Source organism: Bilophila sp. (genome assembly GCF_057864385.1).
In genome coordinates this window covers 1-57,671 of record NZ_DBMAFI010000010.1, presented here as the reverse complement: position 1 = coordinate 57,671, position 57,671 = coordinate 1, and the positions used below count along the sequence as shown (strand labels likewise).

At 52.3% G+C, this 57,671-nt stretch carries 53 protein-coding genes; 25 read left to right on the top strand and 28 right to left on the bottom strand.

Going from position 1 to position 57,671, the window contains the following annotated elements; translation table 11 throughout:
- Nucleotides 1–85 precede the first annotated feature (85 nt).
- The 9 genes from ACZM8Y_RS04960 to ACZM8Y_RS04920 form a co-directional block, all read right to left on the bottom strand.
- On the bottom strand, nt 86–331 hold the full coding sequence (locus ACZM8Y_RS04960; protein ID WP_302551701.1) for a hypothetical protein: 246 nt from the start codon (nt 329–331) through the stop codon (nt 86–88).
- Nucleotides 332–489: 158 nt separating this feature from the next.
- Nucleotides 490–597, bottom strand: coding sequence for a DUF1731 domain-containing protein (locus ACZM8Y_RS04955; protein WP_489501627.1), 108 nt, complete (start codon nt 595–597; stop codon nt 490–492).
- A gap of 103 nt (nt 598–700) precedes the next feature.
- A complete protein-coding gene (locus ACZM8Y_RS04950) occupies nt 701–1,384 on the bottom strand; it encodes an NAD-dependent epimerase/dehydratase family protein (protein WP_482332266.1) in 684 nt (227 codons plus the stop codon).
- A gap of 123 nt (nt 1,385–1,507) precedes the next feature.
- A complete protein-coding gene (locus ACZM8Y_RS04945) occupies nt 1,508–1,822 on the bottom strand; it encodes a hypothetical protein (RefSeq protein WP_482332271.1) in 315 nt (104 codons plus the stop codon).
- A gap of 265 nt (nt 1,823–2,087) precedes the next feature.
- Entirely contained in the window at nt 2,088–2,252 is a 165-nt protein-coding gene (locus ACZM8Y_RS04940; RefSeq protein ID WP_479858618.1) for a DUF4396 domain-containing protein, read from the bottom strand.
- The gene (locus ACZM8Y_RS04935; protein WP_489501621.1) at nt 2,213–2,701 is read right to left on the bottom strand and encodes a DUF4396 domain-containing protein; all 489 of its coding nucleotides are present in this window, start codon (nt 2,699–2,701) and stop codon (nt 2,213–2,215) included. The genes ACZM8Y_RS04940 and ACZM8Y_RS04935 overlap by 40 nt, the downstream gene beginning before the upstream one ends.
- A gap of 394 nt (nt 2,702–3,095) precedes the next feature.
- On the bottom strand, nt 3,096–3,317 hold the full coding sequence (locus ACZM8Y_RS04930; protein WP_302551706.1) for a MoaD/ThiS family protein: 222 nt from the start codon (nt 3,315–3,317) through the stop codon (nt 3,096–3,098).
- Nucleotides 3,314–4,057 (bottom strand): HesA/MoeB/ThiF family protein, encoded by a 744-nt coding sequence (locus tag ACZM8Y_RS04925; protein WP_302551707.1) that lies wholly within the window; start codon nt 4,055–4,057, stop codon nt 3,314–3,316. The genes ACZM8Y_RS04930 and ACZM8Y_RS04925 overlap by 4 nt, the downstream gene beginning before the upstream one ends.
- A 74-nt stretch (nt 4,058–4,131) precedes the next feature.
- A complete protein-coding gene (locus tag ACZM8Y_RS04920; protein ID WP_479858619.1) occupies nt 4,132–5,871 on the bottom strand; it encodes an aldehyde ferredoxin oxidoreductase C-terminal domain-containing protein in 1,740 nt (579 codons plus the stop codon).
- 328 nt (nt 5,872–6,199) lie between these two features.
- Here ACZM8Y_RS04920 and ACZM8Y_RS04915 point away from each other — a divergent pair, with 328 nt between their 5' ends.
- The 3 genes from ACZM8Y_RS04915 (at nt 6,200) to ACZM8Y_RS04905 (ending at nt 7,885) form a co-directional block, all read left to right on the top strand.
- Nucleotides 6,200–6,856, top strand: coding sequence for a phosphatase PAP2 family protein (locus ACZM8Y_RS04915; RefSeq protein WP_479858620.1), 657 nt, complete (start codon nt 6,200–6,202; stop codon nt 6,854–6,856).
- Nucleotides 6,857–7,101: 245 nt separating this feature from the next.
- The gene (gene eutS / locus ACZM8Y_RS04910; RefSeq protein ID WP_005027076.1) at nt 7,102–7,440 is read left to right on the top strand and encodes an ethanolamine utilization microcompartment protein EutS; all 339 of its coding nucleotides are present in this window, start codon (nt 7,102–7,104) and stop codon (nt 7,438–7,440) included.
- Between the two features lie 4 nt (nt 7,441–7,444).
- The gene (locus ACZM8Y_RS04905; protein WP_479858621.1) at nt 7,445–7,885 is read left to right on the top strand and encodes a EutP/PduV family microcompartment system protein; all 441 of its coding nucleotides are present in this window, start codon (nt 7,445–7,447) and stop codon (nt 7,883–7,885) included.
- Nucleotides 7,886–8,566: 681 nt separating this feature from the next.
- Here the strand turns inward: ACZM8Y_RS04905 and queD are convergent.
- Nucleotides 8,567–8,950 (bottom strand): 6-carboxytetrahydropterin synthase QueD, encoded by a 384-nt coding sequence (gene queD / locus ACZM8Y_RS04900; RefSeq protein WP_479858934.1) that lies wholly within the window; start codon nt 8,948–8,950, stop codon nt 8,567–8,569.
- 22 nt (nt 8,951–8,972) lie between these two features.
- Nucleotides 8,973–12,500 carry a DNA polymerase III subunit alpha gene (gene dnaE, locus ACZM8Y_RS04895; protein WP_482333279.1) on the bottom strand — a complete coding sequence of 1,176 codons (3,528 nt, stop codon included), beginning with the start codon at nt 12,498–12,500 and terminating at the stop codon, nt 8,973–8,975.
- Between the two features lie 116 nt (nt 12,501–12,616).
- Between dnaE and ACZM8Y_RS04890 the strand changes: the two genes are divergently transcribed.
- The 7 genes from ACZM8Y_RS04890 to ACZM8Y_RS04860 all read left to right on the top strand — a co-directional run bounded on the left by ACZM8Y_RS04890 (nt 12,617) and on the right by ACZM8Y_RS04860 (nt 18,741).
- Nucleotides 12,617–13,462 (top strand): HD domain-containing protein, encoded by an 846-nt coding sequence (locus ACZM8Y_RS04890; protein ID WP_489501619.1) that lies wholly within the window; start codon nt 12,617–12,619, stop codon nt 13,460–13,462.
- The gene (locus ACZM8Y_RS04885; protein WP_479858931.1) at nt 13,455–13,883 is read left to right on the top strand and encodes a hypothetical protein; all 429 of its coding nucleotides are present in this window, start codon (nt 13,455–13,457) and stop codon (nt 13,881–13,883) included. The genes ACZM8Y_RS04890 and ACZM8Y_RS04885 overlap by 8 nt, the downstream gene beginning before the upstream one ends.
- Before the next feature lie 128 nt (nt 13,884–14,011).
- Nucleotides 14,012–14,626: a hypothetical protein gene (locus ACZM8Y_RS04880; RefSeq protein ID WP_302553332.1), complete on the top strand. Its 615-nt coding sequence runs from the start codon at nt 14,012–14,014 to the stop codon at nt 14,624–14,626.
- Between the two features lie 10 nt (nt 14,627–14,636).
- A complete protein-coding gene (locus tag ACZM8Y_RS04875; RefSeq protein ID WP_308771163.1) occupies nt 14,637–15,161 on the top strand; it encodes a hypothetical protein in 525 nt (174 codons plus the stop codon).
- A gap of 21 nt (nt 15,162–15,182) precedes the next feature.
- Nucleotides 15,183–16,193, top strand: a complete 1,011-nt coding sequence (locus ACZM8Y_RS04870; protein WP_479858930.1) for an ABC transporter permease — start codon at nt 15,183–15,185, stop codon at nt 16,191–16,193.
- A complete protein-coding gene (locus tag ACZM8Y_RS04865) occupies nt 16,190–17,053 on the top strand; it encodes an ABC transporter permease (RefSeq protein WP_482333287.1) in 864 nt (287 codons plus the stop codon). The genes ACZM8Y_RS04870 and ACZM8Y_RS04865 overlap by 4 nt, the downstream gene beginning before the upstream one ends.
- Before the next feature lie 128 nt (nt 17,054–17,181).
- Nucleotides 17,182–18,741 (top strand): DNA repair protein RecN, encoded by a 1,560-nt coding sequence (locus ACZM8Y_RS04860; RefSeq protein ID WP_482333289.1) that lies wholly within the window; start codon nt 17,182–17,184, stop codon nt 18,739–18,741.
- A gap of 76 nt (nt 18,742–18,817) precedes the next feature.
- On the opposite strand, the gene rpsT is transcribed toward ACZM8Y_RS04860, so the two are convergent.
- From rpsT to ACZM8Y_RS04820, 8 genes are all read right to left on the bottom strand, one after another.
- Nucleotides 18,818–19,090 carry a 30S ribosomal protein S20 gene (gene rpsT, locus ACZM8Y_RS04855; RefSeq protein WP_302553345.1) on the bottom strand — a complete coding sequence of 91 codons (273 nt, stop codon included), beginning with the start codon at nt 19,088–19,090 and terminating at the stop codon, nt 18,818–18,820.
- A gap of 194 nt (nt 19,091–19,284) precedes the next feature.
- Nucleotides 19,285–21,372: a glycine--tRNA ligase subunit beta gene (gene glyS / locus ACZM8Y_RS04850; RefSeq protein WP_482333292.1), complete on the bottom strand. Its 2,088-nt coding sequence runs from the start codon at nt 21,370–21,372 to the stop codon at nt 19,285–19,287.
- Complete coding sequence (locus ACZM8Y_RS04845) at nt 21,372–22,247, bottom strand: glycine--tRNA ligase subunit alpha (RefSeq protein ID WP_302553338.1); 876 nt, start codon at nt 22,245–22,247, stop codon at nt 21,372–21,374. Before ACZM8Y_RS04845 ends, glyS begins: the two co-directional genes overlap by 1 nt.
- A gap of 95 nt (nt 22,248–22,342) precedes the next feature.
- Complete coding sequence (recO, locus tag ACZM8Y_RS04840) at nt 22,343–23,113, bottom strand: DNA repair protein RecO (protein WP_479859257.1); 771 nt, start codon at nt 23,111–23,113, stop codon at nt 22,343–22,345.
- Nucleotides 23,114–23,116: 3 nt separating this feature from the next.
- Entirely contained in the window at nt 23,117–23,989 is an 873-nt protein-coding gene (locus ACZM8Y_RS04835; protein WP_479859256.1) for a RodZ domain-containing protein, read from the bottom strand.
- A gap of 36 nt (nt 23,990–24,025) precedes the next feature.
- On the bottom strand, nt 24,026–24,952 hold the full coding sequence (locus tag ACZM8Y_RS04830; protein ID WP_337430912.1) for a SurA N-terminal domain-containing protein: 927 nt from the start codon (nt 24,950–24,952) through the stop codon (nt 24,026–24,028).
- 223 nt (nt 24,953–25,175) lie between these two features.
- On the bottom strand, nt 25,176–28,610 hold the full coding sequence (gene mfd, locus ACZM8Y_RS04825) for a transcription-repair coupling factor (protein ID WP_489501616.1): 3,435 nt from the start codon (nt 28,608–28,610) through the stop codon (nt 25,176–25,178).
- Between the two features lie 298 nt (nt 28,611–28,908).
- Nucleotides 28,909–30,129 (bottom strand): M24 family metallopeptidase, encoded by a 1,221-nt coding sequence (locus tag ACZM8Y_RS04820; protein WP_479858438.1) that lies wholly within the window; start codon nt 30,127–30,129, stop codon nt 28,909–28,911.
- A gap of 355 nt (nt 30,130–30,484) precedes the next feature.
- Between ACZM8Y_RS04820 and ACZM8Y_RS04815 the strand changes: the two genes are divergently transcribed.
- The 3 genes from ACZM8Y_RS04815 to ACZM8Y_RS04805 all read left to right on the top strand — a co-directional run bounded on the left by ACZM8Y_RS04815 (nt 30,485) and on the right by ACZM8Y_RS04805 (nt 32,162).
- Nucleotides 30,485–30,910 (top strand): CoA-binding protein, encoded by a 426-nt coding sequence (locus ACZM8Y_RS04815; RefSeq protein WP_479858437.1) that lies wholly within the window; start codon nt 30,485–30,487, stop codon nt 30,908–30,910.
- A 4-nt stretch (nt 30,911–30,914) separates the two neighbouring features.
- Complete coding sequence (locus tag ACZM8Y_RS04810; protein WP_302553344.1) at nt 30,915–31,376, top strand: YkgJ family cysteine cluster protein; 462 nt, start codon at nt 30,915–30,917, stop codon at nt 31,374–31,376.
- A 108-nt stretch (nt 31,377–31,484) separates the two neighbouring features.
- The gene (locus ACZM8Y_RS04805; RefSeq protein WP_482333018.1) at nt 31,485–32,162 is read left to right on the top strand and encodes an adenylate kinase; all 678 of its coding nucleotides are present in this window, start codon (nt 31,485–31,487) and stop codon (nt 32,160–32,162) included.
- Nucleotides 32,163–32,236: 74 nt separating this feature from the next.
- Here ACZM8Y_RS04805 and ACZM8Y_RS04800 read toward each other — a convergent pair whose 3' ends face one another.
- Entirely contained in the window at nt 32,237–32,665 is a 429-nt protein-coding gene (locus tag ACZM8Y_RS04800; RefSeq protein ID WP_482333020.1) for a GNAT family N-acetyltransferase, read from the bottom strand.
- A gap of 141 nt (nt 32,666–32,806) precedes the next feature.
- Here ACZM8Y_RS04800 and ACZM8Y_RS04795 point away from each other — a divergent pair, with 141 nt between their 5' ends.
- The 4 genes from ACZM8Y_RS04795 to ACZM8Y_RS04780 are packed head-to-tail and all read left to right on the top strand — an operon-like array spanning nt 32,807 to nt 36,010.
- Nucleotides 32,807–33,484 carry a precorrin-2 dehydrogenase/sirohydrochlorin ferrochelatase family protein gene (locus ACZM8Y_RS04795; RefSeq protein ID WP_482333022.1) on the top strand — a complete coding sequence of 226 codons (678 nt, stop codon included), beginning with the start codon at nt 32,807–32,809 and terminating at the stop codon, nt 33,482–33,484.
- Entirely contained in the window at nt 33,471–34,304 is an 834-nt protein-coding gene (gene ccsA / locus ACZM8Y_RS04790) for a cytochrome c biogenesis protein CcsA (protein WP_482333024.1), read from the top strand. Before ACZM8Y_RS04795 ends, ccsA begins: the two co-directional genes overlap by 14 nt.
- 1 nt (nt 34,305) lies before the next feature.
- A complete protein-coding gene (gene hemA, locus ACZM8Y_RS04785; RefSeq protein ID WP_482333026.1) occupies nt 34,306–35,649 on the top strand; it encodes a glutamyl-tRNA reductase in 1,344 nt (447 codons plus the stop codon).
- A 10-nt stretch (nt 35,650–35,659) separates the two neighbouring features.
- On the top strand, nt 35,660–36,010 hold the full coding sequence (locus ACZM8Y_RS04780; protein ID WP_337432111.1) for a hypothetical protein: 351 nt from the start codon (nt 35,660–35,662) through the stop codon (nt 36,008–36,010).
- Nucleotides 36,011–36,105: 95 nt separating this feature from the next.
- Here ACZM8Y_RS04780 and purM read toward each other — a convergent pair whose 3' ends face one another.
- Nucleotides 36,106–37,158 (bottom strand): phosphoribosylformylglycinamidine cyclo-ligase, encoded by a 1,053-nt coding sequence (gene purM / locus ACZM8Y_RS04775; RefSeq protein ID WP_302554637.1) that lies wholly within the window; start codon nt 37,156–37,158, stop codon nt 36,106–36,108.
- Between the two features lie 185 nt (nt 37,159–37,343).
- Between purM and ACZM8Y_RS04770 the strand changes: the two genes are divergently transcribed.
- From ACZM8Y_RS04770 to ACZM8Y_RS04755, 4 genes are all read left to right on the top strand, one after another.
- Nucleotides 37,344–38,333: a Smr/MutS family protein gene (locus tag ACZM8Y_RS04770; RefSeq protein ID WP_487474502.1), complete on the top strand. Its 990-nt coding sequence runs from the start codon at nt 37,344–37,346 to the stop codon at nt 38,331–38,333.
- 546 nt (nt 38,334–38,879) lie between these two features.
- Nucleotides 38,880–42,476, top strand: coding sequence for a pyruvate:ferredoxin (flavodoxin) oxidoreductase (gene nifJ, locus ACZM8Y_RS04765; protein WP_482333032.1), 3,597 nt, complete (start codon nt 38,880–38,882; stop codon nt 42,474–42,476).
- Nucleotides 42,477–42,629: 153 nt separating this feature from the next.
- A complete protein-coding gene (gene pta / locus ACZM8Y_RS04760; RefSeq protein WP_479858428.1) occupies nt 42,630–44,747 on the top strand; it encodes a phosphate acetyltransferase in 2,118 nt (705 codons plus the stop codon).
- A gap of 120 nt (nt 44,748–44,867) precedes the next feature.
- Nucleotides 44,868–46,085 carry an acetate kinase gene (locus ACZM8Y_RS04755; RefSeq protein WP_302552011.1) on the top strand — a complete coding sequence of 406 codons (1,218 nt, stop codon included), beginning with the start codon at nt 44,868–44,870 and terminating at the stop codon, nt 46,083–46,085.
- 125 nt (nt 46,086–46,210) lie between these two features.
- Here the strand turns inward: ACZM8Y_RS04755 and miaA are convergent, their stop codons facing one another.
- The 4 genes from miaA to ACZM8Y_RS04735 form a co-directional block, all read right to left on the bottom strand.
- On the bottom strand, nt 46,211–47,125 hold the full coding sequence (gene miaA, locus ACZM8Y_RS04750; RefSeq protein ID WP_479858427.1) for a tRNA (adenosine(37)-N6)-dimethylallyltransferase MiaA: 915 nt from the start codon (nt 47,123–47,125) through the stop codon (nt 46,211–46,213).
- Nucleotides 47,122–47,718 (bottom strand): pantetheine-phosphate adenylyltransferase, encoded by a 597-nt coding sequence (coaD, locus tag ACZM8Y_RS04745; RefSeq protein WP_302552013.1) that lies wholly within the window; start codon nt 47,716–47,718, stop codon nt 47,122–47,124. The genes miaA and coaD overlap by 4 nt, the downstream gene beginning before the upstream one ends.
- Entirely contained in the window at nt 47,697–48,263 is a 567-nt protein-coding gene (gene rsmD / locus ACZM8Y_RS04740; protein ID WP_479858426.1) for a 16S rRNA (guanine(966)-N(2))-methyltransferase RsmD, read from the bottom strand. The genes coaD and rsmD overlap by 22 nt, the downstream gene beginning before the upstream one ends.
- A 105-nt stretch (nt 48,264–48,368) precedes the next feature.
- Nucleotides 48,369–49,988 (bottom strand): MBL fold metallo-hydrolase RNA specificity domain-containing protein, encoded by a 1,620-nt coding sequence (locus tag ACZM8Y_RS04735; protein ID WP_479858425.1) that lies wholly within the window; start codon nt 49,986–49,988, stop codon nt 48,369–48,371.
- Between the two features lie 233 nt (nt 49,989–50,221).
- Here ACZM8Y_RS04735 and ACZM8Y_RS04730 point away from each other — a divergent pair, with 233 nt between their 5' ends.
- The 3 genes from ACZM8Y_RS04730 (at nt 50,222) to ACZM8Y_RS04720 (ending at nt 52,284) form a co-directional block, all read left to right on the top strand.
- On the top strand, nt 50,222–50,872 hold the full coding sequence (locus ACZM8Y_RS04730) for an LOG family protein (protein WP_302552016.1): 651 nt from the start codon (nt 50,222–50,224) through the stop codon (nt 50,870–50,872).
- A 134-nt stretch (nt 50,873–51,006) separates the two neighbouring features.
- Nucleotides 51,007–51,441, top strand: coding sequence for a tRNA adenosine(34) deaminase TadA (tadA, locus tag ACZM8Y_RS04725; protein ID WP_374044376.1), 435 nt, complete (start codon nt 51,007–51,009; stop codon nt 51,439–51,441).
- A gap of 288 nt (nt 51,442–51,729) precedes the next feature.
- Complete coding sequence (locus ACZM8Y_RS04720) at nt 51,730–52,284, top strand: NADPH-dependent FMN reductase (RefSeq protein ID WP_479858423.1); 555 nt, start codon at nt 51,730–51,732, stop codon at nt 52,282–52,284.
- A 69-nt stretch (nt 52,285–52,353) separates the two neighbouring features.
- On the opposite strand, the gene nifS is transcribed toward ACZM8Y_RS04720, so the two are convergent.
- Both nifS and nifU read right to left on the bottom strand, forming a co-directional pair.
- A complete protein-coding gene (gene nifS, locus ACZM8Y_RS04715; RefSeq protein WP_479858422.1) occupies nt 52,354–53,514 on the bottom strand; it encodes a cysteine desulfurase NifS in 1,161 nt (386 codons plus the stop codon).
- Nucleotides 53,511–54,359 carry a Fe-S cluster assembly protein NifU gene (nifU, locus tag ACZM8Y_RS04710; protein ID WP_302552019.1) on the bottom strand — a complete coding sequence of 283 codons (849 nt, stop codon included), beginning with the start codon at nt 54,357–54,359 and terminating at the stop codon, nt 53,511–53,513. The genes nifS and nifU overlap by 4 nt, the downstream gene beginning before the upstream one ends.
- 973 nt (nt 54,360–55,332) lie before the next feature.
- On the opposite strand from nifU, the gene ACZM8Y_RS04705 reads away from it, so the two are divergent.
- Nucleotides 55,333–55,626, top strand: a complete 294-nt coding sequence (locus ACZM8Y_RS04705) for a hypothetical protein (protein ID WP_302552020.1) — start codon at nt 55,333–55,335, stop codon at nt 55,624–55,626.
- A gap of 77 nt (nt 55,627–55,703) precedes the next feature.
- Here the strand turns inward: ACZM8Y_RS04705 and ACZM8Y_RS04700 are convergent, their stop codons facing one another.
- Entirely contained in the window at nt 55,704–57,422 is a 1,719-nt protein-coding gene (locus tag ACZM8Y_RS04700; RefSeq protein ID WP_479858359.1) for an amidohydrolase, read from the bottom strand.
- Nucleotides 57,423–57,671 lie beyond the last annotated feature (249 nt).

The following is a 57,671-nucleotide window of genomic DNA, read 5'->3' as shown; positions in this document are numbered from 1 at the left end:
ATGTCTCAAGCAATATGCTGAATAATATACTAAAAAACAAAGGCGATTCTTCCGAATCGCCTTTGTTTCATGCGCATCGTTTCAATCAGGTATACATTTGATCAATGGTCGCCTTTACGGTGCGATGATGCTCGGTATCGGAATATACAGAAGCATACCGCTCGTTGATGGCTGAGAACCAATCAAGAATATCTTCATTCAACTGTGCAAAATCAGAAGAATAAACACCGTCGAACATCAGATTTTTCACAAACTGGTTCCCCGGATCGACGATTTCGATGAAACGGACTTGCTTCCAAAGGTTTACCATTTTTTGTCTTCTTGAAATCATGTATCCTGCCCCTCATAGTTATTATAAGTTAGTTCCTGTTCGCATTACTATAGGATTTCCTCCTGAAAGGGAACCCTTCTCCACGGAATGGGGCAAAAATTCCGTTTAAAAAAGAAGCTATTTTTCTTTTGCGGTTAAGGCACCGCGTGCCTCCCATATCACAAAGGGAGTGCTGAGTTGAGGGTAGGGCGGCGAAAGGTAAATCCGTGTTCCAACAGGCGGGTTGGGGACACCTTTTGTCCGGCAAGAAGCAGTTCATCGGCCATATCTCCAAAAACGAGCCGTAAAAGGGGAGAAGGGATAGGAATCCAGACAGGCCTTTTCAAAGCTCTTCCGAGAGATTGCACAAAATCATTCATGGTATTCTGCTCAGGAGCCGCCCAGTTCTTCATGGTCGAGTAAAAAAAGAATTGCGGCAACTTCATCGTCAAGATAAATCCAAGCGAACGGCTGTCTTCCTGTCCCTATCGACCCTCCAAGCCCAAGCTGAAACACTGGGAGCAACTTGGCAAGCATACCTCCACCCAATCCCAACACGGGTGCTGTCCTGATGATGCACCGGCGAAGTCCTAAGTGCTCTGCCTGCTGCGTTGAACGTTCCCATTGGATGGTGGCAGTTGCCAAAAATCCTGATCCGGCGGGACTGTCCTCGGTACATTCGGGAGCTGAAAGGCTTTCGGGCCAGAACCCATAATAACCGATTGCAGAAGCTTGTATTAATATTTTAGGTTTTACGATTGGCAGTTGCAGGGCGATGACGAGCGCCTGCCCCGCAAGAAGCCTTGAGCTGAGGATACGTTCTTTTTGTCCAGGGCTCCAACGTTTCGCCGCGATGTTTTCACCAAGTAAATTGACGACGGCATCAGCCCCATTGAGGATCTGGCTCAGGCTTGAATGATCCTGCCCATCCCATAGTTGGTATTCGGGGCCGGCAGGGGACGTTATAGCTGGAACATGCCGAGTCGGAACAACTGCCTCATCGCCACGGGAAATGAGCGCCTGCGTCAGGGCTCTGCCTATGAATCCGGAACCACCCAAGAGAACGCCCCGCATGCAGCTCTCCTTATTGAAACAGATCTTCCTGTAACAATAAAAAAAATGGGGAGGGCTTTATATGATTACTTCGGCGGATACAAAAAAAGCCGGGCTGTGTCCCGGCTCCCGGCCCTAAAAGAGTTATTTCATCTGTAGAAGCCGGTTGGAAAACTGCATACAGTCAAAATTGGAGGGCTCCAGACCTCGATCGCGCAAAAGGATTTTCCCAATGCCAAACGCAAACCACAAATGCTTGGCTTCATCCGTGCCGACATCAGGGACTTCCGCAATGCGTTTGTCTGGGATCTTATCAAAGAGCTCGTCCGCTACTGAACTGACAAAGACCCGTTTGATATCGTACCGTTCGGCGATTTTCAGCAAAAACTCTTCGTCGGAAACGCCTTTTTCCTGAAATTCCGCGCGCAAGTTGTCAGCAAGATCAAAAACATCCATCATGCTCCTCCTCTCTGGGTACCATTGAACGCAAAAGATTCCGGGCGAAGTATCGTTTCCCATTCGCTATCATGCTGTATCCATTCTGTAAACACAGAAAAAATTCAAGCTGTACCGTGGGATATCCGCAACACTCCGTCCGAGATGGAACAATGGCAGCGGAAGGGATGACGCACTCAAGGGAGTTGTTGAAGGGAAGGGCAGACATACCACAAAAGAAAAAAGCTCTGTCCCCAACAGCCTGTGTAGGGCAAGACATCGAAGGTACTTACATGGCATTCTTAATACCAGTGCGCATGAGCCACCAATTCATGGGGTACGCGGTGATGAAGCCGCAGAGCATGCTGAGCTGTATCATCAGCCAAAAAACGGGCTGATCGGGTGACATGGGGCCTACCAAAAGGAATACCGCAATGGCCATCCAGCCATACATCCCCACCTGCCAAGCCGTAAGTGATAAAAAGTCCGCCTTGAAAGCCCTGATCCATAGGGAAAGCCCCGGTTATGATTCATTGAGGACAATCCGGTATATTGGAAGAAGACCCCGATGAGCAGCGCCAACACATAATCCACCGCCCATTCCCCATAGAGTGAGCTGCCAAAGAGAATGAAGGGTGCCATGCGAAAAAGGAGGGAACCTAGCAAGTCAGCAAGTGTGCATCCTGCCCCGCAATGGAGCGTTCCCGTCATGACGCTCTTCCAATGAGAGGTATGTGAATGCGTCGGTTGCACGGGCATTTCCATGTGCATACCGGGCATGTCATGCACAGCGCCATCGTCATGGAATGGTACGCGCTGGTTGGATGTTTCATAGGCCCAGATACCCAAAGGGCCTGCCCATAGCGTGATGATAGGCCAGACCAGCAACATGACGCGCATCATAGGGGCAGTCCGCCGCCGCTGTTTGGAGATAATGAACAGGCAACATAACACGCAGATGCCAACGTACGTTTCAGCGATCAGGTCGAGCCAGTACCTACTTGATTCCATGCCTATTCTCCAGATGCTTTCACCGATTCAATGACGCCCCTTCAAAAAAGAAGGGGAGAGGTTTCCCTCTCCCCAGAAGAACCGGTACTCGCGCACCGGTTCCCGTTCCTGTATGGGCTGACGCCTCATGCAGGGACCCCATACTTCTTTTCTAAAGAAGAAGCATATCCGAAAAAATGATTATCATAAAAAATGAAGAAACTTCTCACTGAAGTTTACCCCAGCAAAAGCCAATGGGCGCTCTTTGGGTACGGCAGGCACTTTAAGGTACGTACAAAGGTGAAAATTATCCCCCGCCCACGGGAGGAAAAATCCCCACGCGATCGCCATCATGGAGCAAGGCGTCCTTCTCTACGCCAATACCGTTCACAAAAATGATTTTGGCTTCAGATTCCGGGATGGCAAGCCGCAGCAACAAGTCACGGACATCCGTACCGTGAAACTCCAAACTGCCGCCCGGAGGAGTCAAGGGCATGAGTGTGGCAAAACATTTGACGGTAAGTTTCATTCTGGCCTTCGGTCGAGCATGACCTGCGTGAAGGTTCCATCTTCAAGATCGAAGAACAAGGTTTCCCGCCGTACGGGTTTTCCGGTCAGGATCTGAAGTATGAGCGCGGCCTGTAAGGAGGCTGCAAGAAATGCCGTAGGCGCGAGGTTGCCGAGGATTTCGTCGGGAGTAGGGCGATCGTCTTTTCCAGCAAGAAGAGATGCAGGCCCCGCCTCTCCCGGAAAAATGGCCTTGCACCAGCCCGTCAGCCCGGCTATGCCAGCGCTGACCACGGGGACACCCTTTTCCGCTGCGGCCTTCTCAAGCGCCTGCCTGTCCGTAAGCCCTCCTAACGCATCAACGACAACATCGGCATCCCGAAACAGCTCGCACATTGAGCTGAAATCCTGCTTTTTCGTCACTGGGATGAAACGGACGTCCGAATTGATTTGCCGGGCGCGCAAACGAGCCGCTTCCGCCTTGTGGAGGCCGATATTTTCTTCCGTGGCGAGAAGCTGCCTGTTCAAGTTGGAAAGTTCAAAAATATCCATATCAACGCCGGTGATTGTACCGATGCCAAGACGTAGGAGTTCCTCAAGAACGGTGCCGCCCAAGCCGCCAAGCCCCACGATGATGACGTGGGCTTGCAAGAGCTTTTCTTGATCCGTCCGGGAAAGGAAGCGGGCGTTTCTCCAATAGCGTTCCGGTATGGCATCAAGTGCGGCGGGAGCTTCCCCGTTCGAGCTTTCAGCGTGTTTCATGGCTTTATAATGTAAAAGGGGAACAAAGCGTCGTGCGTTTCGTCCCCTTTTATATGCCTTACCGAGCATAGTCATTAAAAATTGAATACGGAATCAAGATCTTCATCCGAGACGTCCCAACGCACGTTGTGGGGGGCAACAGACTCCCGGCTGAAATACAAAGGCAACCGATCATGGGCCTTGGTGAACCCGGCGGCGGCATTGAATGCCCGTTCCTTTCTGAGGATATCCTTGCCGAGCTCCGTCACGTCATCAAGGGTCATATTCAAATCATACATGGCATTGATCGTATCAACAAGGGCCTGCATGGTTTCGGGCTGATCGAGCAGTGCGAACGCCGTAAAGATGCAATAGCCTGTGGCATCGATAGCGGCTGTGGCAATCTGCAGGTTCCGGGAGATTTCGGCTTGTCCCTCTGCGGAAAGAGGATCGGTCTTGCCGCCGCAGCCCAAGATGTTGGTCGCCACGGCGTAACCCGCCGTGTGATCCGCGCCCATGGTCGTCGTGGCATACGTCACGCCCACACCCTTGACCGCACGCGGATCATAGGCGGGCATGGCCTGCCCCTTGACGACGGGAGCGCGCTCGACGCCAAAGCAGCGGGCCGTGGTAGCCGTCCCCGCCCCGAGGATACGCCCCATAGGCGTACCCTTGCCGATTTCATGAATCATGGCGATGATGCCGTCGATGTCCCCCCATTTGAGGACACCGGCTTCCATAAGTACGCCGAGAGCCGCGCCGGTCTCGATAGTATCAAGCCCGTAGTCGTCTTCAAGGCGATCACAGAGGATGATTTTATCCAAATCGTCTACGCCGCAATGGGCTCCATGCGACCAGACGGTTTCGTATTCAGGCTGTTTGGAAACGAACTCGCCGTTTTCATCAACGCAGATGCCGGAGCATTTCATAATGCAGCCGCGATGACAGCCATGAGTAGGATTGCCGCCACGCCGCTTCTGGATTTCCACCATCGTTTCGGCACAAATCTTATCCGCGCCTTCAAAACGGCCAACTGAAAAGTTTTTTGTGGGCAGTCCGCCAGCTTCATTCAGGATGTTGACGAGGACATTGGTTCCGTACGTGGGAAGGCCCGTCCCACATACGGGATGCGACGAAAGCCCCTGCGCAAAAGCACGGCTTGCCGCTTTGAACGCTTCAGGGTTCTTCGGCTTGCGGATTACCGGAGTACCCGCCGGATCCAACACGATAGCTTTGATTCCTTTGGATCCCATGACGGCTCCGACGCCGCCGCGCCCGGCATGGCGGGTAGCCCGCCCTTCAGGATCGGTAAAACAGATGGTGGAGTTGCACATGAGCATTTCCCCGGCAGTCCCGATGGTCACATATCCGGGGGCCATACCGTGTTTTTCCTGAAGGGCCGCGACGAGAGGATAGTTGGAAAGCATACGGTATTCATTACATTTTTCAAATGTTACCGTATCCTTGGTGATGACGACTTTCCACAGATCGTCCGTTTTCCTTTCGCCTTCAAGGATAATGGCCGCGTAACCGAGACGGGCCATGAACTGGCCGCCGGTGCCGCCAGAATTGGATTCCTTGATAGTCCCCGTAAGCGGACTTTTGCATCCGACCGAAATGCGGCCCGATGACGCCGCAGCCGAACCAGCCATCAGTCCGGGAGAAAAAACGAGCTTATTTTCAGGACCAAGAGGATGGCAATTCGGAGGGACTTCTTTGCATACGACTGTCGTGGTCATAGCACGCCCTCCAAGGCCTGCGTATGCGCCGAGCTCCTCTATGGTAGCCACGGGGCCGTTTTCAGCTCCGACATTGATACGAAGCACTTTTTCCATGCCGCTTCTCCTGTTTTTTCTTTGAGCATAGCAGAACAGGAGTATTGCGCAATATGTCATGGAAAACATAGGTGAAACACCTTTTCCTCTCTATGAGGGCAGGGGAATATGCTCATCGGGACATGCCCGAATGGGCCGGACGTAGGACGGCGGCGGAAAATAAAACATTGTACCAGCTAACCTATTGGTTTATCTTTTTATTCAGAAAAAGCTATCTCTCAGAAAGATATGGCTGTGGCAGATCAGAAAGGGAAAAGGGCAAAGAGCCTCTTGTCTCCTTATCCATTTCATCCTCAGCAGGTAATAATTATTTAGGCAATAATCATTTATGAATACGATGAGTTGTTCTATCAAGGCACTTCTTGCACCCTCCCCGAACTATCGATGGGGGGAGCATCTCTGTCTGCTGGCACCGCTTGGTACCGTTATGGCATTCATTATCTTTTGCCTTGGCTGGTGGGGCGAACCCGTCCGCCAATTTTTTTCTCAGCTTGCGGCAGCCGATATTTCCATTACCCGCTTTATGAGCGTTATTACCCATATCGGCAATCCACTCATCTACGGGTGTTATTTTATGTTGCTGCTTGTGGCTCTCGTGAAGCGCGACAAAGAGAAAAAAGTGTTCGTTCTGCGTTGCGCCTTGTTCAGCATCTTTTTTTTGTGCTTTGCCATGCAGCTCATAAAATATGGGCTGGGTATGCCGAGGCCGGGATTTCCTTGGCCTCCATACCCTTTGGGCTTTATCAATCAATATGCTTCATTCCCTTCAGGGCATACAGCGACTGCCGTCACCGCAGCCATTCCTCTGGCACTTTGGTTCAAAAATCGTCCCTTTTCCCTTTTCATCTCAGTATTAATCGCACTTATAGGTTTTTCCCGAATATGGTTAGGTCAACATCACCCTATTGATATTGTTGGAGGAATGCTTTTAGGAAGTATTGCCGCCCGATGTATTGCCTGTGAACGGATTCCGATAAAAAAGTAGGGCAACACGTACCGTAGTAAACCAAAAAATTACATGAATAACAATAAAATAAGACTCTCAATCAGAGAGGGGCTGTGTCCGCTTGCCTGGCCTTGAAACAAAGAGGATGTTGAGCCGCAGGCCTCTCATCCAGCTCCTCCTTGAAATATGGAGCAGGTTCACTTATCCTTAGCAGATTCGCACGGGTTGTGCGGTCAATGTCCTTCGGTGATGCACGCCAGACTGTGCGCAGGAGAATTGAGCTCATGGAAGAAAAAGCACGTATCATTCAGGAACTCGTACCCGGAAAACAGGTTACGATTGCCCATCTGATCGCTCACCCTGACGAGGATCTCGCCAAAAAAATGGGCGTTCCCGGCGCTGAAGCGGTAGGGATCTTAACATTGAGCCCTCGTGAGGCGGCTATGATTGCGGGTGACTTCGCCACAAAAGCCGCTTCCGTCCAGATCGGATTTGTCGATCGTTTTACCGGCGCACTGGTCATTCAAGGCTCTGTAGCCAGTGTGGAAGAAGCCTTGCGTTATACGGTAAAAGCTCTCCATGATGTGCTTGGCTTTGCCGCATGCGAAACGACCAAGAGTTAACCCGATGAAGCGTTACGTTCTTCTTGGTACGGTCGGCGCAGGAAAAAGCACGTTGTACGCGGCCCTTCACGGTATTGCGTGTGACGAGGCAAAAAAAACGCAGGCTATGCAATATGATCTGGATGGGGGTGTTGATACTCCCGGCGAATTTTTCTGCCATCCTATGTATTATCCGGCGTTGCTCAGTGCCACTGTGGATACCGACGTGCTCATCTATGTCCACCCCGCCAATGATCCGCTGTGCCGTCTACCCGCTGGCTTTCTGGATATTTATACACAGCGTGAGGTCATTTGCGCCATCACGAAAGTGGACTTGCCCGACGCCGATTTTGAAGCTACCAAGGCCATGCTCATAGAGCACGGCGTTTCAGGGCCTTTCTTCCCTCTCGGAAAAGATCGTCCCGACCTCCTGCAGGAACTGGTGGATTGGCTCCAAAAGGAATGAGTTCCGACCGATAGAGAGCAGGGTAGGTTGTATATTTTTAACATAAGAATCCCCCTTGGTTTTATGCCCAAGAGGGATTCATTATTTTCTGAAGCTATTCTGTCCGTGATAAAAGCCGTACTTTCCTTTCGATGATATTTTTTGTCCTAGTAAACAGGAATAAGTTCATTTTCTTAGCTTTTTCATAAGCCTCTTGTACTTTTTTCTCTGTATTGATGCCTTCCTTGCCTAGTCCTCAAGCTTATAAGATTATTTTTGACAACACTAACGAAACCACTCCTGTTTTCCGTAGCAGAAATTTTAGTATCACTTATATAATCTGCTGTTTTGTCAAAAAAACTTAACTTTTTTCTTAAGCATATTACTTCCATTGAAAACCTCATGTAGCCTTCACTGGCATATCCACGAGTATATTATACAAGAATAATTTCTATTACTCTCTGATTTATACATTCTTTTATTAAGTAGAACCAGAAGTTGGAACGTTCCAGTCTTGTCTATTACGAAGAGTAGAAATGTAATATCCCAGTGGGTACATATTATAAAGGAGAATAATTTGAAAAATATGAAGAACCTAGAAACAAACACCCCCTTCTCGATTAATCAAGAAGGAGGTGTTTCACCATGTGTCATGGCATAATTTATACTGCTGAAGTCTAATCTATTCCATAGATTAAATTACTATTCTTCCATGTACGTTGCGGACTGGATACCCTTTTCGGCTACCGTTACGCTGTACATTTTCACCGTTTCGGGAAGAGAGGGCGCCATCTGATTCCAGATGTAGCGCGCCAAGTTTTCAGAGGAGGGGTTTACGGCATCGAATGGGGGGACATCATTGATATAGGCGTGATCAAGAGGCTCGAGAGCCTGTTTCAGAAGTGCCTTGAGATCACCAAAGTCCATGAGAAGTTCCGTGTCCTGCGAGAGCGTATACCCTTTGACGACCACTTCGACGGCGTAGTTATGCCCGTGGAGGTGCTCGCACTTTCCTTTATAATGCCGAAGGGCGTGCGCGGCGCAAAATTCGGAACGAACCGTAAGCTTCCAAAAAGGTCGAGACATGGTATTCCTTTCTTCCTGTATGTTATTGGATAGGGTTGGCTGAACACCAGCGGTGCATATCCTGCTGAAGGGCCGGGCCGGGAGTAACCATCCACTGCGGGCCAAGCCGTACCCGGCAGAAGGTGCCGTCGAGACAGAAAGCCAGCTGCATTTCCGTACTTCCTTTATGTCTTTCAAGTATGGCTTTGAGCGATTCCATCCCCTCGGCATTCAGGCGGCGGGGATCCAGTTCCCATGAAATGGGCGCGTCGCTTGCGGAGCAGGCTTCATTCAAGGCCTGTACCGAAACGCCCCGCAGCTTGATTTCCTTGACTGGGGCCTCGTCGTCCGAATCGTCATCCGAATCAGAAGAATAAGACGAGCCTTCCCTGTTGTCGATAGTCGCGGTCAGCAAAAGCGGCTGTTCTGAGTTGAGCAGCTCTCGGCTGGCATTCAACTCCTCTGTAAAGAAGGTCACTTCACCGGAAGCCGTGAGATCTTCTACAGCGACGAAGGCCATGCGGTTTCCACGCTTATTGAGGATTTCACGGATGCTTGTAACCAGTACGGCGCACTTGATCGTCGCCTTGTCCGCCATTTCCCGGCAGTCTTCCAACGGACGCAAAGCCAGCCGATTCAGTTCATGTCGATAGGGCTGCAAAGGATGGCTTGTTAAAAAGAAGCCGAGCGCTTCCTTCTCAAAGCGGAGCTTCTGATCCTCATCCCACTCTGAAATGCGCTCTTCCTCGCAAGGGAAACCTATCCCCGACGCCTGATTCTCTTCAGCCTTCTTTGGCGCAAGCGTCAATAGGGATATTTGATTGGACTGTTTTTCCTTAATCTTTTTCTGGGCACGGGCAACCACAGAATCAATGGCTGCGACCATAGCGGCGCGGGAACAGCCAAAGCAATCCAGCGATCCTCCTTTAATCAAGCTTTCCAAGACACGTTTGGTGACTTTCCGCAGGTTGACGCGGACACACAGATCCAAAAAGGAAAGGAACGGCCCATCTTTTTCACGGGCGGCAACGATTTCACGGATGGCTTCATCGCCGACATTCTTGATCCCGCCCAAGCCGTAAACGACCGCTTCATCGCGCACGATGAACTCACGGCGGCTGACCTGCACGTCAGGCTGACGGACTTCAATGTCGTTGTCCTTACAGGCGGCAATATATTTGAGGATCTTATCCTGATTTCCGATTTCCGAAGTGAGCAGGGCGGACATGAATTCCACTTTATGGTGGGTCTTCAGATACGCCGTATGGTAAGAAATGAGCGCATACGCGGCGGAGTGCGATTTGTTGAAGCCGTATTCCGCGAATTTTTCCATCAAGTCAAAGATTTCCGTTGCCTTTTCCTTACTGGTGCCATTTTTGACGGCACCGTCCACGAAAAGGGTTCTCTCTTTGGCCATGGCTTCGGCATTTTTCTTCCCCATTGCTCGCCGGAGCAGGTCTGCGCCGCCGAGGGTATATCCGGCAACAATCTGTGCGATCTGCATGACCTGTTCTTGATAGACGATAACACCGTAAGTGTCTTTCAGGCAGCCTTCCAGCGACGGCAGCGGATAGGTGACGTCCACCTCGCCGTGTTTACGCTTAATAAATTCGTCGACCATGCCGGAACCGAGAGGGCCGGGCCGGTACAGCGCCAGCATAGCAATGATATCTTCAAAACAGTTCGGGCGGAGCATGCGCAAATACTGGCGCATACCCGAACTTTCCACCTGAAACACGCCGTCCGTATCCCCTCTGGAAAAAACATCGTAAGTATCAGGATCCGTCAGCGGAAGGATGTCGAGGTTAGGAGCTTTCTTCCCCTGTTCCTCAATGGCTTTCAGGGTATTGTCGATCAGGGTCATGGTTCGCAGGCCAAGGAAGTCAAACTTTACGAGGCCCACCTTTTCGACCATTTTCATGTCGAACTGGGTGACAAGTTCGCCTTTTTTACCCCTATAGATCGGCAAGTACTCATCCATCGGTTTGTCGGAGACAACCACACCCGCAGCGTGCGTTGATGCATGGCGGGACAGCCCTTCCAGACGCATGGAGATGTCGAGCAGCTTACGGATGATCCGATCTTCCTTATAGAGGGTCGCCAGTTCGGGTTCTACGTCCAGCGCCTTCTTGATGGTCATCTTGAGATCATCGGGGATGAGCTTGGCGATGCGGTCGGTCTCTTTGAAGGACATGTCCAGCGCACGCCCCACGTCACGGACTACCGCCTTGGCCTTCATTTTTCCGAACGTCGTGATCTGCGATACGGAGTCGATGCCGTATTTTTGGCTCACATACTGGATCACGCGGCTACGCTTGTCTTCGCAGAAGTCAACGTCGATATCGGGCAGGCTGACACGTTCGATATTCAGGAAGCGTTCAAAAATGAGGTTATAGGGCAGGGGATCAAGGTTTGTGATGCGCAAAGCCCACGCCACGATAGAACCGGCTGCGGAACCGCGGCCGGGACCAACAGGGATGTCGTTCCCCTTCGCCCAGTTGATGAAGTCCTGCACGATCAAAAAATACCCCGGGAAACCCATCTCGCAGATGACCTTCAGCTCCATCTCAAGGCGATCCCAATAGATTTTAGGATCAAGCGTATCCCTATCAGGGTGCATTTCCAGACGCTGTTTGAGGCCCTCACGCGCAAGACGTTGGAACTCCGTCGACAGGGTCATCCCTTCCGGCAGTTCATATACAGGGAAGTAGTGGTGCGTGAAATCCATCTCCACATGGCACTCTTCAGCTATACGAACCGTATTGGAGAGGGCTTCGGGAACATGCTTGAAAGCCTGTTCCATCTCCTCGGCGGACTTATAATAAAGATCCCGCGCTTCAAAACGCATCCGTTTGGCGTCATTAACTTTTGCTTGTGTCTGGATACACAGCAGGACGTCATGGGCCTCAACGTCGTCAGCATTCAGGTAGTGGCAGTCATTCGTCGCAACCAAAGGAACTTTGGTATGTTCCGCAAGTTCCAACAACTTATTGTTCAAAGCCGCCTGATCAGGCAACGTGTTGGCTTGGACTTCCAAATAAAAACGCCCATCATAAATATCCATGTACTCTTGCGTCTGCCGGATGGCGTCGTCAAACGTCCCGCCATTCGTGATTAGCTTGTTGGCCCCCATCAAGGTCCGGGGGATTTCACCGGCAAGACACGCGGAAAGTGCAATGAGCCCTTCACTGTATTGGCGGAGCAGGGCCTTATCCACGCGGGGCTTGTAGTGGAAACCGTCCAAGAAGCCCTTGGAGACAAGGCGAACTAGGTTGTGGTACCCTTCATTATTCTTCGCCAGCAGAATCAAATGGTGCCGGACGCGGGAAAATTCGGAATCTTTATCCCGGTGGTCTTTGGTAACATAGACTTCGCACCCGATAATGGGTTTGATACCGTAACTCTTGCAGGTCGTATAGAAATAAGCCGCACCGTACAGGTTGCCGTGATCGGTAATCGCGGTGGCAGGCATCCCGAAATCTTTGGCGCGTGCGCATAAATCGTTCAGACGAATCGCGCCGTCGAGAAGACTGTACTCAGTATGGCAATGCAGATGCACAAATTCGGACATGAAACAATCCCGTAAAAGATGGAGTGAGGAGGTACGGCGATAAGCCTATCAAAAGACGCGGGTAGGCACAACGAACCTTTCTGGAAGGTTATAATAGAAAAACCTATAATAGAAGCTTGTCGATCACCTTGCTTCGGGGTATAAACAACTCCATGATGCATGCCTGTGAAAACAATATACCTCCGTCTTGGGACGACATCAGGGCTCACGAAGCTCGCTTTGAGGGTTTTGCGTCCATGTTCCTGCGTGAACACCCCAGTGACATGCTTCGGCTCAAACGGGAACATACCTATAAAGTCTTAGCCCATGCCCGTGCCATCATCACTCAGGAGGGGCTTGCTTCCCAAGAGGGAAGGGCGGCTCTGCTTGCGGCACTTTACCATGATACGGGACGATTTCCCCAATACGTCCGTTGGCGCACATTCAGCGATGCCGAATCTGAAAATCATGGCTATCTTGGCGTCCACGTCGTGAAAAAAGAGCATTTTCTGACGGGCGAACCCCAAAATATCCATAAATGGGTACTCACAGCCATCGCCTTACACAACAGATGTGCACTCCCGGCTTTGCCGGAACCGTACCTCACTATTGCCCATGTTGTCCGGGATGCGGATAAATTGGACATCATGCGCATCATGGCCCGGCATCTTTCACAGCCCATTCCAACGCGGGACGTTGTCCTCCATGTTCAGGATGCTCCCCAATTATGGTCGCAATCTATTGTGGATACGGTTCTTTCCGGGAAAGTCCCCAGCTATCGCGATCTTCGTTATATAAATGATTTCCGAATATTACTGGGATCATGGATCCATGATCTCCACTTTAGGTCTTCAAAGAAAGCATGTGTAGCGTCTGGATTTCTTCAAGAAGTCCTTAAAGGTTTACCTTCGACACCGGAATTGCAACCCGTAACAGCATATCTGCTCAATGAGTTCTCCACTATAGGAAATCTCCGTGGCTGACTTTTTTCACCCGTCGCTCCAGCGGGACATCAAGCGTTTTTGTTTACGGCATGGGCTGAATGCATCCCGTATTTACCGTACCCCCAAGGACTTTTGGAATGACGAAAGAGCAGGGGAACAGGCCATTTTTGTGTGTCTGCTGCACCAAATGCCTTTCGGGGAGGCCTTGAAGCTGGTAAGAGCTGCACAGCAATGTCCGAGGGGGGTTCTCCTTATAGATTACAAGTTGCCGGAAAGGAACCTAGATTTTCCCGCATATTGGCTTGGACATTGTTGCGAATGGATAGGCACGCATTATGAGTTGTACAAACGGTTTATACTGTATGGCGGTATTGAAGGCGTTGTCCATCAGTTAGGGGTTGTTCCTTTGAGGAGGGATATTTTTTGGGGTGGGGCGATTGCCGCAGTGTGGATTGTATGATATTTTATAATATGGAAGTAAACAGAAGTTTACATAATTCCCATTATGCGTCATTTTTACACTTGCCACAAGATGCGTCCTTAGCGTAAAAATACTTTCTTTCGTTACCCTCATTCAAGGACACACTCATGGGCATTCTCAGTGCTAGCTGCAGTTTTACCCGGTTCAAAATTACGGAACCCGTCCCCAAAGAACTTTGGATGGAAATCCCCGCAAAGCTCCGGCAATTTGCCTTTCAGGATATCGACGATATCGCCGAGGAACGTGGATGGGGATGGACAAGTTTTGAGGACATGCTCGATATGCAATGGCGCTCTGCTCCACCAGAAAAAGGTGCGTACCTCGCTTTTGCGCTCCGTCTGGACACGCGCAGGATTCCTCCTGCCGTCCTGAAAAAATATGTTACGATTGCACTCCGTGAAGAAGAAGCCCGCATCAAGGAACAAGGGAAAAAATTCATCGCCCGGGATCGGAAAAATGAGCTTCGGGATCAGGTCAAACTGCGTCTCATGGGACGTTTTCTCCCTATTCCTGCCGTATTTGACGTGGCGTGGGCAACCGATACCAACATCGTCTATTTGGCATCCACTCAAACAAAACTCATTGAACTTTTCATGAACCATTTTACATTGACTTTTGATCTCCACTTGGAACCGATGACGCCGTACGCCTTGGCAGCCTCCATGCTGGACGAAAAAACTTTGGCCCGGCTAGATGATCTTGAACCCACCAGCTTTGTATAAGGGGCCGACAATGAATGAACCTTATCTCGGCCAGACGACAGACATGGTGCTCGGCCAAGAATTCCTGACGTGGCTTTGGTTTCGTAGTGAAACGCAACCTATGGGGTTTAAAGATAAAGAAGGCGTGCCTTTTTCCATAAACCTTGAACAGCGGATCGTTGTCCAGGGAGGCGAAGGGGAAAATCTGGAAACGGCCTCCGTGTCCGGTTCCCTTTCCCAACTGCGTGAAGTCCGTCTTGGTTTGCGAACCGGCAAAAAGGTGACGAGGGCCCTTGTCCGTTTTGAACGGGAAGAATTGGCTTGGCAAACAACTGTAAAGGCTGAAGATTTTTCTCTTGGCAGTTTCAAGACGCCAAAGGTGGAAAGAGAAGAAGATGACGATCCCGATGCCGCCTTTCTTGAAAAAATGTATCTGATGGAGCTCTGTCTGGGGCTCTTTGACGCTTGTTACAAGCAGTTTTTGGATATCCGCCTTTCCAGCCTTTGGAATAAGGAAGTTCAAGACATGTCCGCATGGATGAGTCAGCAGGCATAGCCCACAGCGCTGGAGGCGACCATGTTCACGAACGAGACAACTTCCTTTATCCTCCGTTGCGTTCGCAAAACAATTTGGATGCTTCTGGTGCTGTGGGGGATTACCCTCGTCAGCTTCTTCGTTATCCATCTGGCTCCGGGGACGCCGACGGATATGCAGACGACGCTGAACCCTCTTGCGGGGGAGGCGGCGCGGGCCCGTCTTGAAGCGCTTTATGGGATTGATCGCCCTTTGTATGTCCAATATTTCGATTGGTTGTCGCGGATCGTACAGCTTGATTTCGGAAACTCCATGTCCAGTGATGCCCGCCCCGTTATAGAAAAAATAGCTGAGCGCCTTCCCCTGACTATCGGCATCAACGTGATTTCCCTTCTGTTGACGTTGCTCATCGCCGTCCCCATCGGTGTCATTTCCGCATGGAAACAAGGCTCACTGTTTGACAAGGGAATGACGGTACTCGTCTTTCTCGGATTCGCCATGCCGGGCTTTTGGCTTGCGCTGCTTCTCATGCTGTATACAGGTTTGGAACACCAATGGTTGCCTATTTCCGGTTTGATGTCCCTTGATTATGAATCGCTGTCCTTCTGGGGGAAGCTGATGGATCTGGGCAGGCACCTTGTTTTGCCCATTACCGTCATCACGGTGGGAAGCGTTGCAGGCATGTCCCGCTTTATGCGTTCATCCATGCTGGAAGTCTTGCGGCAAGATTTTATCCTCACAGCCAAAGCCAAAGGGCTGCCTGCACGTGTGGTTATTTTCCGGCATGCTCTGCGCAATGCGCTCCTCCCGGTCATTACCCTGCTCGGCCTTTCTGTGCCCGGACTTATCGGAGGCAGTGTCATTATTGAAACCATCTTTGCCCTGCCTGGTTTGGGGCAGCTTTTCTATGCCGCGGTCATGGCAAGGGACTATCCTTTGATTATGGGAAATTTAGTTCTCGGCGCCGTACTCACGCTCGCGGGCAATATGCTTGCTGATATCGGATACGGACTCGCAGATCCCCGGATTCGCGCTCAGGGGAAACGCCAATGACCGTAGACAAGACGTTCTTCACCCCCCTCTGCAAGCGCCTCGGTGCCATCCTTTCCCGACGTGGAATGCTCTTTATCGGCCTTGGCATCGTCATCATCATGTCTGCTGCCGCCCTCCTCGCCCCATGGCTTGCCCCCTATGATCCTACGGCGTTACACCTCAAGTCCATCTTGATGCCGCCGAGCGCGCAGTTTCCTTTGGGGACGGATGCCTTGGGCCGGGATGTACTCTCGCGCCTGCTTTACGGTGCGCGTGTCTCGCTCTGGGTAGGCTTTGTTTCCGTCAGCATCTCCATAGCCATAGGCATTACCTTGGGGCTGCTCGCCGGATATTTTAGGGGGATCGTCGATGAAATCATCATGCGCGGCGTCGACGTCATGCTTTGTTTTCCCTCTTTTTTTCTTATCCTTGCCGTTATTGCATTTTTAGAGCCAAGCCTGAATACGATTATGGTAGTTATCGGACTGACCTCATGGATGGGGGTGGCTCGGTTGGTTCGCGCTGAAACCCTCTCCCTGCGCGAACGGGATTTTATCGCGGCCGCCCGCTTGGCCGGTACCCGCCCTTTTCGCATTATGGTCATGCATATCCTTCCCAATGCACTGACTCCAGTCCTTGTCTCCGCCACACTCGGCATCGCCGGGGCCATTTTGGTGGAATCTTCACTCAGTTTTCTTGGGCTAGGTGTCCAACCGCCGGATCCCAGTTGGGGGAACATGCTGATGGAAGGCAAGGACGTCCTCGAAATCGCACCGTGGTTATCCTTGTATCCGGGGCTTGCCATTCTGCTCACTGTCTTGGGATACAACCTGCTGGGAGAAAGCCTACGGGATACGCTTGATCCTCGGCTCAAGCGGTAAACGCAAACCAGCCCTTCCCTCGCGGCTTGCATCATTCGAGTAATCCCCCTATGGTGGCTCTCGTTCGCGGTGAAACCTGCGAACGGCCTTGCAAGTCATGACCTTTCTTCGTACGAGTATTCCTTATTATGCTTGAATATTTGCATATTCGTGATCTCGCCTTGATATCCGACATGGAACTGGAATTTGCCCCAGGCATGAATGTTCTTACCGGGGAAACAGGGGCTGGGAAAAGCTTCATTCTGAAGGCGCTCAACTTTTTGATGGGGGAGAAACTCGGTGCGGACATGGTTCGTCCGGGAAGGGAGAGGGCTCAGGTCGAGGCCCTTTTTATGCGTTCCGGGGAAGAGTTCATCGTCCGCAGGGAACTGATTGCGGAAACCGGGCGTAGCCGTCTGTTCATCAACGATACGCTGGCCTCCCAAGAAACCATCAAAGAACTGCGAACCACCCTTCTCGTCCATACGAGCCAGCATGGGCAACAAAAACTGCTCCAACCGAATTTTCAGGCCAAGTTGATTGATGATTGGATGAATCGGCCTGATCTTTTGGCGACACGAAACACTCTGGTAAAAGAACTCAAGGAAGCGGTCGAAAAAAAGGAAGCGCTCCGTATTCGTTTCAGGGATCTTGCGGATCGCCGGGAGCTTCTTGAAATGCACCTCGCGGAGATTAAAAAAGTCGATCCGGCTGAGGGCGAAGAAGAACAGCTCGAAGCTATGCGCGCTGAGTGGCGTGGGACTGAGCAATTGCGGCGGCATTACGAGCGGGCGCAAATGCTCCTGCGTGGCGATGAAACAGGCCTCCTCGAACAGCTCGGGCATCTGGAGCACGCACTGGAATTGCTGGCTGGAGATGATGAGGATATGGCCGCATACCTTGAATCGGTAGTCGCTTTTCGCCAGACGGTTGCCGAGCTGGAGCGGAAACTGCGCCGCCCTCCCCTGCCCCAGACGGATATCGATCCGGAACAGATAGAAGCCCGGCTTTTTGAACTGGCCCAGCTTAAACGCAAGCTCCACCGGACACTTCCAGAGATTCTTGCCCTCAGGGAAGAAATTCAGGAAAATCTTTCATTTCTTGATGCCTGCAAACTGGATATCAGGCAAGTAGAAAAACAGGAAAAGCAGCTTCAGGAACAACTCGCGAGTGCATTGGCACTGTTAAATCCCGAACGCCGAAAGGCGGGAGTGGCTTTCACCCAAAAGCTGGAAAATGAGTTGCAGGGATTGGGCTTTTCCCAATATGTCCGAGTCATCGCAGACTGGTCGGAAGTGGAATTGTTCCCCGGATGTGTGGAAGACCGGGTCAGACTTTTGTGGTCTCCCAATCCCGGTCAGCAACCGCAGCCTCTGGACAAAATCGCCTCAGGCGGCGAACTGTCCCGATTCATGCTCGCGGTCGTTTCCGTACAGGAACACGATGAAGAAGCCACGCTTATTTTTGACGAAGTGGATGCCGGAGTTGGTGGGCTCACCCTCAACAAGGTTGCTGAGCGGCTCGAAGCTCTTGCACAACATCGGCAGATGCTTTTGATTACGCATTGGCCGCAGCTTGCCTCCAGAGCCCTTCGCCACTTCCGCGTGACGAAGCAGGTCAAAGACGGCAAGACCTTTACGCAATGCCTCCGTCTTGATGAAGGAGAACGGAAAACGGAATTGGCGCGTATGGCCGGTATTGAAAGCTGATTTTCCCTTAATAACAATACATAAAAAAAGGAAGAGGCGAAATCCCCTTCCTTTTTTTACATCAAAACCAGATGCGTTACGCGGCAGCTTTGGCAGCGTTGAGAGCCTTGGCAAGGCGAGAAATCTTGCGGGCGGCCTTCTTCCAATGGATGACGCCCTTGGTGGCGGCCTTATCCAGAGAAGAAGTGGCAGTGCTCAGGAGCTGCGCGGCGGTAGCCTGATCATCAGCCTTGATAGCGGCGCGGACAGATTTCACCACATTCTTGATGCGGGTCTTGACGGTACGATTGCGAGCAGCGCGCTTCACGCTCTGCTTATGACGCTTGATAGCAGACTTGTGGTTGGCCACGATTTCCCTCCGGGTACGTCTTGCTGCGTCCGAGACGCGGCGTGGTTGCAGTTTGAATTGATATCCTTATCTTCTTTTACGTATTCAGTCAAGTCTTTTCAGGAAGCCAAGTTCCTGTGCAGCCGCGCAGAACCGTTCCGAATGCGTTATGGCGATGGCTCCCCGACCGGACTACGCCAGAGAGCCATGTGGGGCTAAAGTTGCAGCGCCGAAAAATCGGCAAGCCGCTCCATGCGCAGGGTTAATGCCTTAAGCATATTAAGACGGTTGGCGCGAAGATCAGGATCTTCACACATAACCATGACTTTATCGAAAAGCTCATCTACAGCCGGTCGAAGTGCTGCCAGCATGGAGAAAAGCGCATCAAAATCGTCATTTGCCCAGGCAGCATCAAACGCAATAAACATCTTTTCCAGAGCTTCCGCAAGCGCTTTTTCCGCCGGTTCCTGCAACAGTTCACGTTTCCACGTACCCTGAAGAACCACACCTGCTTCATGGCCCTGCTTACGGATGATATTGGCGACGCGCTTGAACGTCTGTGCGGCCTGCGGGAAATCAGCCTGCCGACTCATGGTCTCCAAAGCACCGAGACGTTGGCCGAGAGCCCATACGTTGTCGGGCTCAACAGCGGTCACGGCCTCGACAAGCAACGTATCCTTACCCTGTGTCAGGAAATAGTTCTTTACACGGGCAATGAAAAATTCATTCAGTTTCACGAGCGCTTCAGCGGGGGCCAGCTTCCACTTCCGATCGCCGTACAGCTTCTGTGCTTCCAGGAAAAGCTCTTTGACGTCAAAACGGTAGCCACGCTCAAGCATGATACGGGTGATGCCGAGAGCACAACGCCGGAGTGCATAGGGATCGGCCGCACCTGTGGGGATCATGCCCAGCCCAAAGCATCCGACAAGCGTATCCACCTTATCCGCGATCGACAGGATGGAGCCAAGCTCTGTGGCTGGAACGGGCGAATCAGGGCCGGAGGGCAGATACTGTTCGGCAAGAGCGGTTGCGACGGCTTCCGTTTCTCCCTTTTTACGGGCATAAATTCCGCCCATGACACCCTGCAACGTATCGAACTCGCCGACCATAGCGGAAACCAAGTCCGCCTTGGAAAGCCGCCCCGCCCGCGCGGCCTGTTCCTGATCCTGCTGCACCTTCTCGGCAAGCCAGCGGCACAGCGCGCTGATACGGCGGGTCTTTTCGCCCATACTCCCCAAAGGAGCAAGGAATGTGACCGCATCAAGCGCTTCCAGCCACTCATCAAATGTAGCTTCAAGATCGGTTTTCCAGAAGAACCGCCCGTCTTCAAGGCGGGCGCGGAGCACGCGTTCCCATCCCTTTTTGACAAGGGAAAGATCTTTCGGGCGCAGATTCAGAACAGTCAGGAAGTGCGGCATGAGCTTGCCAGAAGCATCTTCCACCCCAAAGCTCTTCTGGTGTTCCTGCATACTGGTCAGCAGGACTTCACGGGGCAACTCAAGAAAAGCAGGATCAAAGTCCCCCAGCAACGGTACGGGACACTCAACCAATCCTTGAACTTCATCAAGCAGGCCGTCGATCCAGATGATTTTGCCATTGACCGCTTCCGCGATTCTATTCCCTTCGCTGACGATATAGGCACGCCGTTCAGCCGCCTTTAGTTGAACGGCCCCTTCCTTTACGATGGTGGGCACGTAATCGTCCGCGGTCTTAATTGTAAAGGGTCCGGGGCCAAGCACACGATGCCCCCGTGTAACCCGTCCGGAAACGACCTTACCGATTTCAAACGGAACGACAACATCGCCCAACAGTGCAAGAACCCAACGGATGGGACGGGCAAACGCAAACTCGCCGTCTCCCCAACGCATGCGCTTGGCAAAGGGCAAAGCCGCGATAATGGACGGGCACAAACCGGCAAGCACATCCAATGTAGGTACGCCGCCGGTTTTCTTCATCCCGGAAAGGTATTCCCCTTTTTCGGTTTGCGTCCTGGTCAAAGCGGAAACGTCAATGCCGAGCGTCTTGGCAAAACCCTGAGCGGCTTTGGTAGAATTCCCTTCGGCATCGAACGCGATGCGGGCGGGCGGCCCCATAACCAGTTCTTCTTTGGTAGGCTGGGTATCTTCCAGCCCTTCCACAAGAACCACGGAGCGACGCGGCGTAGCGCAGGTATCAAGAAGGGAAAATGTATAGCCAGCTTCTTCCAGCCCAACCGTGAACCGCTCCGCCAGTTCTTTTTCAACATTGGATAAAAAACGGGCCGGCAATTCTTCCGTGCCGATTTCAAGAACAAAGGTGGACATTACCGCTTCCCTCCGAGCATGGGATACCCCATTTCCTTACGCTGCTCCGCATACAGACGCGCAACGGATGAGGCCAATGTACGCACACGCCCGATATAACCGGTGCGTTCCGTAATGGAAATAGCTCCCCGCGCATCCAGCAAATTAAACGTATGGGAGCACTTTAAACAATAATCATACGCGGGCCAAAGCAGTCCCTGAGCAGCGAGGCGAAGACATTCGGCCTCGAACTGGTCAAAGTGCTCACGGTGCATGGCGGCGTCACTCTCGTCAAAGTTATAGCGGGACTGCTCAACTTCATTCTGATGGTAGATCTGACCATAGGTCACATGCTCGTTCCACTGAATGTCGTAAACGGAATCTTTCCCTTGCAAGTACATGGTCAGACGCTCCAAGCCATAGGTGAGCTCCGCGCTGACGGGCGAGAGATCAATCCCGCCGACCTGTTGGAAATAGGTGAACTGCGACACTTCCATACCGTTCAGCCACACTTCCCAGCCGAGTCCCCACGCACCGAGGGTTGGAGATTCCCAGTCGTCTTCAACGAAACGGATGTCATGTTCTTCCTGGTGAATCCCCAATGCGCGAAGGCTGCCAAGATAAAGATCCTGCACGTCATCTGGTGAGGGCTTTAAAATGACCTGAAACTGGAAATAGTGCTGAAGCCGGTTGGGGTTTTCCCCATACCGCCCATCCGTGGGACGCCGGGAAGGTTCCACATAGGCCACATTCCACGGCTCAGGCCCGATAACACGCAAAAATGTCGATGGGTTAAACGTACCGGCACCACATTCTATATCCATCGGCTGAGCAACGACGCATCCCCTGCTCGCCCAATAGCGTTGCAGAGTGAGAATTACATCCTGAAAATACATGCTTCCTCCATGACAATAGCGGCACTCACCAGTGGGGGATTTCCTTCTGAAAAAGCGGCCACAACAGACCGTTTTTATACTCGGAATCTTTCGGATTACACTCTCCGAAACCGCCCCCTGTCCCAAGTCAGGCCCAAATGATACTGCACAAAGCCATCCACCGCTCTCGCGCACTCACGTCGTCCCGCCGGGAGCAATACTGCGTCCGCTCCTTCCAAAGAACCAGACGTCAAAAAATGCCAATGCAGGGGTGATACTTCCTGTACTTGGCGCAAAACGTCAAGGGTTTTGCCGCTGATTTCCACAATATTTCCTCGTCCGGAAGCACAATCCGGGCAAATGATGGTTCCTTCGGAAACCAGAAACCCAGCATGATCAAAATCTTTTTTCCCGCAAGAAACACATGCCGTCAAAGCGGGAGCGTATCCCTGCTGAGACGCCAAACGCAACCGAAAGAGGATTGGAAGAATATCCTGAACGGTTTCGGACTGTTCGAGAAGTTCCAACGTATCCTTGAGAAGCAGGAATACCCTATCCGCACCATCCTGAGGAACGCCAAGCGCTTCAACAAACCGGACACAGTTCATGAACATGCCCAGCCGATTCCAGTCCGTCCGCAAACGTCGGGGGCCACGAATCAGATTGCCTTCCTGTAAGGAGAGGTACATCCCGTTTCGAGTCGTCTTGGTGCTGATCTGGAGTTCGTTAAAAAGATCCAGACAGCCGCAGAATCGTTTGCGACTCCGGCTGCCGCCAAAGGCGAACGCCGAGACGATACCGTGGCGGCGCGTCAACATGCGCAGCCAAAGATCCGATTCCCGAAAGCGCCCTACCCCCAAAACAAGGGCTGTGTCGGACCATTCCATAGACTAATTCTGAGCGTCATTGGGGAACGTGACAGTCTTGACCTGACCAATTTTTCCTACAGGGGGCAGTTCCTTGCCGTCGTACGTGAGCAGCATGGCTCCCGCGTTGCCCAATTTTATAACAAGCTTTTCCTGAAAGTCGACACTCAGGGTATCTCCTTTATGCATGATCCGCTGGCTGTTTTTGCCGTCTGCGGTCGTCGAAACCCAGCAGTCGCCCTGTGCCGTCAACAACATACTGTGCCCTGTAACCTGAGGCGTCTCTTGCGCTGTTGACATCTCCGTTTCAGCAGGCAGGGGCGTTCCACCCAAAACAATCGGTTCCTCTGATGCCGAAGGAAGCGTCGCGTTCGCAACCGGCCCTGCAGAAACGGTAGGCGTCGTGGCCACAGCAGGAACCGCTTCGGGGACAATCGGAGAAGACACCGCCGCCGGGTCCACTTTTTCCTGACTTGCCGTATTGGTGGAAAGTCCGGGAATGCTGTCCCGAAAATACCATGCCCCTCCCGCAAGGAACAGTGCGCACAAAAGGATGGCAAGCCAAGGCACATGCCTTTCCTCGCGACGTGCCGCAGTGGGGACAACACGGACTTCCTGTTCACGCAGCTCTTCTTCTGGATCTCTGAGCAGCGCGCACGCAGCGTGGGTAATGCTGTCGTCGACGGCAAGGAGTTTCGCATACGCCCGAATGAACCCCCGGGCATATACGGCGTGGGGCATAGCTTCCATGTCGCCTTCCTCTATAGCTTTAACCAGCCGAGAGGTAATCTTGAGTTGCGCGGCAACATCTTCTTCCGCCAGCCCCTTATGAATACGCCTCTCACGAAGCAGAGCCCCAAAATCTGCCAGCGTCCAAACAGTTTCCGTCTCTTCCATGCTGTGTCCTTTCGGAAATCGAATGCAAAGGGATAGTTATTGGCGGATCTCAACCACAGCCCGCTTGCGGAGCTGTTCACTGTATTCACGGAAGCGCTCTTGGAGCTTCGGTTCACGCAAAATCCTTTCGATCTGCGGCGTGGCTTCCTCCAAGGTTTGCCCCTCTCCGGACTCCATTGAGAGAAGCTTCAACTGTCCTTTCAGTCCGTTGTTCACTTCAAACAATCCGGAAACATCTCCCGGATTGAGCTGAGAGAGGCGATCCTGCCATGTAGGATCAAGGCTGTTCCAATCCACAACACCCACATCGCCACCTTCCTGAGCGCGAGGCCCCACGGAAACCTGACGGGCGGCCTGTTCAAAGGAGAGCTTGCCGCTACGGATGCGGGCGGCAAGCGCCTCGGCATTTTCCGTAGGCGGATATACGATAACCGCGAAACGGACTTTCTGGTTATTCATAAACGTTTGCTTATGCAGATTATAATAATCGGCGATTTCTTCTTTCGTCACAATGACTTTACGGCCGACCATATTGGCAAGGAGGCGGTTCCGCAAAAGGCTGCTGCGGATGCGTTCACGGAAATCTTTCTCCGTCGTGCGCTGGATCTGGAGCTGGCGCTGGAACTCTTCCGGCGTCATTTTATTACGTGACATGATTTGTTGTATTTCATTATCCACTTCGCTGTCGCCCACCGAAATTTTAAGGCGCTGGGCTTCCTGCGTCAGGATAATGTTGTTGATCATGCGTTCCAGCGTTACCTTGGTCAGCTCTTCTATCGCGGCGGCCTGATTGGGATCTTTAGGATTCAATCCCCGCCGCATGGCTTCGGGGGCGGTTTCGGCCTGTAAGTCAAACACTGTTATCATTTCGCCGTTCACAACGGCGGCAACGCCATTGATGGCGGCGTGTGCGGAAGACGTGATCAAAAACACCAAAAGAAACGCAGTACTGACGATGCGCACGCTATGCTCCTTGATATTCTGGCTCTGGGATTGAAACACTCCCATCCTTGTTTCGTAACACTGGGCACACAAAAAGATTTCCTTAGGAGGAACGTTTTTCGGAATACGTTCGATCCGATGGAAAACCTTCTTGATGTGCTGCCTGTACGACAATTGTTAGGCAAGATACGCTGATTCCTGCCAACTTGCAACGCCAAGACTTTCTAACGCTTCCGGGCGCATATCAGTCCGCCAGAAGCGTTCCCAGCGCAAGCCTGGCGGCATCCAACCTGCTTGGGGTAGGCAACTGCATATCCAGCTTCAACTCTAGACTTGATGGGGGAATCAGTTTGGCGTTGCCTTTTTGGGCACTCAAGAACGGCACCAGTTTTTCGGGGGCGATAGCGGTCTGCTTCTCATCCCACAGAATGCGGATCCGATCTTCATATACGTCGGCTTTCAGGGCTTGAGCACCGCTCAGGAATTGTTTAAGCGCCAATACCGCTATAAAGACTTCCAAGGGCTGCGGCAAAACGCCAAAACGATCTCGGAGCTCAAGTTCGAGTTCTTGGCGGGCCTGGGCATCCGGAGCAGCGGACAGCCGCTTATACCAGCTCAGGCGTTCCCGCCCATCTGTAATATAGTCCTCGGGGATATGGGCGGTAAGCCCTAAGTTGAGCTCCGTTTCAACCTGTAACGAGACGCCGCCATTTTTGATCTTGTTGACGGCTTGTTCGAGCATTTCAAGATACAGTTCAAGCCCCACACGCCCCATATGACCGGACTGAACCTCACCAAGGATATTTCCGGCGCCACGCAGCCGCAGATCTTCCATTGCAACCTGGAAGCCTGCCCCCAAATAATCCATATCAAGGATGATACGCAGGCGTTCTTTCGTTGCGGCCGGCAGGCGGTCCAAACCCGAAACGACGAAACAGGCAAAAGCCTGCCGATCTGACCGCCCCACCCTGCCCCGCAACTGGTACAACTGCCCCAGACCGAAAAGATGCGCCTGATCGACGATCAGCGTATTGGCCCGAGGGAAGTCCAGCCCCGACTCAACAATAGCGGTACAAACCAGAATATCCAACTCGCCATGCCAAAACGCGTGCATGGTTTCTTCAAGCTTCTTTTCCGGCAACTGTCCATGCGCCATACCGATGCGCGCATTTGGAGCCAGTTCCTTGACGAACTCGACGACCCGTTCCAGTCCCTGCACCCGGTTATGAACCCAAAAAACTTGCCCCTCACGGGACAATTCCCGTTCAATCACCTGCCGGAGCGTTGCCTTGTCCCGCTCCAGCAGCGCCGTGGATACGGGTTTGCGTTCTGGAGGTGCCGTCTCGATGACTGAAAGCTCACGTACCCCGGACATGGATAACTGAAGCGTCCGGGGGATCGGTGTAGCCGTCAATGTGAGCGCATCGACATTCTTTTTGATCTTCTTAAGCTTCTCTTTGTGCCGGACACCGAAACGCTGTTCTTCGTCAAGGATAAGCAAACCAAGATTCGGGAGAACCACATCGTCCGAAAGGAGCCGATGTGTGCCGATAAGAATATCGATCTGCCCTGAAGCCGCCGCCTTGAGCACTTCTTTCTGCTTGGCCGAAGAAACGAAACGGCTTAGCAAGCCGACATTGAGCGCGAAGCCCGAAAGCCGGGAGCGAAAGGTCTGATAATGCTGCTCGGCAAGGACCGTTGTAGGACACAATAGCGCAACCTGACGCCCTTCTGAAGCGGCTCTGAAGGCCGCCCGTAGGGCAACCTCCGTTTTGCCGAATCCCACATCTCCACAGACAAGCCGATCCATAGGCTCTGGCTTTTCCATGTCAGCCAGAACGTCCTGTATAGCTTTCGCCTGATCAGGCGTTTCCTCGAAGCCAAAGGACGCTTCAAATTCATGGTACAATTCCCCAAGTGGGGGATACCGGAAGCCCTTAGCCACCTTACGCCATGCATACATTTCGATCAAATCTTCGGCGATTTTCTCAATAGCTTTGCGGGCTTTTTCTTTTCCGGACTGCCAAGACCCACCGCCCAGACGATCCAGTGACGGCTGCGTTTCCCCTCCACCTTTAAAGCGTTGGATGAGGGAAAGGCGATCCACGGGAACATAAAGCCGATCATCCCCAGAGTAGTGCAGCAGCAGGAAATCGTTGGCCGTACTGCCTGTCTCCATACGCAACAGGCCCCCGAAACGGGCAATGCCGTAGTCCCGGTGAACCAGCAAGTCGCCGGGCTTCAACTCGTCATACCGGTCAAGCCCTTTAAAGGCTCCAGTAGGAACGCGGCGGCTTTTTTCCGCGTGCGGCTGGAGGAGGTCTTCCCCAAGTAGGATGCTCTGATCCCAAATCAGTTCAGCGCCAGCCCGAAACGGTGTCACCAAAGCGAACAGGCCATGCTGTTCCGCCGAATACCGCAGTAAAGGGGCCAAACCATCCTGAGAAGCAAGATTCAAAAACTTTGTTCGGCTCTTTTCGGAAGCAAAGCACAAAATCGTCTGCCGCTTGTCGATCTGCCACCGTTTCAGTGACTGAACGAGTGTCTGCCAAGGGCGATCCCGCTCCGCAATCGAAGGAAACAGATCCTCGAACGAAGAAAGGCTCCGTTCCGGCAGATCATGGGCTTTTTTAGCGACGTCCATCACCAGAGGTTCCGCGTGAATACAGGCGAACCGCTCGCAAGCACTTTCCGCATCGTTTGCGCCGCGTATGGCTAAACGTTGCGGCTGAGGGCGGCCTTCCACATCCTGCGCTTCAAGGGCTTCCGTCCAAAGGCATTCCGCTGAAGACAACATATCCCGAAGCTCGGTGAGCCCCGGCAAGACCCATACTGTACCAGCAGGAAGCCATCCTTCCAGATTGGTCGCCGTGTCATAACAACAACCCGGCAATAATCGAAAATCACCTTGCTCTTGTAAGCGCGTCAGCCCAAACCGTTCATTTTCAGTCAGCATGCTTTTTTGAAACAGGCTGTTCCAACGGGCCTGCATTTTTGCTTGGTCTGCGGGTGACTGTCGAATAGGTGACACGGGAAGAATCCGTACTTCGGAAAGATTTGCCTTGGAACGCTGGCTCACAGGATCGAAAAGGCGAATATCTTCTATAAGATCTCCAAAAAAATCAAGACGTATGGGCTTGTCATAACCGGGAGGCATGATGTCGAGGATATCACCTCGTCTGGCAATCTCTCCCGGATTCGAGACCATGGAGACGCGCTCATAGCCCCACTCAACGGCCTGTTCAAGGAGCATATCTAACGAGACGTCTTCCCCCTGGATGAGGTTAATCTCCCGATTCTCAAAAAAATCCAGAGGGACAAGTTTGGGAAGCAAGTTATCGGCGGTCAGGATAAGCCCTTTGGCCTGTCCACTGCGTAAGGCGTATAGGGCGGCCAAGCGTTCCGTCCAGCCTGCACGGTTGACCGAACGAGGAGGAAACGGCGGTAACGACGTCCAACCACTTTTATGAAGGGCATCCGGCAAAAAGTCCCCGCTGGACAACTCAGGAGAGAAGAGCCGTATTAAGGCACGGGCGGTAAGCAATTCATCCCTGTTTTTTACAACCCAAGCCACACCACGGCCCTGTTGGAACATATCTACGCAAAGCCGCGCCTGTGTAACCAGCCCCGCACGCGCAACGTGTATCCGCCCATCCTTGAGGCGAGCGATCTCGGCCATCACATCTGTATACACGAAAGTACCTCTCAACCATTGAACGTCATTCCCAAATCACATGGAATCAATGAAGCTTTCCCACCAATTGTCAAGCCTCGCTCCGCATGGCGATGATCCGGGACAAAAGCTGAAAATAAAACTATCCTTATGCTTTTAAACAAATGGACAAGCAGAAGAATTGAATAGGTGAAGGTCCCATAAGCTCTTATCCAAAGGCAAAATGATTATGGAGGCTGAACAAGTCAGCTTCTTAGGTTAGGGCATCACAATCTAACAGCAGGCGCACGGGTTATGAAAAAAATCAATTGATCAAAATGAGATGTTTTGATGTCCCCGTAAGCGGACGAGCCCCTGATGCGGTGATTTCCAGCGTATGCTCAAGGCCAACCATCCCGACACCGGGGATGCCGATTTTCGGTTCAATGGCGACAACCATGCCCTGTTCCAACGGGGCGGTAAAGCCTTTAGCAAAAACCGGGGTCTCATCGACAGTCAAGCCTATGCCATGTCCCAAGAATGGAACCTTGTCACGCCCTAATCCCATAAATCTATCCATTTGCCCTTCTCGTTGGGCAATGGCACATGCCCCTGCCCATATTTCTGCCGGAACAGCTCCCGGCTTCAAAGCTGCTGCGGCTTGTTCAAAAATCTCAACGCACACGGCATGCGCCCGCCGAACAGAGTCAGGGATCGTATCGGCCGTACCACTCCAATACACCTGTGTCTTATCCGTATTATACCCTTCCACGTTGAACCCCATATCGACGGAAAGCAAAGCGCGTTCCTGCCAAAGGCGTTCAGCATTTCCCATAAACGGAACGGCTGGGCACATACCTTTGCAGCCAAGGGGGCCATTATAATAGGTGGGATAAATGCCGGACGTTTCAGCAGAGGCATAACCAAAGAAATTTTCCTCACCCGGCGCATTCATCCGCAACATGCCGCTCCCGCCGCACATAAACACCGCTTCCACATACTTTCTTGCAATATCAAACTCGCTCATGCCGGGGTGTATGCGCTCTGGGAGAACTTCATCCAAAACTTTTGCATGCAATGCCCCGCATCGACGCAGTTTTTCAAGTTCCCACTCAGATTTTACGGATCGAGCCTGAGCAAGGACAGCATCGCAGGAAATGAATCGTACGCCTTCCATACGGCTTTGCAGCATCTCCGCCATCGACCAGTTGAATCCATTTTTATCAACGGCAATGACTGGAGAAAGCGGACTTCCGCACCCGGCGCACAGAGAGGCTATTTCTTTATATGATTTAAAGGGGAAAATGTGACGCAAGGGAGATTCCATTTGTGCACGTTCTACTCCCTTGCGGAGCAATAACACGGGTTCTCCTTCAACGGGCAGCCATATGAGCCCCCACCCTAGTGTGCCTGTCAAATAGTAAATACCAAGCCGGGAAGTAACGAGCATCCCCCCTGCATCAGGAGTGAGCGTGCGCAACAGGCGACGACAGTGGGTATGCCGAAATTCTATCTCTCCAAGCGGTAACATATCAGGGCTCGCCATGATCAGCTCTCCTTACAATAAGCTCGTTTTATTCCGTTTTAACGGATTTTTTTGCGTCATTGATCCTTGGAATTTTCCTCATTTTGTTTTTCATTGCAATAACGGGGGTGAAATATGTTTTTGGAATTTTGGGAAATAGTTTTATTGGTTGAGTTGTAGGATATTTGTTGTTATAAATTTACATAATTTTAAAAGCTATGGGCTAGTTAAAAACATCAAAAAGGTTTTTACTAACTAGCTGAAAAGCAAATCTTTCCATGTTATCCCAGACGAAGAATACATACCTAAAACCTTTTCATTGCCTTTATTGGCATAACCTACTAAACTCTCCTGCACTCTTTTTGTGAGGTTCATCATGTTGCAGACGTTTCTTTCCGACGGCAGGATGCGCGAATTTCTGACCCAAGCCCGTACAATTGTCGTCGTCGGAGCAAAAGATAAAGAAGGTCAACCTGTTGATCGCGTTGGGAAGTATCTCATCCAAGCAGGCTACCAAGTGATTCCGGTTCATCCCGTACGCAAAGACGTGTGGGGACTTCAAACCTATCCTTCGCTTGCCGAAGTACCTTTCCCTATTGACATCGTTAATGTATTCCGGGCACCGCAATACTGCCCTGCTCATGCGCGGGAGACTGTGGCGCTCTCACCCCTCCCCCAACTGTTTTGGATGCAGGAAGGCATTGTGAGCCCTGAAGCCGCTTCCATCGCTGGTAAGGCGGGGATCGCCGTCGTCGAAGATTTATGCATCATGGTTGAACACAAACGCCTTCTAGGGAATTGATATCATGAAAAAAACTGTTTTTGACTGCCAAATGTGCGGTCAATGCTGCGAGGGGGAAGGCGGCATAATACTGAGCCCCAAGGATTTGAAGCGCCTTTATGAAGGCCTGAATCTCGAAAAACAGGCTTTCCTTGATGCCTACGGCGTTTTTCGGAATGGAAAATGGCAAGTAAAGACGGGTGAAGACGGGAATTGTATTTTTTTCCGGGCCGGACAAAGCTGTACCGTCCATGCCATCAAGCCAGATGTTTGCCGGGCATGGCCGTTTTTCCGCGGAAACATGGCTGATGCCGAAAGCCTCCATCTGGCCAAGGCTTTTTGCCCCGGTATACGCCCTGATGCAACGCATGAGGAATTCGTAGAGGAAGGCCGGGCTTATCTGGAAGAAAACGGGCTCGTGGCCTCTGATCCGGAGCATGAGGGGCACGCACTTCTGCCGGTTTCCAACACGGGCTCTTCCTTTTAACTTTTCAGAATTCCTGCCCAAACCTTCTGGGCGGGTTTCATGCTTCCGCCTCAGATTGTTCTGAAGACGCCAGCACTATACGACCTCTTACACAGGAGATTTTGGATCATGAATATCCTTATGTTCGGTCCCAACGGCAGCGGCAAAGGCACGCAGGGCGCTCTCATTAAGAAGGCGTTTGGTTTGGCCCATATCGAATCTGGAGCCATTTTCCGCGAACATGTGGGCGGTGGAACCGAGCTCGGCAAAAAGGCTAAGGAATATATGGATCGCGGCGAGCTCGTCCCTGACTCCATTACCATTCCTATGGTCCTTGAAACCCTGAAGACCAAAGGGACTGACGGTTGGCTGCTTGACGGCTTCCCCCGCAATATCGCTCAGGCGGAACAGTTGCACAAGGCGATGCAGGCACAGGGTATGAAGCTTGACTATGTGGTGGAAATCGATCTGCCCCGCAACATTGCCCGCGATCGCATTATGGGCCGCCGAGTGTGCAAAAACGACGGCAACCATCCCAACAATATCTTTATTGATGCCATCAAGCCCAACGGGGATGTCTGCCGGGTCTGCGGCGGCGAACTCACGGCCCGTGCTGACGATCAGGATGAAGCCGCGATCAACAAGCGCCACGATATTTATTACGATGACAAAACGGGGACATTGGCTGCCGCCCACTACTTCAAGGTCCTGGCCGAAAAAGGTGAAACCAAGTATATCGTCCTTAATGGCCAAGGCACGATCGACAGCATCAAAGAAACACTTACCAAGGAACTAGGGCTGAACTAGTCTTTGCTTTCCAAACGGCAGGCCGATCGAAAAAATTCGATCGGCCTGCCGTTATAAAAAGAATGCGTGACCGGTTATGGAAAAACCATGAGCAGCTCAGTGTGGCCGGTCATTTCTTCAATCCGTTTATCGGTCATGCGGAATCCATTTTTTCGGTAAAAGGCGACTGCCCGTTCATTTTCCGCATAAACGGAAAGCTCTAGTGTATCGCGCATTTTTTTGGCTAGGGCTAACAAGCGGGATCCCACTCCCTTCTTTTGATGCGCAGGGGCAACAAAAAGCGCAGCAAGATAGTCTTCCACAAAAGCTATAAAGGCAACCACTTCGCCCGTGTCCTTGTCCTCATCCACAACGACTTCACTTAACGGAAGATACAAGGTTCGCATGGCATCGGCCTTCTCTTCCCAATATGCCTTATCAATAAAAGAATGGGAACGAATGGAAGCCTCCAGCCATATTCGGATAACGGCCTCTGTGTCTTCTTCTTTAAATGCCCGGATCATCTCCCCTCCATGCGCACGCACCAGGCAAGGGCTACCTGAAAGGCCCCATTCCCCATCTGTGGACGAAGGTGCATAGTCGTGCTATATTTAGGAATTCATAGGTTACGAATATGTTTTCTGTTAGCCCCTATCGGATACCTTATGCATTACTATCCAGTTTTTTTGGAACTTTCTGGACGGAGCTGTCTCGTAGTCGGCGCGGGTGCCGTTGGCTGCCGCAAGATAGCTTCCCTGCTCGAATGCCCTGTTGGGCGGCTTCATATCATTGACTTAGCTGAACCGGACTCCAATCTTCAAGTATTGCTTGAAGATAAACGTGTCCGTTATACGCGTCGGCCCTTTGCACCGTCCGATGTCGAGGGGTGCGCCTTGGTTTTTGCCGCCACCAGCAACAGACAGACCAACGATGCTGTGGCGAAAGCCTGTGCGGAACGCGGCATCCTCTGTAACTGTGCCGATGCGCCTAAGGACAGTTCCTTTATCGTACCCGCCCTTGCGGAACAAGGAAATATCTCCATTGCCCTTTCCACAGGAGGCGCTAGCCCGGCGCTAGCCCGAAAGATCCGTGAGGATTTGGAAATATGGCTCGGAGGACGCTATACGGGGATAAGCGAACTTTTGATGCGGCTCCGTCCCTTGGTTCTTGCCTTACATCACGAGACGAGGCAGAATACAAGCCTCTTCCGGAGCATTGTGAATTCGCCTCTGGCCGAAGCCCTGCAACGTCGGGATCGACAAGCGTGCGAATCTTTGCTTGAGGAGTTGCTACCTATCGAACTGCATCCGTATATCATGGAGTTGCTGCATGATCTTGCCTGAACTGTTGCCGGTTCTGGCCATTCACCTATATGCCCTTGGGACGGCGGCCGTCGTGGCGGGTATCCTTGCCCGAAACGAATGGCTCAAGCGTGCCGCCCTCGTGCTTACGGTGCTTGCCTTCACTACCCACACCTTATTGTTGCTCACCACTTGTATGAGTGACGGGTTCGCTGGCCTAAGCCGTTCTGTGTATGTCCAGCTTCTGGCTTGGTGCATTACCCTCAGTGGACTTGTCGCGTGGCTCCGATGGCGCTATGAGGCGCTGCTCCTGACCGTAGCGCCGTTTTCCTTGCTGACGTTCCTGATTGCCCTCTTACTGCGGCATGCCGAAACACCGCTCCCCCCCGTGCTTTCGGGAATGACTTTTACTATTCATATCATAGCAATATTTATCAGTATCGGCCTGATGGCCCTCGCTTTCGGTGCGGGTGTGCTTTTCCTCATACAGGCAAAGAGCATCAAGTCTAAATCAAAGCTGGCAGGTTTCCAAAAGGATCTTCCCGCCCTCTCCGCATTGGACAAGATCAACGCGTTCACGACGACAGTCGGTTTTCCACTGTTCACGGCAGGCGTACTTTTCGGGTTCATCTCGGCCCGCATCAATTGGGGCACAATCCTTTCCGGTGATCCCAAGGAATTTATTTCGCTCGTTGTTTGGGGCCTGTACGCTTGGCTTTTCCACCAGCGGTTCACACAGGGCTGGCAGGGACGCAAACCGGCAATTCTGGCAATTTGGATCTTCACGGTCTGCGCGTTTTCGCTCATCGTGGTGAACCTTTTTATGACGACACACCACAGCTTTCTGACCACACCACGCTGATATGGAACAACAAATCTATCTTATTGGGCTCAACTACCGTACTGCCGGCGTTGAGGTGCGGGAACGTTTTGCGTTGACGGATCATTGCTCCAAAGATACGTGGGCCATCCCGCTGCGCCCGTCAGGGGAAAACGGTTCGGCCGAGACAACATTAGATGAGGCACTGATCCTCTCAACCTGCAATCGGGTTGAAATCCTTGCCGTAGGCCAAGGAGATGTACCGGGGTTGGTTCTGGAGGCATGGGCCTCCGCCAAAAACCGGAAGGCCGTCGAACTCGCTCCGTATGTATACATCCACAAAGACCGTGAGGCGATCGCTCACCTGTTTACCGTTGCCTCCAGCCTCGATTCGATGGTGCTTGGTGAACCGCAGATCCTTGGACAGCTTAAAGGCGCTTACCGCAAGGCTACCCTTGCCGGAACGACGAAGACCATCATTAATCGCCTCCTGCACAAGTCATTCAGCGTCGCCAAACGGGTGCGTACGGAAACCGGCATTGCGGCAAGCGCCGTTTCCATCAGTTACGCGGCCGTGGAGCTGGCTAAGCGCATTTTCGGCGACATGGGCCAATACCAAGCGATGCTCATCGGTGCCGGCGAAATGGCGGAACTTGCAGCCACCCATTTGATCCAAGCCGGAATCAGCAAGGTCAAGGTCGCCAACCGAACCTACCAGCGCGCTAAAGAACTAGCCGCTGAGTTCAAAGGGGAAGCTATTCCCTTTGAGCACTTGTTCGAGCACCTTGCCGATGTGGACATCATCATCAGTTCCACGGGTTCCCCAGAAGCCATTATTCGTGCCCGCGACATCAAGGATGTCTTGAAGCGCCGCAAGTACCGGCCGATGTTCTTCATCGACATTGCGGTTCCCCGCGACATAGATCCCGACGTCAACAACCTAGATAACGTCTACCTCTATGACATCGATGATCTGAAAGAAGTGGTTGAAGAAAACCTGGCCCATCGGCGTGTCGAAGCGGAAAAAGCGCAGGGGATCGTTAACGAAGAAGTCAATGCTTTCCTTTTTTGGCTGGAATCGTTGGAGCTCCAACCCACTATTGTGGATCTGCTCTCCCACTTTGAAACACATGCGCAAGAAGAGCTTCAGCGGACCTTAAAACGGCTTGGGCCCGTGAATCCGGAAACCCGTGAAGCGTTGGAAGCTATGCTGCATGGTCTGATCAGAAAGCTTTCACATGAACCAATTACATTCCTGAAAGGGGCCAAGTCCGAGACAGCTTCCCGCAATGTGGAGCTGATCAGGCGCATGTTCGGACTGGATGACGAACACCCGACGGGCCGATGTACGCGCAGGATCCACAGAAACGAATCTCAACTGCCATAAGGGAACGGACATGCGTTGTTATCTTGTAGACGAGCTCCAGCCTGAAGTCATTGCCAACCTTGAGGCGCAGCTGACGAAAAAGGGCTGTCAATCCGGTATTGAAAGACTGTATTGGCTGCCGTTGAAGAAGGATTACCTGCTTCCCGTCCAGCGTGAGCACACATCCTCTTGCGGACCGCATTGCCTTGCATTGGAAATTCTTGACGATGCCGTCAGGCTTGAATTTCTCGTCCGTGCCAAAGGGCGTATGCGTTGCGAATGTGTATGCTATCTCTCTCCGGAAGCCGAACGCCACATGATGGACTGGCTTGACGCCCGCATCATGGAGGCGGAAGCCGAGCAAGGGTACACCCAACAGTAGTTTCTGCATTGCTGGCTTTTCTCATAGGTCGAGTTAAACAAAAAGCCTCCTCACATTTTCGTGGGGAGGCCTTTTCATGAATAGGCTTTCAGTCACTAGAACAGGATCTTAACCTGTTCTTCATCCTTATCTTGACGGCGGCCGATCGTTCCGATGACCCAAGCACCTTTATGCATGGCCTCAAGGCGGCCCATAGCCTCTTCCGCGACGTCACTGGGCACAATAAAGATATAGCCGATACCGCAGTTAAAAATCTGCAACATTTCAGGCCAAGTCAGGCCGCCTTCCTCACGCAGCCAATGGAAAACGGGCTGCACATCCCACGAAGCGAATTTGATATCCGCAGTGACCGAATTGGGCAGGACACGGGGAATGTTATCGTAGAAGCCGCCACCCGTAATATGAACCATTCCCTTAACGGGCAGATCGCGCATCAGGTTGCGTACAACATCGGAATAGATATAGGTGGGCTCCAGCAGGACATCCTTCACCGTCCTCTCAGAACCGGGCATGATGTCATCCGGACCAAGCCCGCTCTTATCAAGGATCTTGCGGACAAGGGAATAACCGTTGGAATGGATGCCGGAAGAAGCAAGGCCGATGAGCACGTCGCCGACCCGGATTCCGGAACCATCCACGATCTTGGCATTATCAGCCATGCCTACGCAGAATCCCGCGAGATCATACTCACCGTCAGCATACATATCAGGCATTTCGGCCGTTTCACCGCCAAGCAGGGCACATCCAGCTTGCTTGCAGCCCTCCGCGATGCCGGCGATCACTTGCGTGGTTTTGTCCACGTCAAGCTTACCGGTCGCAAAATAGTCGAGGAACAACAACGGACGCGCGCCCTGAACCAAAATATCATTGGCACTCATGGCCACAAGATCGATACCAACCGTATCATGCTTGTCGAAAGCGAAGGCCAGCTTTAACTTGGTGCCGACCCCGTCGGTGGAGGCAACCAGCACCGGCTCGGCCATTCCGGACATATCCGGCTTGAAAAGCCCGCCGAATCCTCCGATATCCGAAAGAACCCCGTGGATATGGGTTTGGGATACGATGGATTTGATACGGGAAACAAGGGAATTGCCGGCATCAATGTTCACTCCGGCTTCAGTATACGCTTGGGCTCGCGTCAGGGGCATGATCCTCTCCTAAACTAGCGTTGGGTAACTTGTCCGGTGAGAATAGGCTTTTCCCATTACTTGCGCAAGAGGCCAATTTCCTTTCTCGAGTACTCCGTTTCCCCATTCCTCCCCTTGCGGTTCACCCGTTCGGGGACTATTCTGATTGATATCCGATTCTCCCAATACATTGAAGGTTACAAATCATGAATGAAGAAAAACCGTTCGCGGGTGAAAACCCCTTTCGAAAACTTGATAAAAAACGTTTTCCGTCTCATGACGAAAAGAAAAAAGCGAAAAGCCTCAAAAAAAACGTCCCTATCTCCAGTAATGACAGTGCAGCTTCCTCTTTTTATACGGAATTCGTCTCGCCGCAGGATGAAGGGGAAACCAGAGCCTTTTTGAATGCCGTTTCTGGCGTGACCAAGCTGGGTGCGTCAGCAAATGCAAAGTGCAAAAAACGACCTTCCGTCACCTCCTTAGAGAATCCCGTACTCGGCAAGCAGTCTCTCCATAACACTGAACAATTGTTCCCAAAAAAGAAAAAAAATACTGCCCCTGAAACAGTCAATAAAATGGCAGTCTCCCCTGCTCCGGAAAGAATGGAAAACGAAACCGGCGAGGAAGACATCAATTTCTTTGCGGCCATGCAAGATGTTACCCCGCTTTCCGGGAAGGGGCGGGAAGTAGCGGCGGAAGCGCCGACACCTACTCCCCCAGTACAAACACCATCAAACCCCCTTCAGGAATTCATCGACGGCAAGCTTGAGTTTGCGCTTGCCTTCACCGATGAGTATGTGGAAGGGCACGTTGTCGGCCTCGATCTGATGCTTGTAGGGAAACTGCAGGCGGGACAATTCAGCCCGGAGTCTCATCTAGACTTGCATGGAATGAACGCGCAACAGGCTTTTGGCGCTTTGGTGGGCTTTTTCCGTGCGGCGTATTTTAAAGGACAACGGACGGTTCTTGTGGTGCCCGGGCGCGGCCTAAATTCTCCTCACGGCATCTCCATCCTCAGGGAAAAAGTTCAGGAGTGGTTTACCCAAGAACCGCTTAAGCGCGTCATTCTTGCGTTCTGTACGGCTAAACCTTCCGATGGCGGGGCGGGAGCCCTCTACGTCCTCCTCCGTAAATTCAGAAAAGGAGGAGGAAAAATTTATTGGGAACGCAGGCCCGTGGATCCAGATTTGATTTAACATTTTTCTGCACGAAACAAACGCTTCACACAATATATCTATTTGAATTTTTTTCAAAAAAATTATACACCTAAAGAATACGGTACTTGTGCAAAAAGATTTTTTACGTGTTTGATGGAAATAGACTGTTCAACCAAACAAATCCATGCTATGGTTCTTTCGTCCACGGGATTTTGTTTTTCATCCCAGAAATGTGTTGATTGAAATCTTGCCCGTGAAAAAAGAATGTATCAGGTTTCATTGCCAAAGCGAGGAAGAGAGTTATCCTGCTAGGTATGCGAAACCTGAGCGCCAAAACCGGAGCGGCAACAACATAACAATGGACACAGGTGGATAAGTTCGTATCTTTAAGAGGGGTCTTTTCCCTAAGGGTACACATCCGAATGGACGTTATGGAAAAGCCTAAGAAAAATGGCTCGCCGTATCTGGGAACAGTACACGACTCGCCGTATTGGTCATCCGTGACCACACGGCTAACATGTATCTCGTTATGCTGTTTTGAAAGCATGACAAACAAAGTCCGCCGGGGGGCGGAAGGGAGTCTTCATGGCTAAAAAAATGAAAACCATGGACGGCAACACGGCAACCACGCATATCGCGTATGCTCTTAGCGATGTCGCTTGTATTTACCCTATCACACCGTCTTCCGTGATGGGCGAACTCGCTGACGACTGGGCCGCAGCCGGTAAGAAAAACCTGATGGGCCAGACCGTTACCGTGCGTGAACTGCAGTCCGAAGCAGGCGCCGCCGGTGCCGTACACGGTTCTCTTGTGGCTGGTGCCATGACCAGCACGTTTACGGCTTCTCAGGGTCTCCTGCTGATGATCCCCAACATGTACAAAATTGCCGGTGAACTGCTTCCCACCGTATTCCACGTTTCCGCCCGTGCCCTTTCCACGCACGCGCTGAGCATCTTCGGTGACCAGCAGGACGTGATGGCCGCCCGCCAGACCGGCTTTGCTTTCCTTTGCTCCAGCTCCGTTCAGGAATGCATGGACATCGCCCTTGTTGCCCATCTGGCCACCATCGAATCCAGCGTCCCCTTCTGCCATTTCTTTGATGGTTTCCGCACCTCCCATGAAATCCAGAAGATTGAAGTCATCGACTATGAAGACATCCGCAAGGTCGTCAACTGGGACAAGGTGAACGAATTCCGGCAGAATGCCATGAATCCGGAACACCCCCATCAGCGCGGTACGGCCCAGAACCCTGACATCTATTTCCAAAACACCGAACGTCGGAACGTCTTCTATGATGCGGTTCCGAACGTCGTTGTCGAAGCGATGAAGAAGGTTGAAGGCATCACCGGCCGCAAGTACCGTCCTTTCGACTATGTGGGCCATCCGGAAGCCGACCGCATCATCGTGGCTATGGGTTCCGCCTGTGAAACCATCGAAGAGGTCGTCAACCTGCTGAACGCACAGGGGCAGCGCGTCGGCCTTGTGAAGGTTCGCCTGTTCCGTCCCTTCTCCACTGAACATCTTCTGCAGGTTATTCCCTCTACGGTGAAGAGCATTACCGTTCTCGATCGCACCAAGGAACCCGGATGCCTTGGCGAACCCCTGTATCTCGACGTTTGCGCCGCCTTCATGGAAAAGGGCAAGACACCGGAAATCCTCGGCGGACGCTACGGTCTCGGCTCCAAGGAATTTACGCCTGCCATGGCCGAAGCCGTCTTCGCCAACATGACCACTGTCGGCCCGAAGAACCACTTCTCCGTAGGCATCGTCGATGACGTGAGCTACACCAGCCTTGAAGTTGGCGCCGACATCGACACTGTGGCTCCCGGCACCGTACAGTGCAAGTTCTTCGGCCTTGGTGCCGACGGCACCGTGGGCGCGAACAAGCAGGCCATTAAGATTATCGGTGACAATACCGATCTCTACGCTCAGGCCTACTTCGCCTACGACTCCAAAAAGTCCGGCGGCTTTACGGTATCGCACCTGCGCTTCGGTAAATCCCCCATCCACTCCACCTATTTGGTGAACCAAGCCGACTATATTGCCTGCCACAAGTCCGCGTACGTGCATCAGTACGACGTCCTCGAAGGTATCAAAGACGGCGGCGTGTTTGTGCTGAACTCCGAATGGAATACCGTTGAAGACCTCAGCCGTGAACTGCCCGCTTCCATGAAGCGTACCCTCGCCCGCAAGAACATCAAGTTCTACAACGTGGACGCGGTGAAAGTCGCTATGGAAATCGGCCTCGGCGGACGCATCAACATGATCATGCAGACTGCGTTCTTCAAGCTCGCCGAAGTGATTCCTTTCGAGCAGGCGGTTTCTCTGCTGAAGGACTCCATCAAGAAAACCTATGGTCGTAAGGGTGACAAGATCGTCAACATGAACCTTGCCGCCGTGGACAACGCCATCGCCGCGCTGACCGAGATCAAGATTCCGGCCGAATGGGCTGAGGCTGTTGATGAGCACAAGGCTGAAGCCTGCTCCTGCGGTTGCGGCTGCGGCCACAGCCATGAACCTGCCTACATCACGGATGTGGTTCGGCCGATCCTCGCCCAGCAGGGTGACAAGCTGCCCGTGTCCGCCTTTGAGCCTGACGGTCTTGTTCCGCTCGGTACCACCGCCTATGAGAAGCGTGGCGTGGCTGTAAACATTCCCGAATGGATTTCCGAAAACTGCATCCAGTGCTGCCAGTGCTCCTTTGTCTGCCCGCATGCGGCCATCCGTCCCGTTTTGGCTACCGAAGAAGAACTGTCCTGTGCCCCCGACACCTTTGTTACCAAGGATGCCATCGGCAAGGAGCTCAAGGGCCTCAAGTTCCGTATTCAGGTTTATGCTGAAGACTGCCTCGGCTGCGGTTCCTGCGCCGAAGTCTGCCCGGCCAAGACCAAGGCTCTGGTCATGAAGCCTCTGCAGACCCAGCTCGAAGATCAGGTTGCCAACTTGAAGTTCGCCACCGAATGCGTGGAGCCGAAGGACAATCTGGTCGCTCGCGATACCCTCAAGGGTTCGCAGCTCCAGCAGCCTCTGCTTGAGTTCTCCGGTGCGTGCGCCGGCTGCGGCGAAACGCCTTATGTAAAGCTGATTACCCAGCTGTTCGGTGAACGCATGTTGATTGCCAATGCAACCGGCTGCTCCTCCATCTGGGGTGGTTCCGCGCCTACCGTGCCTTATACTACCAACAAGGATGGCCATGGCCCGGCTTGGGGCAGTTCCCTCTTTGAAGATGCCGCCGAATACGGTTTCGGTATGTTCAGCGCCGTCAAGCATCGTCGCGAAAAGCTCGCCGACGTTGTTGCGGAAGCGGCCAAGTTGCCCGACCTGCCCGAAGGCTTGGTCAACGCGCTTAACGGCTGGCTGGAAAACAAGGAAGATGCCGAAGGTTCCAAGAAATTCGGTGAAGAAATCCTTGCTGCGCTGTCCGATGCTCCGGAACATGAACTGTTCGAGCAGATTTGGGATATGAACGATCTGCTCACCAAGAAATCCGTGTGGATCTTCGGTGGAGACGGTTGGGCCTATGACATCGGTTACGGCGGATTGGATCATGTCCTCGCCTCCGGTGAAGACATCAACGTACTCGTCATGGACACCGAAGTGTACTCCAACACCGGCGGTCAGGCCTCCAAGTCCACTCCGCTCGGCTCCGTCGCCAAGTTTGCCGCCGCAGGCAAGCGCACCGGCAAAAAGGATCTGGGCCGCATGGCCATGACCTACGGATACGTGTATGTGGCTTCTGTTTCCATGGGCGCCAACAAGCAACAGGTGCTCAAGGCACTGAAAGAAGCCGAAGCCTATAAGGGGCCGTCTCTCATCATCGCGTACGCCCCCTGCATCAACCAAGGCATTCGTAAGGGGATGGGTAAGAGCATGGAAGAGGGCAAGCTGGCCGTCGACAGCGGTTACTGGCCTCTGTACCGCTTCAACCCCGAATGGGCCGAACAGGGCAAGTCGCCTCTGATTCTGGAATCCAAAGCTCCCGACGGAACCCTGCGTGACTTCTTAGCCGGTGAAAACCGCTATGCCCAGTTGAAGAGCACAGCTCCTCAGGACTCCGAACGTCTCCAGACGGAACTGGAGAAGGCATATAATGATCGCTACCATCTGTTGAAGTACATGGCGGCGTTCCCGGGTTCGGCCGACCAGCCGAAGGCCGCTGAAGAGCCCAACGTAACGAAATAACACTCTCTTCCGGGAATCGTTTTTGCCGGTTCCCGGTTTTGACTCTGTCGGCGGAGTGTCTTTTGACAGAAAGGGGCACTCCGTCTATTATTATGTGGATTTTGTTGCTTTGCGGAACAAAACTGTAATTCTTACATCCCGGAGTACCTCTTTATGGCCCATTCTCTTTATATCACTGGTACGGAAGGCTCGAGTGGGAAAACCGTAGTCACCTTGGGGCTCATGCACTTCCTGCAGTCTCAGGTACGCAAGGTTGCCTTCTTTCGTCCCATCATCGACAGCGAGGACGAAGCCCGGCGCGACTCCAGCATCAATCTGATCCTCAAGCATTTTGAGCTGGATATGCTGTATAGGGACACTTATGCATGTACCTATAAGGAAGCGCTCGAACTGGTGGCTTCGGGGAACACTTCCCTGTTGATCGAAAAAATTTTCCAGAAGTACAAAGCTCTTGAAAACGAGTACGACTTCGTTTTGTGCCAGGGCACGGATTTCCGGGATAAGGATACGGCCGTCCAGTTCGAACTGAACACTGAGATCGCCGCCAGCCTTAATATTCCGCTTGCGCTCGTCATCAACGGCAGGGATAAATCTCTGGACGCCATCCAAGCATCCGTCAGGAGTAATTTGGAGTTGCTGAAGGACAAGCGGCGCGAGGTGGGCTGCGTATTTGTCAACCGCGTGTCGTTCTCCACCGAGAATTGCCCCACCTGCGCAAGTACGATAGTTGAAGGCACCGGGGCCTCCACCCCGTTGTTCTTCATCAGCGAAACCCCCGCCCTGTGCAATCCGAGCGTCGGTGAAGTCCAGAAATGGATGAACGCCGATGTGCTTTTCGGTAAGGAAGGCCTGAACAACCTTGTTCACGACTACCTTATTGCGGCTATGCAGGTCGGCAACTTCATGAACTATCTTAAGCAGGATCTGCTGATCGTTACCCCCGGCGACCGTTCCGACATCATTCTCGCCAGCCTGACCTCACACCTTTCGTCTACCTATCCCAATATCGCGGGCATCCTTCTGACCGGTGGCATTGATTTGCCTGAAAGCATGCAGAAACTAATGGAAGGCTGGACGGGAATCCCCGTTCCCATTCTTTCTGTAAAGGGCGCCACTTACGACACATGCCAAGAGTTGCTGAAGCTGCACGGGAAAATTTCCCCCGAAGATTATCGGAAAATTACTGTGGCGCTTGACGCCTTCTCCGAGGGCGTGGACAAAGAAACTCTCGTCAACAAGATTTTCAACTTCCAATCCGATCGCGTCACCCCGATGATGTTCGAGTTCAACCTCGCGGAGCAGGCCCAAAAGCATCGCATGCGCATTGTCCTGCCCGAAGGTGAGGAACTGCGTATTCTGCGTGCCGCCGAAGTCCTGTGTGAACGGGGAATCGCGGATCTCATCCTGCTTGGCGATACGGATGCCATTCAGGAAAAGATTAAGAAGTTTGGCTTGAAACTACAGGATGTCACGATTATCCAGCCCACGGCCTCACCGCGCTTCGACGCCTATGCCCAGCAGTATTACGAAATGCGCAAGAACAAGGGTATTACGCTGGAGCAGGCACAGGAGCGTATGAAGGATACGACCTACTTCGGCACGATGATGGTTCAGATCGGCGATGCCGACGGCATGGTTTCCGGCGCTGTGAACACCACGGCGCATACCATCCGTCCCGCTTTTGAAATCATCAAGACAAAGCCCGATACGTCCATCGTTTCGAGCGTGTTCTTCATGTGCCTCAAGGATCGTATCCTTGTGTTCGGCGACTGCGCGGTCAATCCCAATCCCACAGCCAGCCAACTCGCGGATATCGCCATCAGCTCGGCGCATACCGCGCGTGTCTTCGGCGTTGAACCTCGCGTCGCCATGCTGTCCTACTCCACCGGCTCTTCCGGCAAGGGTGAGGCCGTGGATGAAGTCATCGAAGCGACCAAGCTTGCACATGAACGGGCTCCCGAACTCCTCCTTGATGGCCCCATCCAGTATGACGCCGCCATCGATCCCGAAGTGGCCCGCACAAAGGCGCCCGCCAGCCCCGTCGCCGGGCAGGCCTCCGTATTCATCTTCCCTGATCTGAATACCGGGAACAATACTTATAAGGCCGTCCAGCGGGCCGCCGACGCGCTTGCCATCGGCCCCGTCCTGCAGGGCCTCAACAAGCCCGTAAACGACCTCTCCCGTGGCTGCACCGTGCCGGACATCATCAACACGGTCATGATTACGGCTATTCAGGCTCAGGCTGAAAAGGGTTTAATCACCCTTAAATAAGGGCTCTAATGAAGGATCCGGGGCACCTCTTTCGTATGTATGCTTTTTGCGGAAGATGCCGGATCCTTCATCTTTTATTGCCACAAGACTCTTTAACTTTTTTAATCAGCTGGTAGAACAATGAAAATTTTGGTCATCAACGCGGGTTCTTCTTCTTGTAAGTACCAATTGTTCAATATGGACGACCAATCCGTCCTGTGCTCCGGTGTCGTCGAACGCATCGGGCAGCCTATGGGCAAACTGAGCCACAAGATTGCTCCCGGCAGCGACAAGGAAGAAAAAATCGTAGTCGAGCGCCCCTTCCCCACGCACGTTGAAGGGATGGAGGACGTCATTTCCTTGCTTCTGGATGCCGAAAAAGGGGTTATTCAGGACAAGTCGGAAATCTCGGCCATTGGGCACCGCGTACTGCATGGCGGCGAAGCGATCACCGATCCGGTGCTTATCGACGAAAAAGTGAAAGAAATCATTCGTGACTGCTTCCCCCTCGGCCCGCTGCATAACCCGGCCAACCTGATGGGTATCGAGGTTGCGGAAAAGCTCTTCCCCGGCGTCCCCAATGTGGGCGTTTTCGATACTGAATTCGGTATGACCTTGGCTCCCGAAGCGTATCTGTATCCCCTGCCCTATTCGTTGTACGAGGAACTGCGCATCCGCCGTTATGGGTTCCACGGCACCTCCCATAAGTATATCGCGAAAGCGACGGCGGCCTTCCTCGGCAAACCGCTTTCGGAACTGAACTCCATCACGATGCATCTCGGAAACGGTTCCTCCATGAGCGCCGTTCAAAACGGCAAGTGCATCGATACCTCGATGGGCCTGACGCCTCTCGAAGGCCTGATGATGGGTACCCGCTGCGGTTCTATCGACCCCGCCATCGTTCCCTTTATGATGGAAAAGAAGGGGATGACGCCTCAGGAAGCTGATACCGTCCTGAATAAAAAGTCCGGCCTGCTCGGTATCTGCGGCACCAGTGATATGCGCGACGTGCATGCAAACATCGAAAAGGGTGACGAAAAGGCTGCCCTCGCGTTCAAGATGCTGACCCGCAGCATTAAGAAGGTACTTGGTTCTTACTTCTTCCTGCTCGGCAAAGTTGACTCCATCGTATTCACCGCCGGTATCGGTGAAAACGATGAATTCGTCCGCGAGGCCGTTTGCGAAGGCCTTGAGCCCTTCGGCATCAAGATTGACAAAAAAGAAAACCATACCCGCAAGCCTGGGGCTCGCGTCATCAGCACGCCTGACAGCCGTATCCCCGTCCTCATCATTCCCACCAATGAAGAACTGGAAATCGCTACAACCACGATGCGTATCGTGGAAGAAAGCCAGAAATAAGGTTCTGCCCTGAGCAATCAAGAGCCGTCCTGCCCGCTGTGGGAAGGACGGCTCTTGTATTGCTATCTACGATCCAAGCCAAGGGCAGGAAAGTTCGAGGCTATCCCCTTCCCCGTCACAGTCCACTAATCCTTTTTCCTCTGATGCCACTCGCTGACGAGAGAGAGGATATCTTTGCCTTCATCCGGGGTAAACCATTGGATTCGGTTATCAGCGTTGAACCATGTCAGTTGCCGTTTTGCATATGCCCGCGTATTTTTGATCCACAGCTCCCGTGCGGCATCCAACGACAACGTGCCCGAAAGGTAGAGATGAAGTTCCCGGCATCCGATGCCGGACCACCCCGGCAATGTCCCATCGGGGAATACATTATACTCGGAGCGAGCTTCATCAAGTGCGCCAGCCTCAAGCATCAAATCGATACGGTGTTCCAGCAAAGGCGTCAACGTATCAAGTGGAAGGCGTAAACCTATGCGCAGCACATCCGCCTCTCGCGGGGGAGGCGTTTGGCTGTGCCACCATGAAAAGGTCTTTCCCGTGGCCTCATAGACACAAAGTGCCCTCACGATACGCTGTCGATCGTTTTTATGGATACGGGCGGCATATGCCGGATCGATTTCCTCCAACTTCCGATGCAGCACTGGTGAACCTTCAATGCGGCACGCTTCCGTAAGCCTTGTGAGGATGGTATCCGGTATTGGCGGAATATCCACGATACCATCAAAAAATGCCCGGAGATACAGCCCCGTTCCTCCCACAATCACAGGGAATGCCGTATGTTCAATATACCCTAGGGCCTTTTCCCCCCAAGCCCCTGCGGAAAAACGGGCGTCCGTTTTCAAAAAACCGTAAAGGTGATGCGGGAATGCGGCCTGTTCCACCTGAGAGGGTTGGGCCGTGATGATCGGAAAAGCTTCAAAAACCTGACGCGAATCCGCATTGATGATCTCACCATTAAACTGTTCGGCAAGGCGTAACGCGATTGCGGACTTTCCAACCCCCGTAGGGCCGACGAGACAGACGACGCGGAGTTTCGTCATTTATCAGCATCCCTGTCAAGTGAAGCTTCCAGTTCCTGCAAGCGCGCAAGCTCTGAGAGTTCCGGTACGGGCGGCGGGGCTACAGGTTCGATCTCTCCGTGTGTGAAACCGAAACGCTCACGCAGGCAACTGAGAACATAATCAGGGACAAGCCCACGCACATCCCCGCCTAACCTTGCGACGGTCTTAACGATGGTTGAGCTGATGTACAGCCAGCGGTAGTCTGAAATCAGAAACAGCGTCTCAATATCCGGGCGCAACTTACGGTTCATGAGCGCAATCTGAAACTCATATTCAAAGTCCGAAACGGCTCGAAGCCCTCGAAGCACCGTATGGACATTCCGTCGGGCAACATACTCCACAAGCAACCCCTGAAACGGCTCAACGGAAATATTCGGTTCCTTGGCGAAAACCTTCTCCGCCATGGCAACACGCTCTTCGAGGGAAAACAAGGGGGATTTTCCCGTATCGGCGGCTACCGCGACAATGATATTGTCGAACATGCGCAATCCTCGCCGGATGATGTTTGCATGTCCGTTTGTCAACGGATCGAATGTTCCGGGATAAATCGCTACTCGTTTGTCTTGTGCCATAAGATGATCCGGGTTTGTCCGTAATTTCGGTCAACTTCCAATTCAAGCTCCTCATGGGCCGCCGCTGCGTCAAAACGCAGCAATCCTTCAATCTCAGCAAGCAGATACCCGTCTGGTGCAAGCCAACCGCCCTTCATAATGGCCTTGAGCGTAGGAGCCAGCCGGTTTTCACCATACGGCGGATCGGCGAAGATGACGTCATACGGCTGATACGCCCTGCCCCTCAAAAAACGCAGGACATCGCTCTCCGCCACACGGCACCGATCCGCCACATCCAGTGTATCCACATTCTGGTTCAAGCATTGTACAACCTTCGGCTCACGCTCGACGAGACAGACCTCTTGGGCCCCCCGGCTGAGGGCTTCAAAGCTCAGGCTTCCACTTCCGGCAAACAAATCCAGAACGCGCAAACCGCTCCATACAACCCCCCGTGAGGAAAGCATAGAAAAAATGGCTTCACGTACCTTGGCCGTAGCCGGACGATACCCCGGCCCTTCAACCGTCTTCAAACTCCGGCCTCCAAGGGCTCCGGCAATGATTCGCATGAAAACTCCAGTAGGAAACTGTCGGTTGTCACCAACGTTGAAGTGAACAGATTCTGCCTTAATCACCGGAGAAGAAGAGGCCCATTGCGGGCCCCTCTTCTTCACTTACAGTTGAGTCAGGACAGACAGCAATTCCTTATTAAGCTCAAGGATGCGATCCCGGATATCAACCTGTTCATCCCAAGGCCGCTCCTCGGCCTTTTCAAGGCGTATACGGAGCTTGGAAAGCTTGTCTTCCGTTTCTTCAAGCAGCAAGTTCCAGTCCACATGCGCGTAACTCTTCGGCTGTGCGGTAACGACCACTTCGGGGGTAGCGCCAGACACAAGAGCCATTTCTTCCAAATAACCGGGAGTATAGACCGAAAGATGGAACTGGTCTTTGATAAGGCCGGAAAGGATCTGCTGTGCTTTCTCTTCGCCATGCACCAGTACGACCTGCATGCCGGGATGCGCCATTTTCCGTATCCAGTCCAAAATCTGGCTCTGCCCAGCGTGCGCGGAAAATCCGCCAATCGTAAAAACCTTGGCCTTGATGGCGACATCTTCATTGAAAAGCCGGATGGAGCTTGCACCATCGACGATCTTGCGGCCCGGCGTGCCGACGCCCTGATACCCGACAAAGACGATGCTGGCTGTGGGGCGCCATGCGTTGTGGCGGAGATGATGCTGGATGCGCCCGGCATTACACATTCCGCTCGCGGAAATGATGATCGCCGGCCCTTTCATCACGTTTAATGCTTGGGACTCTGAAGCGCTCAGGGTAAACTTCAGGTTGGGCAGCAATGCGGACATGTTCCCTGACAAATCGATCTCAGGCGTGTCCAAATACTCCTTGAACTCTTTAAAGACTTCCGTTGCACGAATCGCCAGAGGGCTGTCAACGAATATGGGCATATCATCCGGGAGCTTTCCCTTCTGCCGCAACAAGTACAGGCAGTACAAAATCTCCTGCGTACGCCCTACGGCAAAAGCAGGGATGATGACCTTATCGTGGTTATTGTAGCTGTAGGCGATGGCTTCCGCCAGTTCGTCAAATGTCGCTTCTTCGTTCTTATGATTCCGATCGCCGTATGTACTTTCAATGAACAGATAATCCGCCTGACTGGCAACGACCGGATCATGCATCAGGAGCGTTCCCGGACGTCCCAAGTCCCCTGAGAAGACAATGCGGGTCGTCTTGCCCTCTTCCGTCACGGTCAGCTCCAAGAAAGCGGATCCAAGGATATGGCCAGCGTCCCTGTAGGTAACGGCAATGCCCGGATGGGGTTCAAAGGTTTTGTTGTACTCCACCAAACGGAACTGATCAGAAACCTTCCGGGCATCTTCAACCGTATACAGCGGGGCAATCTCTTTGCTTTTACCGTTCTGGCCGGTGTGCCGCTTTTGCTTCTTCTGCTTCCATTCAGCTTCCATTTCTTGGATATGCGCGCTGTCCTCAAGCATCAGCCCGGCAAGGGCCGCCGTCGGGGGCGTGCAATAAATGGAGCCTTTGAATCCCTCATGTACAATGCGGGGCAAAAGGCCAGAGTGATCGATATGAGCGTGTGTCAAAAGGATAAAATCAATATTTCCAGACTGGTAGATATCAGTATCGAAGTTGCGGGCCTCGATCTCGGAGTTCCCCTGATGCATGCCGCAGTCCACGGTGAAACGAATCCCGCAAGCCTCAATGAGATAGCAAGAACCGGTGACCGTCTGCGCCGCACCGAGAAAATGGACTTTCATAGAACCTCCTGATGCAGAGTAAATTCCCAAACAAAGTCTCATACTACCTGTAACCGGTATCTCATGACAAGAAAAACTATGCACTCACATAAGTCAAAATGGTTCTCATCATACCGCCATGATATGAAGAAAAAAATTTATGCGCCCTTCTCTCCCATAGGCTTTCTCTTGGAGTCTTGCGCCATAATACACACCGGGCTATAGTCCCTTCCATACCTCAAAAGGAGTTACCTATGAGCCAATCCCCGATAGACATGCTATCTATCCGTGAATCATGGCGAATGTTTAGAATTCTCGCTGAAATTGTCGATGGTTTTGAAACGCTCAGTGAGCTTGGCCCCTGTGTGTCCATTTTCGGTTCCGCCCGGGTCAAGCCTGAAAACCCGTTGTATGCTGAGGGCGAGACCATCGCCAAGTTGTTGGTTGAGTCGGGTTATGGCGTCATTACCGGCGGCGGCCCCGGCCTCATGGAGGCGGGAAACAAGGGAGCCACCGAGGCTGGAGGAACGTCCGTCGGCCTGCATATCCAGCTCCCCCATGAACAGGAATGTAATAAGTATGTAAAGATACGCAGTGATTACCGCTATTTCTTCCTACGCAAGCTCATGTTTGTAAAGTATGCGCTCGCGTATGTCGTCATGCCCGGCGGCATGGGCACCATTGATGAACTCTCTGAAGCGTTTGTACTCGCGCAAACCAAGCGTATCCGCCCGCTCCCCATCATCCTGTACCAAAGCAGCTTCTGGAACGGCTTCCTTGACTGGCTTCGCAATACGATGGTTACTGGAGGCTACATCAGGGCTTCTGAAGTGGATGATCTCATTACGGTCTGCGATACGCCCGAACAGGTGGTTCAGCAGATCCGCAGGCGGGTCATTCTATAATGACGTCACCAGATAGGCCGTCCTCCAGATCGCAACATCCTCGGACGGCCTTTTCCGAAAACGCCTGCGAACCCCGTGCCTATACAGCATGGGGCCCTATCCCTCCCCCTCCTCCCGGATGGTCATGGGAGGGGTTGATGCACCAAGCGATTGTAAAAGCACAGCAAGCGCCCCAGCAAGGCGAAATTCCCGTAGGGGCACTCATCGTCAATCCTGAGGGGACGATCCTCGCTGCGGAGCACAATCAACCCATTGCCCTTTCCGATCCGTCAGCCCATGCCGAAGTTATGGCCATGCGTTCAGCCGGAGCCGTTTTGGGCAATTATCGCCTCGAAAACTGTATTCTCGTCGTTACGCTTGAACCTTGCCTGATGTGTACGGGCGCTATTGTCCATGCCCGCCTTGCCGGTGTCGTCTATGGGGCTGCGGACAATAAAGCCGGAGCTGTAGAGTCGTGCTTCAACGGCTTGGATTTACCTTTCCACAACCACCGAGTATGGCATATGGGCGGTATTGCTGCACCGGAGTGCGCATCGTTACTGCAAAAATTTTTTCAAAAGAGCAGATAATATTGTTTCGTTATTTTCATGGCTCTGTCATAAAATGTGGTTATTTTTTCATAGTACGGTGAAAATACAATCTTTTTCTCTAGTTTTCCACTAAAGAACTCCATAGCTGAGACATTTTATTGGTTATTCCTTTAGAATTTCAAAAAATAAAGCATCAATCATTTTCTATGACATGGCCTTTCCATTAAACCCTCTTCAACAGCTTGTGTATCGTTTGCTATTATGATTTGTCTTTCTCATGGACAAGCTGTGTATAAAACAACTAGTTTTAAAAAAGGAGAAATACATATGAATCCTACTCTCAATATTCTCGGTATCTCTGGAAGCCTGCGCGCCCAATCCCGCAATACGGGACTCCTACGGTTCGCCAAGCAATGCCTCCCTGCTGCGGTGAACTTCCAAATTGCCGATCTTACCAATATTCCTTTTTACAATGCCGATCGCTGCGATCCCAAACCTGAGCCAGTGCAAGCGCTGATCCGACAGGTCACCGAAGCCGATGCTCTTGTGCTGGCTTGTCCAGAGTATAATTACTCTATCGCCCCGGCTTTAAAAAATGCTCTTGATTGGGTTTCACGCGAGCCGAACTGCGCGCCGTTCAACGGTAAACCGGTAGCCATCATGGGAGCCGGAGGCGGCATGGGAACATCGCGGGCACAGTACCATCTGCGGCAGGTATGTGTTTATTTGAACCTCCACCCAGTAAATAAACCGGAAGTCTTTTCCAACGCCTTTTCCGCTGCCTTCAACGAATCTGGAGATCTCATTGATCCCTCTTTACAACAACAGGTCACGGCGCTTATGAACGCCCTGCTCGTTTGGCATAGTCAGTTGACCAAGTAGCCCCCACCGCAGCAATACAAAAGGCACCCCAGTGAGGTGCCTTTTCTTTCTCCACCAAAAGACGAGCTGCTATTTCATTGCCCTAAACGGCGAAATCGCACGCAATTGCTCAATGATGGGCGGCAGTTTTTCAAGGACATAATCGATTTCAGTGTCCGTCGTATAACGGGACAACGAGAAACGGATGGAACCATGCGCAAAGGTGAAGGGAACGCCCATAGCGCGCAGCACATGCGAAGGCTCAAGGCTGCCGGAGGTGCAGGCCGAACCGGAACTTGCGCAGATGCCGAGCTGATCCATAAGCAACAGAATAGCTTCGCCCTCAACATACTGGAACGCAATATTGGACGTGTTCGGCAGACGGTTTTCCACATCTCCATTCACGATGGCATCGGGAATAGCCGCCAGAAGCCCCTTTTCCAACTTATCGCGGAGGGCGGGCACTCTCGTGTTTTCATCCGTCATGTGGCGCATAGCCAGTTCACATGCAGTACCGAGGCCTACGATGTACGGCGCATTTTCCGTACCGGCACGACGCCCTCTTTCCTGATGCCCACCGCGAAGGAACGGGAGGAAGCGCGTCCCCTTACGGACATACAACACACCAATCCCCTTGGGGGCATGGAGCTTGTGTCCGGAAAGCGCTAAAAAATCTACAGGCATTTTGGCAAGATCAATGGGAAGCTTACCCGCGGCTTGTACAGCGTCGGTATGGAACAGTATCCCCCGCTCCTTCACCATTTCGGCGATCTTCTGAATGGGGAAAACGGTACCGGTTTCATTGTTGGCGAACATGATGGAGACAATGGCCGTATCTTTACGCATAGCTTCCGAAAGCTCGTCCAGATCCAGACGCCCTTTGGAGTCCACTCCCAGATACGTCAGCTCATAACCCTTCTGCTCCAGATGCTGTCCTAGGGCGATAAGCGCCGAATGCTCAACACGGGTCGTAATGACATGCTTTTTTTCAGGTTGCGCCTGCAAAGCGGACATCACGGCCGTAGAATCGCTTTCCGTACCGCAGGAGGTAAACACGATTTCTTCAGGCTGCGCACCAAGCATCGCCGCAACCTTTTCGCGTGCCTCCTGAATGCTCTTGCCCACCTGTCCGCCAAACGTATGCATGCTGGAAGCATTACCGTATTTTTCCGTAAAAAACGGAACCATGCTTTCAAAAACTTCCGGCGCTACGCTAGTCGTGGCGTTGTTATCAAGATAGATGACGCTCATGCCTTCACCTCTTCAACCACAATTTCCGGTTCCACCTGCTCACGAAGAATCTTCTCAACCAGATCCTTCAACGTCACCGTACGGGAACTGCAGTTTGAACACAGGCCACGCAAAGCAACGACGACCCGATGACCATCGACATCTACCAATTCAATATCACCGCCATCTGCAGCGAGACGCGGACGTACTTCATCCTGAAGGGCCTGCATGACCTTTTGCATACGCTGCACATTGGTCATTATGGACTTCGGGGCGGGGTTAAATTCCTTCAACTTCGGCTTCCCCAATTCTTCATCAAGAATATCCTGAATAGTATCAAGACATTCGCCGCACCCGCCGCCAGCCTTGGTGTAATTCGTGACTTCTTCCACCGTCTTGAGGTTGTTCTCCTCAATGGCACGGCGAATCTGAACATCGGTCACACCAAAACACTTGCAGACCAGCTTGCCTTCATGCTCATGCTGCTTTTCGGCGGGTTCACCGCGCCAGTTGCGCAGAGCTGCTTCCAAGGCTTCCTGTCCCATGACAGAGCAGTGCATCTTTTCTCGGGGCAATCCTCCAAGGTACGCCGCAATATCCTTATTGGTCACCTTGGCCGCTTCCTCCACTGTCTTGCCCTTAATCATTTCAGTCAACGCGGAGCTTGAAGCAATAGCACTGGCACAACCAAACGTCTGGAAGGAAGCGTCTTCGATGATGCCCTTGTCATTGATCTTCAAGAAAAGCTTTAAGGCATCACCGCAAGCAAGGCTTCCCACCTCGCCAATGGCGTTGGCATCAGCAAGCTCACCCGCGTTACGCGGCTTCAGGAAATGCTCCCGAACGGTATCCGTGTATTCCCACATATGCTGTCCTCCAAAAAAACTGGTCACCAATCCGGGGTGCGACCGGAGCCACGCCCGGAGAGCATAACGATTCATTAAAGGGATTTCTCCCGACAAAATACCATATAAGCCCTAACAGCCATAATGGAAGAGGGGGGGAGGTATTTTCTTGTCATCCGTTCTACTCGGAAATCTATGCACCGCTTCACAGAGCAGGTCAAGCTGGCACCGCGTAGGATTCATATTGATATCTATTTATTATATATGAATATTATCAAACAAAACCACTTTATCCATTTTAAAGAACAGGCTTTCCCAAAACATTCTCTTCAAAAATCGGAGAAGGATCACGGCCAGCCTATCCTGTCTTTTCTCTATTGAATACGCGGCTGCCCCCTACCCTCGCACCCTGCCCACCCGTAACGGTATCGGGTAAATGAACCTCGTCACAGACAACTTCTTCAGCATAAGTCCCCGCATTGCGCCGCCCTAAACCGATAGCAGCCATGACCTCGGCCTTGCTCCCCACTACTGAATGGTCTCACCCTTCACTACAATGGCTTCTACTATTTTGCTGTTCTTATTCATGCCGTAAGAGCCGTCACAAAAAACTATCACCGGGTTTGCTACATTGCACACTCGCGCCTACCTTGCCCACGACTCCAACGCCATCAAATCCGGGAGAATAGGACAATGTGGTTTTAAAGAATGCATATACCCCGTTCTGATATAAACTTCGGTAGGATTACCCCCGTACACAGCCGAACACGAATCTGTCCATATTCCGGCTCTAGTTCCGGCATGGGGAGATATTACTAGAAGCCTACCTTAAGCCTTGCACTCCAGATACCTCGCTGTTATTTTAAGGTACCTTCAACCGCTAGTATGTATTCTCTATGGCAGATCGGCAACAGCGTGACAAAAGGCCTAGCAGACGTCTCGCGTTTATGATGGCGATCCCTTACGATGAGGTTGATCACAACAGGAGCACAGTATGGCAAGTACGGAATCCGGTCGTCAGATGTACCCTTCGTTTAAAGAAGCCCATGAAGCCTTTGTGGCGGAATACACCGCCCTATATCATGGATTTCCCAAATATCTCGAAGACCTTGTGATCGGCTTTGGATGGGGGGAAGACTCCTCAGGGCAACGGTGGTTCATCATTTCGGCTAACCCGCAAGGCTTACAGCACTTGACCTATCCTGAGCTTGTGAGTTGGGATTTCGAAAGATTTACTGACATCCCGGAGCTTATCCAGCATGCGCATCTGGATAACATCAGCTTCTAAGCTGTCTCAATACAACGATGGATAGACAAAAGGCCCGCTTTTGGCGGGCCTTTTTATAAACATTAGACAACGGCGCATCAAGCGCGCTTGTAAACCGTGTTACCACCCACGATGGTTTCTTCCACCATGATGTCCTTCAGCTTGACTGGATCCACCTTGGTGGGATCCTTGTCCAAGATAACCATATCGGCCAGCTTGCCCTTTTCCAGAGAGCCGATCTTGTCTTCAAGCCGCTGCATATAGGCACCGTTAATGGTTACGCCGCGCAGAGCTTCCATAACGCCAATACGCTGATCAGGACCAAGCACCTTCCCTGAGGACGTGAGACGATTAACAGCCGAAAAGACATCCATGAGCGGGCTAATGGGCGTCACGGGCGTATCATTATGCAAGGCAAAGGTGATCTTATGATCCAATGCCGCCTTCAAAGGGCTGATATGGGCCGCACGCTCAGGGCCAGCTACCATATCGCGGTGAATATCGCCCCAGAACCATGTGTGGGTTACAAAATAGGAAGGCACAAAGCCCTTTTCGGCAATGGCCACCACCTGATCAGGACGACAGAACTGACAGTGGTTAAGGATATGGCGGTGATCCTTACGCGGATTCTTTTCCAAAGCGGCACTGTACGCGTCGATCATATCCTGAATGGCTTGGTCGCCATTGGTGTGCGTGGTAATCTGCCAACCCGCATCATGGAGTTTCTGAACCAACGCAAACAATTCCTCTCGCGAATTGAATACCGGAAATCCGCGAAAATCTGCCGGCTTACCGGGCAACTGCTTAAAGTAGGGCTTGGAGAACCAAGCCGTATAACCTTGCGGGCTACCATCGGCAAAAAGCTTGGCGGGGCCAAGAAATACCTTGCCAGCCTTATCAAGCTGTGTGCCCTGCCGCTTTTTACCATAGCTTTCTATCAGCTTGGCATTACGCCCATTGGGCCAAATGACCACACGGATGCCCAAATCGCCGTTTTCGCTGGCCTTGAGGAAAAAGTCATCCACAGTGGGGCTGCCGCCATTGTTGGCCGTCGTAATCCCCGCAGCCGCATAGACCATACTGTCACGACGCACAGCCTCTTCATATTGCGCGGCCGTAGGTTTGGGACGAATAGCCGAAACAGGCGCTTGGGCTGCCGGGCCTTCCAACACGCCATCCAGCTTTCCGTCTGGACCACGGCGGAACTTACCGCCTTCAGGATTCGGCGTCTCTTCCGTAATGCCAGCCAACTCCAGAGCCTTGCTGTTCGCCACACCTAAATGGCCAGACACATGCTTTACAAAAATCGGATGCTCAGTAGACACAGCATCCAAATCGGCACGGGTAGGATGCCGTTGTTCCTTAATAGCTAAATCGTTGTAGTTATAACCGACGATCCAGTCCCCCTTTTTCGTCTGGGCGGCACGTTCCTTAAGCAGATTCTGCATGTCCCCAATCGACTCCGCACGCCCAAGAGGAGGTACGTTGAGATTGACCATCGTCAACTCATTAAAAGCCCCTGAGGGAAAATGGCTGTGCCCGTCAATCATACCGGGGATAAGCGCCTTTCCCTTAAGATCCACTACGGTGGCACCTGAACCGGCAACAGCCATGACCTCGGCCTTATTGCCCACTGCCAGAATAGTCTCACCCTTCACCGCGATGGCTTCTACTATATCGTTGTTCTTGTTCATGGTGAAGATTGGGCCACCCAAATAGACACGCACCGAATCTTTGGCAAAAGCCGTCAACGCCGGCGAAACCATGAGAGAAAACGAAACAGCAGCCGCACCTTTTAGAAACGTTCTACGGATCATGGATACCTCACAAAGGGGGTAAAAAGGAGGGGAGATGGAACGCCTACTACGTGTTTGACCCTACTTGCTCTTTTTTTCACTGTCAATGCATTTTCGCATTACAATTCCATTTTTTCGTCTTTGGAGTTAATCCCCATCTCATTATAATTATTTTGTTTTATTGTCGCTATGCTTTACCCTCCTTCCTCTCAACATGGCACTTTAAAAACTACTTTTTTCTCAATCAATCCAAAAAATATTGGTAAAAAC

Bases quoted from the DNA above. Each gene is read 5' to 3' on its own strand.
- ACZM8Y_RS04780 (WP_337432111.1), top strand. From the start codon at position 35,660: ATGCGTTGTTATCTTGTAGACGAGCTCCAGCCTGAAGTCATTGCCAAC.
- ACZM8Y_RS04945 (WP_482332271.1), bottom strand. From the start codon at position 1,822: ATGATGGATGTTTTTGATCTTGCTGACAACTTGCGCGCGGAATTTCAG.
- ACZM8Y_RS04720 (WP_479858423.1), top strand. From the start codon at position 51,730: ATGAATCCTACTCTCAATATTCTCGGTATCTCTGGAAGCCTGCGCGCC.
- nifU (WP_302552019.1), bottom strand. From the start codon at position 54,359: ATGTGGGAATACACGGATACCGTTCGGGAGCATTTCCTGAAGCCGCGT.
- ACZM8Y_RS04755 (WP_302552011.1), top strand. From the start codon at position 44,868: ATGAAAATTTTGGTCATCAACGCGGGTTCTTCTTCTTGTAAGTACCAA.
- ACZM8Y_RS04770 (WP_487474502.1), top strand. From the start codon at position 37,344: ATGAATGAAGAAAAACCGTTCGCGGGTGAAAACCCCTTTCGAAAACTT.
- ccsA (WP_482333024.1), top strand. From the start codon at position 33,471: ATGATCTTGCCTGAACTGTTGCCGGTTCTGGCCATTCACCTATATGCC.
- ACZM8Y_RS04800 (WP_482333020.1), bottom strand. From the start codon at position 32,665: ATGATCCGGGCATTTAAAGAAGAAGACACAGAGGCCGTTATCCGAATA.
- nifS (WP_479858422.1), bottom strand. From the start codon at position 53,514: ATGAGCGTCATCTATCTTGATAACAACGCCACGACTAGCGTAGCGCCG.
- coaD (WP_302552013.1), bottom strand. From the start codon at position 47,718: ATGGCACAAGACAAACGAGTAGCGATTTATCCCGGAACATTCGATCCG.
- glyS (WP_482333292.1), bottom strand. From the start codon at position 21,372: ATGTCCACCTTTGTTCTTGAAATCGGCACGGAAGAATTGCCGGCCCGT.
- ACZM8Y_RS04915 (WP_479858620.1), top strand. From the start codon at position 6,200: ATGAATACGATGAGTTGTTCTATCAAGGCACTTCTTGCACCCTCCCCG.
- ACZM8Y_RS04835 (WP_479859256.1), bottom strand. From the start codon at position 23,989: ATGGAAGAGACGGAAACTGTTTGGACGCTGGCAGATTTTGGGGCTCTG.
- hemA (WP_482333026.1), top strand. From the start codon at position 34,306: ATGGAACAACAAATCTATCTTATTGGGCTCAACTACCGTACTGCCGGC.
- ACZM8Y_RS04860 (WP_482333289.1), top strand. From the start codon at position 17,182: ATGCTTGAATATTTGCATATTCGTGATCTCGCCTTGATATCCGACATG.
- ACZM8Y_RS04930 (WP_302551706.1), bottom strand. From the start codon at position 3,317: ATGAAACTTACCGTCAAATGTTTTGCCACACTCATGCCCTTGACTCCT.
- ACZM8Y_RS04730 (WP_302552016.1), top strand. From the start codon at position 50,222: ATGAGCCAATCCCCGATAGACATGCTATCTATCCGTGAATCATGGCGA.
- mfd (WP_489501616.1), bottom strand. From the start codon at position 28,610: ATGGCCGAGATCGCTCGCCTCAAGGATGGGCGGATACACGTTGCGCGT.
- ACZM8Y_RS04880 (WP_302553332.1), top strand. From the start codon at position 14,012: ATGGGCATTCTCAGTGCTAGCTGCAGTTTTACCCGGTTCAAAATTACG.
- rsmD (WP_479858426.1), bottom strand. From the start codon at position 48,263: ATGCGAATCATTGCCGGAGCCCTTGGAGGCCGGAGTTTGAAGACGGTT.
- dnaE (WP_482333279.1), bottom strand. From the start codon at position 12,500: ATGTCCGAATTTGTGCATCTGCATTGCCATACTGAGTACAGTCTTCTC.
- ACZM8Y_RS04950 (WP_482332266.1), bottom strand. From the start codon at position 1,384: ATGCGGGGCGTTCTCTTGGGTGGTTCCGGATTCATAGGCAGAGCCCTG.
- ACZM8Y_RS04920 (WP_479858619.1), bottom strand. From the start codon at position 5,871: ATGGAAAAAGTGCTTCGTATCAATGTCGGAGCTGAAAACGGCCCCGTG.
- ACZM8Y_RS04845 (WP_302553338.1), bottom strand. From the start codon at position 22,247: ATGTATTTTCAGGATGTAATTCTCACTCTGCAACGCTATTGGGCGAGC.
- nifJ (WP_482333032.1), top strand. From the start codon at position 38,880: ATGGCTAAAAAAATGAAAACCATGGACGGCAACACGGCAACCACGCAT.
- ACZM8Y_RS04960 (WP_302551701.1), bottom strand. From the start codon at position 331: ATGATTTCAAGAAGACAAAAAATGGTAAACCTTTGGAAGCAAGTCCGT.
- pta (WP_479858428.1), top strand. From the start codon at position 42,630: ATGGCCCATTCTCTTTATATCACTGGTACGGAAGGCTCGAGTGGGAAA.
- ACZM8Y_RS04940 (WP_479858618.1), bottom strand. From the start codon at position 2,252: ATGTATGGCTGGATGGCCATTGCGGTATTCCTTTTGGTAGGCCCCATG.
- ACZM8Y_RS04815 (WP_479858437.1), top strand. From the start codon at position 30,485: ATGTTGCAGACGTTTCTTTCCGACGGCAGGATGCGCGAATTTCTGACC.
- ACZM8Y_RS04865 (WP_482333287.1), top strand. From the start codon at position 16,190: ATGACCGTAGACAAGACGTTCTTCACCCCCCTCTGCAAGCGCCTCGGT.
- ACZM8Y_RS04700 (WP_479858359.1), bottom strand. From the start codon at position 57,422: ATGATCCGTAGAACGTTTCTAAAAGGTGCGGCTGCTGTTTCGTTTTCT.
- ACZM8Y_RS04795 (WP_482333022.1), top strand. From the start codon at position 32,807: ATGCATTACTATCCAGTTTTTTTGGAACTTTCTGGACGGAGCTGTCTC.
- ACZM8Y_RS04935 (WP_489501621.1), bottom strand. From the start codon at position 2,701: ATGATGCGCGTCATGTTGCTGGTCTGGCCTATCATCACGCTATGGGCA.
- ACZM8Y_RS04905 (WP_479858621.1), top strand. From the start codon at position 7,445: ATGAAGCGTTACGTTCTTCTTGGTACGGTCGGCGCAGGAAAAAGCACG.
- ACZM8Y_RS04875 (WP_308771163.1), top strand. From the start codon at position 14,637: ATGAATGAACCTTATCTCGGCCAGACGACAGACATGGTGCTCGGCCAA.
- queD (WP_479858934.1), bottom strand. From the start codon at position 8,950: ATGTCTCGACCTTTTTGGAAGCTTACGGTTCGTTCCGAATTTTGCGCC.
- purM (WP_302554637.1), bottom strand. From the start codon at position 37,158: ATGCCCCTGACGCGAGCCCAAGCGTATACTGAAGCCGGAGTGAACATT.
- miaA (WP_479858427.1), bottom strand. From the start codon at position 47,125: ATGACGAAACTCCGCGTCGTCTGTCTCGTCGGCCCTACGGGGGTTGGA.
- eutS (WP_005027076.1), top strand. From the start codon at position 7,102: ATGGAAGAAAAAGCACGTATCATTCAGGAACTCGTACCCGGAAAACAG.
- ACZM8Y_RS04925 (WP_302551707.1), bottom strand. From the start codon at position 4,057: ATGAAACACGCTGAAAGCTCGAACGGGGAAGCTCCCGCCGCACTTGAT.
- recO (WP_479859257.1), bottom strand. From the start codon at position 23,113: ATGGAATGGTCCGACACAGCCCTTGTTTTGGGGGTAGGGCGCTTTCGG.
- ACZM8Y_RS04955 (WP_489501627.1), bottom strand. From the start codon at position 597: ATGGCCGATGAACTGCTTCTTGCCGGACAAAAGGTGTCCCCAACCCGC.
- ACZM8Y_RS04810 (WP_302553344.1), top strand. From the start codon at position 30,915: ATGAAAAAAACTGTTTTTGACTGCCAAATGTGCGGTCAATGCTGCGAG.
- ACZM8Y_RS04735 (WP_479858425.1), bottom strand. From the start codon at position 49,988: ATGAAAGTCCATTTTCTCGGTGCGGCGCAGACGGTCACCGGTTCTTGC.
- ACZM8Y_RS04805 (WP_482333018.1), top strand. From the start codon at position 31,485: ATGAATATCCTTATGTTCGGTCCCAACGGCAGCGGCAAAGGCACGCAG.
- ACZM8Y_RS04870 (WP_479858930.1), top strand. From the start codon at position 15,183: ATGTTCACGAACGAGACAACTTCCTTTATCCTCCGTTGCGTTCGCAAA.
- ACZM8Y_RS04820 (WP_479858438.1), bottom strand. From the start codon at position 30,129: ATGGCGAGCCCTGATATGTTACCGCTTGGAGAGATAGAATTTCGGCAT.
- ACZM8Y_RS04705 (WP_302552020.1), top strand. From the start codon at position 55,333: ATGGCAAGTACGGAATCCGGTCGTCAGATGTACCCTTCGTTTAAAGAA.